This window comes from Tepidimonas fonticaldi, from assembly GCF_001675355.1.
Taxonomy (GTDB): Bacteria; Pseudomonadota; Gammaproteobacteria; order Burkholderiales; family Burkholderiaceae_C; genus Tepidimonas; species Tepidimonas fonticaldi.
The window spans coordinates 671,184-726,902 of sequence record NZ_LZDH01000056.1 but is presented as its reverse complement, the minus strand read 5'-3'; the positions used below and the strand labels follow the sequence as shown (position 1 = coordinate 726,902).

Genomic DNA, 55,719 nt, shown 5'->3' with positions numbered 1-55,719 from the left:
GCCCCAGCGCCCGAGGTCGTCGCGGAACAGAATCATGTCCTGCCCCAGCACGCGCACGGCCTTCAGCGGGCGCTCGGCCATGCGGGAATCGAGGGCGGGGTCGAACTCCTCCGCCAAGGCCACCGGCTGCCAGTAGCGGCGCAACAGTGCTCCGCAGGGCGTTCCCGGCCCGATCCGGGTCAGACGTTCGTTTTGCTCGGCCTTCATGGGCAACGCGCCTCCTGCACACGCGACGTGGCAGATATAGCGCGCTCCTCCCGCGCTGTCCATGGCCGATGGCGCGCGCCGTTGACAGCCACCCACGATTCACTCACAATGGTGAACATTTATTCACTCGAGTACCGGTTCTTGCCATGTCGGACGATCAACACCTCAACGCCCTGCGGGTGTACTGGAAGGCGCACAAGGCCTTCCCCTCCATGGCGCGGCTGGCCGACGTGCTCGGGCTGTCGTCGTCGGGCGGCGTGTTCAAGGTGATCGGCCGGCTGGTGGACGCCGGCTACCTGGAGCGGGTGGATGGCCGCATCGCCCCGACACGCCAGTTTTTTGCGTTGCCGGTGCTGGGCCAAGTGCGGGCCGGGCTGCCACAGCCGGAAGACCAATCCGCCGGCCTGGAGAGCGTGGGGGTGGAGGACTATCTGATTCGCCACCCGGAGCGCACGGTGTTCTGCCGCGTCCGGGGCGACTCCATGAAGGACGCGGGCATGCTCGACGGCGACATGCTGGTGGTCGAGCGCAACCGCCCCACAAAGCCCGGCGACATCGTGGTGGCGGTGGTGGACAACGAGCTGACCGTCAAGCACCTGTACCCGCTCAAGGGCGCCGCGGGCTGGGTGCTCAAGCCCGCCAACCCCGACTACCCCGACATCATCGCGCACCAGTCGCTCGAGGTGCTGGGGGTGGTGGTCGGGGTGTTCCGGCGCCACGACTGACCCACTACCCCAGACGGAGACGATGCGACATGAGCCTCAAAGCCTGGATCCGCAAGCTCACCGGCAAAGGGGGCGCGCTCAACCGCGCCACCTCGGCCCGTGACGTGTGCCGCCTCAACGCGATCGCGATGGCGTCCCGGGTGTCGGTGTACGAACTCGACTGACGCCCGGGATCGCCACCGGTGGGCGCAGCGTCAGACCCGCTCGAAAATCGCGGCGATGCCTTGTCCGCCGCCGATGCACATGGTCACGAGGGCATAGCGGCCGTTGATGCGCTGCAGTTCGTGCAAGGCCTTGACGGTGATGAGCGCACCGGTCGCCCCGATCGGGTGACCCAGCGAGATGCCGGAACCGTTGGGATTGACCTTGGCCGGATCCAGCCCCAGGTCGCGCGTGACGGCACAGGCCTGAGCAGCAAAGGCCTCGTTGGCCTCGATGACGTCCAGATCGTTGACGCTCAGGCCCGCCTTTTGCAGCGCCAGGCGCGACGCCGGCACCGGGCCAATACCCATATATTTGGGGTCCACCCCGGCGTGCGCATAGGTCACCAGCCGCGCCATGGGCTTCAGGCCGCGGGCCTGCGCCGTGCGGGCGTCCATCAGCAGCACGGCCGCCGCCGCATCGTTGATGCCGGAAGCGTTGCCGGCCGTCACCGTGCCGTTTTCTTTCAGGAAAACGGGCTTGAGCTTGGCCAGTTCTTCCATCGTTGCGTTGGGACGGAAGTGCTCGTCGGTCGCATAGGCTACTTCGCCCTTGCGGGTCTTGATCGTCACGGGGATGATCTGGTCCTTGAAGTAACCCGCCTCGGTCGCCCGCTGGGCGCGTTGGTGGCTTTCCAGCGCCAGACGGTCCTGGTCCTCGCGGGTGATGCCCCATTTGGCGGCAATGTTCTCCGCCGTCACGCCCATGTGGATGTTGTGGAAAGGATCGTGCAACGCACCCACCATCATGTCCACCAGTTTGGTGTCCCCCATGCGGGCACCCCAGCGCGTGTTCAGGCTGGCAAAGGGGGCACGGCTCATGTTTTCGGCGCCACCGCCGATGGCGATGTCGCAGTCACCCAGCAGAATCGACTGCGCCGCCGACACGATGGCCTGCAGACCCGAGCCGCACAGGCGGTTGACGTTGAACGCGGGCGTGCCCTCGGCACAGCCGCCCTGGAGGGCTGCCACACGGGACAGATACATGTCCTTCGGCTCGGTGTTGACGACGTGACCAAAGACCACATGGCCGACGTCCTGCCCCGGCGTCTGGGCACGGGCCAAGGCCTCGCGCACCACGATGGCTCCCAGCTCGGTGGGGGGCACGTCTTTCAGGCTGCCGCCAAAGGTGCCGATGGCGGTGCGCACGGCGCTGACGACGACGACTTCACGGGTCATGACGGGGTCTCCGATAAATCAAAACAGGGGCGATGCGCCACTGGACATCATAGCTGCCTGACGGTGGCACCCCCAGACGTTCGAGAAAAGCGCGCGGATCGTGCGTGGCGACAAAGGCCTCCAAAGCGTCACCCGGCACAGCGGGGCGACGCACGCCAGAATCTGTTCGAGTTTCTCTCCGGCTGGCTGGGCGGCCCGCCGCTGTATGCTCAGAAGCACGGCCACCCGCGCCTATGCACGCGCCTGGCGCTGGCCGATGCGCTGCAAACTGGCCGACCACATGGTCAACTCACGCCGGCAACAGCCTGAGCGACACCATCCCCAAAATGGGGGATGGCCAAGGTCAACCCGAATTTATAGCATAGCTTTTTTATCGGATTTGACCTGCTGCCCTCATGCACCGTCAACCGCTACTGCCAGCTTCACCGACTTCCGAGACGGCAGGTGCGGCGTGGCCTTGGCCGGCGCCACCCGAGGCGCTGCTGGCACTGGCCGCCGACTGCGGTCTGGACAATGGACGCGCAGTTGCGCCTCGTGCGCATGGCACGAATCGACGGCCAGCCGTTGCCGTCCGGCCTGGAGCGGGCGCTGGGCGTGGCGGTGGACATCACCGCGCGCAAGCGCACCGAACAAACCTTGCGCGAGGTGCGGGCGGATCTGACGGCGACGCTGCGCGCCCTGCCGGACCTGATGTTCGAAGTCGACCGCGAGGGCACCTTCCACCACGTGCACGCTCCCCGGCCGGAGTTGCTGCTGGTGCCGCCGGACGCCATCGTCGGCCGCAACCAGCGCGACCTGCTGCCACCGGGGACCCTGCGCGAGGCCGAGCTGAGCGAGCTGGCGTTCTACGACGCGTTGACCGGGCTGCCCAACCGCCGGCTGCTGCTGGACCGCATCGAGCAAACACTGCTGCGCCAGGCACGCGAGCCGTCGTGGTGCGCACTGCTGTTCATCGACCTGGACGATTTCAAACGGGTCAACGATCACCACGGCCACGGCGTCGGCGACCAGGTGCTGACCGTGTTGGCGCAGCGTTTGCGCGCCAGCGTGCGCGAGACGGACCCCCTGGGGCGGTTGGCCGGCGACGAGTTTGTCGCCTTGCTGCCTGACCTGGGCGAGAACGCCGCTGCGGCGCGCCGGGTAGCGCAACGGGTGGCGCGTACACTCGTGCGCACGCTGGGCACCCCACTGCACGACCGCCCGGCGATCACGCCGTCCGCCAGCGTCGGGGTGCTGATGTTCCGCGGTCACCACGCCGTGGCGGACCTGCTGGCGCAGGCCGACTGGCTGATGTACCGCGCCAAGGACGCCGGCAAGGGTCAGCTGACCCTGCGCTGGTACGGCCGTGAAGCGCCCACACCCGCCCCCCGCCCGCCGGCACCGCGGCGCCACGGCTGACGCCTCAGCCGCGGCGCAAGGCAGCGTCGAGCTGCTCGACCACCTCGGCCCAGTCGGCGTCCTCGCACACCGCCTCACGCAGAAACCGTGCCTGCGCCGGGGTCCACCAAGGCGCATCGGCCAGCGCGACGCCAGCCGGCAACGGTGCGTGCGTCTGCACGAAAGCCTCGATCGAGGCCGCATCGTCGGGCAGGCCAAGCTGCCGGAACAGTTCACTCAGGGGGTGGAACGTCTGCTGCATCGCGTCGATCCTTTCGTCGTCAACCGCCTCAGTAACCGCTGTCGTAACCCGCCAGGTTCTCAAAGCGGGTCAGCGCGTTGAGGAACGCCAGCTTGACGGTGCCCGTGGGACCGTTGCGCTGCTTGCCGATGATGATCTCGGCCACGCCCGGCTCTTTGCACTGGTCCTTGGTGTAGTACTCGTCGCGGTAGATGAACATGATGATGTCCGCGTCCTGCTCGATCGCGCCCGATTCGCGCAAATCGGACATCATCGGCCGCTTGTCGGTGCGCTGCTCCACCCCGCGGTTGAGCTGCGACAGCGCGATCACCGGGCACTGCAGCTCCTTGGCCAGCATCTTCAGGCCGCGCGAGATTTCGCCCAGCTCGGTCGCGCGGTTTTCGCCGTCGCTGTTGGTGCCGCTCATGAGCTGCAGATAGTCCACCACGATCAATCCGAGCTTGCCGCACTGACGCGCCAGCCGGCGCGCGTTGGCCCGCAGCTCGGACGGCGTCAGGCCCGGCGTCTCGTCGATGTAGAGCGAGATGTTGCGCAGCTTCTCGATCGCTTCGGTCAGGCGCGGCCATTCGTCGGGTGTGAGTTTGCCGGTGCGCAAATGCCCTTGATTGATGCGGCCGATGGAGCCGACCACCCGCACCGCCAGCTGCGCCGCGCCCATTTCCATCGAAAACACAGCCACCGGTAACCCCTCGTTGAGGGCCACGTGCTCGGCAATGTTGATCGCAAACGCGGTGTTGTGGGTGACGATGTCGCCGTCGGTGATGTACAGGCGTGACGGGTGGCTGACGGCGATGCACTGGCACTCGGCGTCGCGGCTTGGTTCGATGGCGACGATGTTGAGCCGTTTCTGGCGCATCCGCTCGGGTCGCAGCCGCGCCTGCTTGTCCGACAGCAGCAGCAACTGGTCGGGCTGCGGATGGGCAATGTTGAGCACGTGGGCCGGACGGCCGGGGCGGACCTGCCCCTGCGCGTCGCGAAACGTCGTCGCGCGGACATGCACGCGGCACCAGCCGCCCAGCGAGCGCACCAGCTCGGCCACGTCCTGCGCCAGCTGGGGGCTGGCGGTCGTGAAGCGGATGCTGCCCCCGCGCTCGACCCAGCCGTCGGTGTCGAGCAACCCGCGCAGCAGGTCCAGGCGCGCCGAGCGGGACGCCTCGAGGTACAGGCGCGGGATGAACTTGTGCTCGCTCGACACGCCGGTCAGCCCGAGCGCATCCAGCGCCTGGCGCAGCGGGTTCGGCAGCACCCCGGCCTGACCGGCCGCGTGGGCGCCGCCGCGGCGCACGATGCGGTGGTCCACCGCCGAGGCGGCGCTGAGCGCAAGCTCCCCGCCCAGCCGTTCGGCCAGGCGCTGCAGCATCTGGTCCGACGCGGTGGCAAAGCGCACCGTCCCGCGGCCGGTCAGGTTGCCGTCGCCCAGCAGCGCCCCCAGCACCCACGGGTCGATCGGCAGCGGCTCCTGGTGGCCGAACTCGCCGCTGTGCGGCTCGATCCAGACGCGGTTGCGGTAGCGTGCCTTGCCGAGCAGCACGATGAGCTCGGCGGTGCTGAGCACGCGCGGCTCGGCCCAGTGGCGGCAGTGCACCCGCCACAGGTGTTCGGCACAGCATTCGGTGCTGCGCCCGTCCGACAGCGTGACGCGGTACAGCGCGCGCCGCCCCTGCGGGTAGATGCCGGTCACGATCGACGGCCGCCCGTCGACCGAGGCCAGCGCGTCGCCGACGCGCAACTCGCCCATGCGCTTCCAGCCGGTGAGCGTGCGCACGCGGGCGTCCAGCGGCTGGGCCTTGCCCATGCTCGGCCGCGCCGCGATGATGATCAGGTCGCCCGGCTGCAGGCCGGCGGTCATGCGGTCCAGGTCGATGAAGCCGGTGGGCACCCCGGTGATGTCGTTGGGGTTGTCGGCCATCTCCTGCACGCGGTCGAGCAGCTCCACCACCAGCTTGTCCATCGACTGGAAGCCCTGCTTCATGCGGCTGCCTTCCTCGCCGATCGACAGGATCTTCTGCTCCGCCTCGTCCAGGATGGTCGCGACCGCCTTGCCGCGCGGCGCAAACGCCTGCGAGGCGATGTCGTCGCTGGCAGCGATCAGCTTGCGCAGGATGGCACGCTCGCGCACGATCTCGGCATAGCGGCGGATATTGGCCGCGCTGGGCACGAACTGCGCGAGCTGGTTCAGGTAGGCCAGCCCCCCCACGTCGTCGGCTCGGCCCAGGCTGGCCAAGTGCTCGTACACCGTGATGACGTCGGCCGGCTTGTTGGCGTTGATCAAGGCGGCAATCGACTCGAACACCCGCTGGTGCTCGGGGCGGTAAAAGTCGGTTTCGGTCACCAGATCCGCCACCCGGTCCCAGGCCCCGTTGTCCAGCAACAGGCCGCCCAGCACGCTGGACTCCGCCTCCAGCGAGTGCGGCGGCACGCGCAACTGGGTGAGCTGCGGGTCGTCGTAGTGGGGCACGACCGGATCGGTCGGCAGGGGGTAAGACAGTTCGTCGCTCATTGGTCCGGATTGTGGCAGCACGCCGCCGGGCGCGGGCAGGAGTGGCCCCGGCGACACCGTCAGCGGGGCACGGCGTCGCCCGGCGGTGGCACTCCCAGGCGTTCGAGGAAGGCGCGCGGATCGTGCGCGGCGACGAAAGCCTCGAAGTCGTCGGCGGGCACGGCGGGACTGACCAGCCAGCCCTGCAGATGGTCGCAGCCCGCCTGTGCCAAAAAGCGCGCCTGCTCCCATGTCTCCACCCCCCTCGGCCAGGGTCTGCATGTCCAGCGCCTGCGCCAACTGGACGATGGCGCGGATGATGGCCTCGTCGACGGGCCCCACCCCCACGGTGTGGAATCTGGCGCTGGCCGCCTTGGCCATGGCGATGAGCGAGTATTTCTTCACGCTCTACGCCCTGGCCACGGACGTCTACAACCTGCTGGGGCATGTCTACAAGATCGTCGCCTACGGCTTTTTGTACCGCGGGCTGTCCGCCTCCACCATCGCGCAGCCGTATCTGGCGCTGCAACGATCACAATCCGAGTTGCAAGCCACGATCAGCACCTTGCCCGATCTGCTGTTCGAGATGGACGCCCGGGGCGTCTATCTGGCCATCCATGCGCGGGAACGCCATGCACTCACGGCCCCGCCGAGCGAGTTGCTGGGCCGCAATCTGCAGGCGGTCATGCCACCAGACGCCGCACAGCAGTGCTTTGCCGCGATGGACGAGGCGCGCCGCACCGGGATTTCGCGCGGGCGGCGGATCCGCCTGCCGCTGCCGCAGGGGCCGCGGTTTTTCGAGCTGTCGGTGGTCCTGAAGCCACCCAGCGGCCCGCCGGACCGGCGGGAGCCCACCTTTTTGGTACTGTCGCGGGACGTCACCGAAACCGTGCACAACGAGCAGCGCATCGAGCGCGAAGCCCGGCTGAACGCCGCCATCCTGGACCTGCGCGACCATGTCGATCGGGAGCAGGAAAGCGAGTTTTTTCGCCGCGGCGTGGAGCACGCGGAGCGGCTGACGGGCAGCGTGATCGGGTTCGTCCACCTGGTCCACGAGGACCAGGACACCATCGAACTGGTGTCCTGGTCGTCGAGCACACTGCAAAACTACTGCACCGCCACCTACGACCGGCACTACCCCGTCAGCCGCGCCGGCATCTGGGCGGAGGCCTTGCGGCAGCGCCGCGCCGTCGTTTTCAACGACTATGCGCAGGCACCGGAGCGGCGCGGCCTGCCCCCGGGCCATGCGCCGCTGCAGCGGCTGGTGAGCCTGCCCGTGGTGCGGGGCGACCGTGTGGAACTGCTGATGGGCGTGGGCAACAAGCCCGAGGACTACACCGACGCCGACGTCGAGCTGCTGCAGCGGCTGGCCGACACCCTGTGGTCGCTGGTGACCCAACGGCGCCAGCAGGCGCTCATTCTGCGCCTGTCGCAGGCACTGGAGCAAAGCCCCTACCCCGTGCTGATCACCGACACCCATGGGGCAATCCAGTACGTCAACCGCGCATTCACCCAGGTCAGCGGCTACGAGGCGGCCGAGGTGATCGGCGCCAATCCCCGGCTGTTTCAGTCGGGCCAGACCCCGCCCGAGACCTACGCCGGGCTGTGGCAGACACTGGAGCGTGGCCAGCCGTGGGAAGGCGAATTCATCAACCGGCGCAAAGACGGCGGCATCTATTTCGAAAAGGCTGCCATCTACCCGATTCGCGACGAGTCCGGGCAGCTCACCCACTACGTCGCGCACATGGAGGACGTGAGCCTGCGGCGCGAGGTCGAGCAACGCATCCGCAACCTGTCCGACTTCGACCCGTTGACGGGTTTGATGAACAAGAAGGCCTTCGAGGAGCGGCTGCACAGCGAGGTGCACCTGGCACGCAGCCGTGGCGAGCCGCTGTCGCTGCTGTGGTTCAACCTGGACAACTTCAAAGTGGTCAACGAATCCCTGGGCCACCCGGTGGGTGACGAGCTGCTGGTGGAGACCGCGCACCGCCTGCGCGAGGCACTCGGCCCCGACACGGCCCTGGCGCGCTACGCGGGTGACTCCTTCGTCGCGTTGATGCCGCGCGCACCGCAAAGTGCGGTGGCCCTGTCGGCGCGCGCCGCCCTGCAGGCCGTGCAGGCGCCGCTGACCGTGCGCGACAACCTGCTCTCGGTCGGGGCCTCGGTCGGCATCGCGGTCTTTCCGGCCGATGCGGACAGCGCCACGGCCCTGGTATCCGCCGCGGAAAGCGCCATGTTCCGCATGAAGCAGGAGGGCCGCAACGGCCTGCGCTTCTTCTCGCCGGATCTGCAGGCCAACACCCAGCGCTCGCTCGAACTGGCAGCGGCCCTCAAGGGCGCGATTGCGGCCAACGAGCTGTTTTTGGTGTTTCAGCCCCAGATGGCGCTGCGCGACGGCCGCCTGACCGGGGCCGAGGCCCTGTTGCGCTGGCAGCACCCCAAATGGGGGGCGGTGTCGCCGGCGGAATTCATTCCATTGGCGGAACAGACGGGCAGCATCGTGCCCATCGGCCGGTGGGTGCAGCGGCAGGCGCTGCGGACGGTGCGCGCCTGGGACGAAGCCGGCTTGCCCCCCATCACCCTGGCCATCAACGTATCGGCGGTGCAGTTTGCGCAGACCGAGCTGGTCGATGAGCTGTGCACCATGGCGCGCGACGCGGGCGTGCCGCCCGAGCGCATCGAGATCGAACTGACCGAGGCGGTCGCCTTGCGCGACCCAGTGGCCGCGGGCAAGACGCTGCAGCGCCTGCACAACGCGGGCTTTCGCCTGTCGATCGACGACTTCGGCACGGGGTACTCGTCGCTGAGCTATCTGCGCGATTTCTCGGTCAACAAGCTGAAGATCGACCGCTCGTTCGTCCGCGACATCGCCCACGACGAGATGGCGCGCCGGCTGGTCCGGACGATGGTGGACATGGCGCACGCCCTGGGCATGACGGCCATCGCCGAAGGGGTGGAAACGGACGAGCAGCGCGCGCATCTGCAAGCCTGCGGATGCGACGAAATCCAGGGCTTTCTGTACAGCCGGCCGCTGGAGGCGGACGCCTTTGTGGCATTCGCCCGCGCCAACGCCCGCCCCTGACCGGGCACAAACAACACCCGGCACAAAAAACAAAGGCCCGGAGGTGACTCCGGGCCTATGTGATGTGGGTATTTTGGTAGGCGCGATTGGACTCGAACCAACGACCCCCACCATGTCAAGGTGGTGCTCTAACCAGCTGAGCTACGCGCCTGTCGCGTCTAAGCACATCGGTGCATCGACAGAACCGAGACTATAGCAGAAAAACGGGCCGATCGCCGTCAGCGGCGCCAGACTTTCTGCACCCCCGGCACGTCGGTGAGCACCGCCATCACGCGGCTGACGCGGGTCGCGTCGCTGACCTCCACGGTAAAGGTCATCCACGCCACGCCCTTGACGGATTGGGTTTGCACGCCGATGACGTTGATCTTCTCGCGCGCGAAGGCTTCGGAAATGTCGCGCAACAGGCCCTGGCGGTCCTGGGCCTGCACGCCCACGTCCACCGCATAGACGGGGGCATGGGGCCCTACGGGGGCGCTGCCGGACCACTCCACCTCGATCACCCGGCCGGGCTGGCGGCGGGCCAGGGCCAAAAAGTCGGGGCAGTCGGCGCGGTGCACGCTCACCCCCTTGCCTCGGGTGACGAAGCCGCGTATGTCGTCGGGCGGCGCGGGCTTGCAGCAGCGCGCCAGCGTGGTCATGAGGGACCCCACCCCCACCACCAGCACGCCACCGGGGCGCCCGCCGGGCTGGCTGCGCGCCTTTTTCAGCACCAGTTCGTCGGGCGGCGGGGGCGGCTCGGCACGGTGGAGCTGCTGTTCGATGGCGCGCAGCGTCAAGGCCTCCTTGCCCACGGCTTCGAACAGATCGTCCGGAGTCTCGAACCCCAGCTCCAGGGCCAGGTCTTCCAGCTTGACGGCGGTTTTGCCTTCGCGCTGCAGCAGCCGCTCGACCTGCTCGCGGCCCCGCGCGATGTTGTCGGCCGCAGCCTGCGCGTTGAACCAGGCGCGCACCTTGGCCTTGGCGCGGTGACTGACCAGATAGCCCGCTTCGGGGTTGAGCCAGTCGCGCGACGGCCCGCCCTCCTTGGCCGCGACGATCTCCACCGTCTGGCCATTGGCCAGCGGGGTGTTCAGGGGCACCATCTGCCCATCGACGCGTGCGCCGCGGCAGCGGTGGCCCAGATCGGTGTGCACGGCGTAGGCGAAATCGACCGGCGTGGCCCCCTTGGGCAGCTCGACGATGGCTGCCTGCGGCGTCAGCACATAGATGCTGTCGTCGAACAGGCCGTGCGACAGGCCGCTCAAATCGCGCTGCCACGCCAGCAACTGGCGCAGCACCGCGATCTTGGCGTCGTAGGACGACCCGGCGGTCACGCCGGCATAGCCCTTGGTGCCGGCCTCCTTGTAGGCCCAGTGCGCCGCCACGCCGTGCTCGGCGTGCTCGTGCATAGCCCGGGTGCGGATCTGGATCTCGAAGGCGCGCCCCTGCTCGTCGCGCACCACGGTGTGCAGCGACTGGTAGCCGTTGGGCTTGGGCTTGGCGATGTAGTCGTCAAACTCGTCGGGCACCGGCGAGAAATGCGCGTGCACCCACGCCAGCACGCGGTAGCAGTCGTCCACCGTCTCGACGATCACGCGCAGCGCCCGCAGGTCGTAGACCTGGTCGAAATCGAGCGACTTGCCACGCATCTTCTTGACGATGCTGTAGATGTGCTTGGGCCGGCCCTGTACCTGGGCGGACAGGCCGAGGGCGGCCAGCTCGCGTTCCAGGCGCTGGCGGACGTGCTCGACATGCGTCTCGCGCTCGACCCGCTTTTCGTCGAGCAGCCGGGCGATGTGCTTGTAGGTGTCCGGCTCCAGAAAGCGGAAGGCCAGGTCCTCCAGCTCCCACTTGAGCTGCCAGATGCCCAGGCGGTTGGCCAGCGGCGCGAACACCTGCAGCGACTCGGCGGCGAGCGAGCGCTCCGGCAGGCGCTTGACGGCGGCGTGGTAGCGCAGCGTCTGCAGGCGCGAGGCCAGCCGCAGCAGCACCACGCGCAGGTCGCGCGAGAAGGCGAGCAGCATCTTGCGCACGTTTTCGGTCTGCGCGGCATCCAGCGCCGACGCGGCGGCGTCGGCCGGCGCGCTGCGCTGGCGCGCCTGGCGCTGCAACTGGATGAGTTTGTTGGTCTCGATGGCGACGTCGGCGAACGCCTCGCCAAAGGCCTTGGCGATGATCTCGCGCGGGCGGGCGAGGAAGGGGCTGGCGTAGACCAGATACACGCAGGCTTGCAGGTCCGGCGTGCCCCCGATGCGGCCGAGGATCTGGACCACGGCGTCGGCGTGGTCGAGCACGGGCTCGCCGGTGTCCAGCGTTTCGCCGCTGAGCAGGGGCTCGGCAAACGCCCGGGCGCGCTGCAAGGCGCGGCCGTCGCTGTCGGCGGGAGTGGCGAGCGCGGCCGTGATCGCCGTGGCCGCGCCGGGGGCTTCGTCCTCGTGGGTGGGGCGGCTGATCATGGCGCAAGCAGAAAGTCCCGCACGACCCACACCTGGTCCTCCTGCACCAGGGTCGGGGCGTGGCCCACCCCGGCAAACTCCACCAGCCGCGCGCGCGGGCCGCGCTGCGTCATGGCAACGGCTGTGGCGCGGGACAGCAGGTCCGACTCGGCTCCGCGCAACAGCAGCGTGGGGCAGGTGATGGCGTCGTACATCGCCCACAGGCCCGCCTCGCCCGCCTGCTGCGCCGCCGAGCGGGCCTGGGCCGCGGCGACGGGGTCGGCCGCCTGGGCCGCGCGCTGGGCCTCCAGCAGGGCGCGAAACGGCACCGCGATGGCAGGGTCGTAGTGCAGCGTCCACCCCCCCGCGACCGGCCGCAGCATCGGGCGCGTGAGCGCCAGCCACTGCTCGGGCGTGTGCGGGCCGAAGGCGCTGGACACCTCCCAGAGCGCGTCCGCCGCGGCCTGCTCGCTGGGATAAACGGGCTGCTGGCCCAGATACCGGGCAATGCGCTCTAGCGAGGCGGGCTCGATCACCGGCCCGACATCGTTGAGAACCAGCCGGTGCAAGCCCATGGCGGGCTGCGACGCCAGCGCCATGCCGATCAACCCGCCCATGCTGGTGCCCACCCAGTCGATGCGCAGCGCATAGGGCTCGGCGGTGCCGGTCGCCTGGGCATGGCGCTGGCGCAGATGGGCCAGCAGAACCGCCAGGTCGTTCACGTAGGTCGGGATCTGGTAGGCCATCGGATCGTCGAGCCAGTCGCTCTGGCCGCGGCCAGCCACATCCACGCACACGACGGCCGCGTGGGGCGCCAGCGCCCGGGCCAGCACATCGAAGTCGCGCGCCTGGCGCGACAGGCCGTGCACGCACACGACGACATGGCTGGGGTGGGCGGCTCCGGTGGCGTTCCATTCCCACCAGGCGATGCGACGGGGCTCGCCATGCGCAGCGCGGGGGCCAGGAACGGCCAGGTGATGCAGCGTCGGTTCCATGGACATGTGTGGCTGATAATGCGTGCGATTTCGTCGACTTCGATCGCCAGATCGTAAAGGAATTGGAGCGCGCACCATGCTGAAGCACAAGACGGCCCTCGTCACCGGATCCACCAGCGGCATCGGGCTGGGCATCGCCAAGGCCCTGGCCCGCCAAGGGGCCAACATCGTCCTCAACGGCTTTGGCGATGTGGACGGGGCGCGGGCGGAGATCGCCGCGCTGGGCGTGGACGTGCTCTACCATGGCGCCGACATGAGCCGGCCGGCCGAGATCGAGGACATGATGCGGACCGCCGCCGAGCGCTTTGGCCGCGTCGACATTCTGGTCAACAACGCCGGCATCCAGCACGTGGCGGCGATCGAGGACTTTCCGCCGGAGCGCTGGGACGCCATCATCGCGATCAACCTGAGCAGCGCCTTCCACACCACGCGGCTGGCGCTGCCGGCCATGAAGGCGGCCAACTGGGGACGCATCATCAACGTCGCCTCGGTGCACGGCCTGGTGGCCTCGGCGCAGAAATCCGCTTACGTGGCCGCCAAGCACGGCATCGTGGGGCTGACCAAGGTGGTGGCGCTGGAGACGGCCACCACCGGCGTCACCTGCAACGCCATCTGCCCGGGCTGGGTGCTGACGCCGCTGGTGCAAAAGCAGGTGGACGCCAAGGCCGCGGCCCTGGGCATCAGCAATGAGGAGGCGACGCGCCTGCTGCTGGGCGAGAAGGAGCCTTCGATGCAGTTCACCACGCCCGAGGAACTGGGCGAACTCGCGGTGTTTTTCTGCTCGCCGGCTGCCAACAATGTGCGCGGCGCGGCCTGGAACATGGACGGCGGCTGGGCTGCCCAGTGACGGGGCGCGTCACTTCAGCCGCACGGCGCCCGAGACGGTGACCTGCAGCAGCGCCTGCCCCGGCTCCACCGGCAGCGCGGGGGCGGCGTCCGCGCCGTTGGCCGCCATGGCGCGCAGCAACGGGCGCGGCTCCGGCCCCGGGGTCTGCGTGCCGACGTGGGCCTCGCGCAGCTCGTAGCCCTGGAAACCGAAGGCCCGCGCCACCTCCGCGGCCTGTTGGCGAAAGGCCTCGATCGCCTGCCCGCGCACCGCCGCCTCGGCCTGCCGGGCGGCCTCGCGGCTGAGCGACATCTGCAGCCCCGTGACGGCCATGCCCGGCAGCTCGGCCGCCAGGGCGGCGATGCCCGCCAGGTCCCGCCCCTGCAGCAGCAGCTCGGCGCTGCCCTGCCAGCCGGTGATCTGCCCGTCGCGCCCGTAGCGCGGCTGGACCTGGAAGCCGCCGCTGGCCACCTCCAGCCGTCCGGCCCGCTCGCGCGGGCGGATATGCGCCAGCGCCTGATCCAGCGTTCGCCGCAGGTGCGCTTGCACGGCGGCGGCATCGGGAGCTTGGTGGCGCACCGCCACGGTGACGGTGATCCAGTCCTGCGGCAGGCGCTGCTCGGCCTGGGCGCTGAGGTGCACCACGTTCGCTTCCGGCACCCCCTGGGCCAGCAGCGGCAGCGGCGCGCCCAGGCACAGGGCCCACACGACGGCGCTCGACGACAACGCGCCGCGCAGCCCGCAACGCGCAAGGACAGCGGGGGTGCGGGGAATCATTCGGGCAAACGGCATGGGGTACTCCTGGGGCGACGGAAAGCCTGCAGTGTGCCACCGGCGAGCGCTGCCGCGCCCGCGCCGGCGCTGCCAGCGCGGGATTTTCGCGCCACAATGCCCGCATGAACACGCGCCGCCCGGACCGCCTCGTGATCGTCGACGACGACACCCGCATCCGCGAACTGCTGCACCGCTACCTGAGCCAGGAGGGCTTCGAGGTGCTGCTGGCCGAAAACGGCCAGCGCCTGGACCGCCTGCTGCTGCGCGACCCGGTGGACCTGATCGTGCTGGATCTGATGCTGCCCGGCGAGGACGGTCTGTCCATCTGCCGGCGCCTGCGCGCCAGCGGCGACCACACGCCCATCATCATGCTCACCGCCAAGGGCGAGGACGTGGACCGCATCGTCGGCCTCGAACTCGGCGCCGACGACTACTTGCCCAAGCCCTTCAATCCGCGCGAGCTGCTCGCGCGCATCCATGCCGTGCTGCGCCGCCGCCCCCGCCCCGAGGCCCCGGGGGCCGCCGCCGCGGACAAGGCCGTGGTGCACTTCGGGCCGTTTGCCTTCGATCTGGGTCAGCGCATCCTCACCCGCGACGGCGTCGAGGTGCCGCTGACGACGGGCGAGTTCGCCATGCTCAAGGCCCTGGTACGCCACCCGCGCCAGCCGATGTCGCGCGACAAGCTGGCGCAACTGGCCCGCGGGCGGGAGTTCGAACCCTTCGACCGCAGCCTGGACGTGCAGGTCTCGCGTCTGCGCAAGCTGATCGAGCCCGACCCCGCCAACCCGCGCTACATCCAGACGGTCTGGGGGGTGGGCTACATGTTCGTGCCGGACGACTGATGAGCCTGTTCTGGCGCAACTTTCTGCTGCTGTCGGGGTTGCTGCTGCTGAGCGTGCTGGCATGGTTTCAGACCTTTCGCACGCTGGAGCAGGAACCCCGCGCCCTGCAGAGCGCGCAAGCCCTGGCCTCGCTGGTCAACCTGACGCGCGCGGCCCTCATCTACACCGACCCCATCGCCCGCGTGGCGCTGGTCAAGACCCTGGTGGACGAAGAGAACGTGCGCATCGCCGTGCGCGACGAGCACGACACCTACACCCCGTTCGAGGCCGACTCCCCGGGCCACCGGGTCGCGGTGGCGCTGATCGATCGCCTGGGACCCGGCACCATCGTGGCGCGGGAGGTCAACGGCTTCGATGGACTGTGGATCGGCTTTGCCATCGAGGGGGAGAAGTACTGGCTGCTGGCAGACCCATCCCGGCTGGATGCCGTGCGCGGGCGCACCTGGCTGGCCTGGCTGGCGACGGCGCTTGCGCTGTCGATGGTGGGCGCGGCGGCGATCACGCGCTTGATCAACCAGCCGCTGCAGCGGCTCGCGCAGGCCGCCGCGCGCGTGCGCGACGGGGATTTCGACGGCGCGCGGCTGGACGACACCCTGCCCACGCGCGAGATCGCCGGCGTCAACCGGGCCTTCAACCGCATGGCCGAGCAGCTTGCCCGCGCCGAAGCGGACCGCCGCCTGATGCTCGCGGGCATCTCGCACGACCTGCGCACCCCGCTGGCGCGGCTGCGGCTGGAAATCGAGATGGGGGTGCCGGACGCCTCCACCCGGGCCCGCATGGCCGACGACGTGGCCGATGTGGACACCATCATCGGCCAGTTTTTGGATTACGCGCGCGAGCGCCCGGCCCACCTGGACGCCACGCCGATCGCCGCTGCGCTGGAGCGGGCCACCGCCCCCTACCGCCAGCGCGACGACGTCGAGCTGCGGGTGCGCGCCCCAGAGGGGCTGCACGCCATGGCCGACGCCACGGCCTTGCAGCGCGTGCTGACCAACCTGTTCGAAAACGCCACGCGGCACGGCCGCAGCGCCGACGGCCGCGTGCGCATCGACATCCAGGTCGCGCGGCGGGGCGAATGGATCGAGCTGGAGGTGCGCGACCACGGCCCGGGCACGGCGCCGGACGCACTGCCGCGGCTGACCGACCCCTTCTACCGTGCGGAAAGCGCGCGCACCACGCCAGGCAGCGGCCTGGGGCTGGCGATCGTGCGGCGCGCGCTGGAGCGCATGGGGGGCGAGTGCCACATCCGCAACGCCCCGGGGGGCGGCCTGTCGGTGACGCTGCGGCTGCGGCCGGCTTGAGCCGGTTGTGCCTGCGGGGGCCGCCGCGTCAGGCGCACGGCGCGCGCCGCAACAGCACCACCGCGCGCGCCTCGATGCACAGCCCCTGGCCCGCGGGCCCCAGCCGTTCGGCCGTCTTGGCCTTGACGTTGACGGCCTGCGGCGGCAGGTCCAGACAGGCGGCGATCTGGGCCTGCATGGCCGCTCGGTAGGGGCCCAGACGCGGCGCCTGAGCGATGACGGTGGCATCGACGTTGACTGGCTGCCAACCCCGTTCGCGGACGGCGGCGCTGGCCTCGGCCAACAGCCAGGCCGAATCCGCACCGCGCCAGCGCTCGTCCGTATCGGGGAACCAGGTGCCAATGTCGCCCAAACCCGCCGCGCCCAGCAGCGCGTCGGTGATGGCATGCAGCAGCGCATCGGCGTCGGAGTGGCCCAACAGCCCGCGGTCGAACGGAATCTCCACCCCGCCCAGCACCAGCCGCCGGCCCGGCACCAGCGCATGGACATCCCAGCCTTCGCCAATCCGCCAGGCCGGCGAGTCGGATTCCGTCAGCAAAGCCTGGGCCACGGCAAAGTCCTCCGGGTAGGTGAGCTTGAAGTTGTGGGTGCTGCCGCGCACCAGCCGCGGGCGGGCGCCGCAGTGCTCGAGGGCGCTGGCCTCGTCCGTGATGCCGGCAAACCCCGTATCGCGATGGGCCTGCAGGGCGTCGCGCAAGGCCCCCAGGCGAAACATCTGCGGCGTCTGTGCCAGCCACTTGCCGTCTCGTGGCAGGGTCCGGTCGATGCCGCCGTCGGCGCCCGCCTCCTTGAGCGTATCCGCCAACGGCACCGCCAGCAGCCCGCCCACGGGGTCGTCGCGGCAGGCGTCGATCAGGGCCTGGATGTCCGCCGGCCGCACCAGACAACGCGCCGCGTCGTGCACCAGCACCCAGTCGTGGTCGCGCGCACCGGCCTCGGCCAGGGCCGTCAACCCGTTGAGCACGCTCTCGGCGCGGGTCGCGCCCCCGATGCGCCAGACCCGCACCCGCGCATCCTGGCCGACGGGGGTGTCGTCGTGCGGCGCCAGCACCACCCCCACCCCGACCAGCGCGGGCACCGCCGTCAACGCCACCAGCGTGTGGTCGATCACCCGGCGCCCCGCGATCACGTGGTACTGCTTGGGCGTGTTCAGGCCCGACCGGCTGCCGCTGCCCGCCGCCGGCACGAGCGCATAGCAGCGCACCGCACCCACCGCGTCCGAGGGCCACGCCAGGCCAGCGCCATCCGCCGCACGGGAAACCTGCAGGGCATGCGCAACATTCGCATCCGTCATGGCCGTGGATTCTAGAATGCAGCCCCTCATGGAACTTCCCCGCCTCACCCCTGGCAAGCGCTTCCAGTCGGCGCGCCCCGCCCCATCGGCCGATGCGATGGTGCTCGCCGCCCTGGCCACACGCGAGAAGGCCGCCGGCCGCCCCACGGCCATCGTCACCGCCGACGCGGCGGACGCCCAGCGGCTGCTCGCCGAGCTGCCGTTCTTCGAGCCCGGGCTGCGCTGCGCGCTGTTTCCGGACTGGGAGACCCTGCCCTACGACACCTTTTCGCCGCACCAGGACCTGATCTCGGAGCGGCTGGCCACGCTGTGGCGCATCCAGCAGCGCGCGGCCGACGACGGCGCCGACGTCATCCTGGTGCCGGCCACCACGGCGCTGTACCGGCTGGCGCCGCCGTCGTTTTTGGCGGCCTATACCTTTGCCTTCAAAACCGGGCAAAAGCTGGACGAAGCGCGCCTGCGCGCCCAGCTCACCCTGGCGGGTTACCAGCACGTCACCCAGGTCGTCAGCCCGGGCGAATACGCGGTGCGCGGCGGGCTGATCGATCTCTTCCCCATGGGGTCGCCCATGCCGTACCGCGTCGATCTGTTCGACGACGAGATCGACTCCATCCGCACCTTCGATCCGGACACGCAGCGCAGCCTGTATCCCGTGCCCGAAGTGCGCCTGCTGCCCGGGCGCGAGTTCCCGATGGACGATGCGGCGCGCGCGCGCTTTCGCGCCCGCTGGCGCGAGCTGCTGGAAGGCGACCCGACCAAGAGCCGGCTGTACAAAGACATCGGCAACGGCGTGGCCACTGCGGGCATCGAGTACTACCTGCCGCTGTTCTTCGACGAGACGGCCACCGTCTTCGACTACCTGGGCGCGGACGCGACGCTGGTGTGGCACGGCGACCTGGACGACGCCTTCCAGCGTTTTTGGCAGGACACCCGCGAGCGCTACCGCCTGGTGCAGGGCGACCCGGAGCGCCCCGCCCTGCCGCCGGAGACCTTGTTTTTGGACGCCGAGGGCTTTTATGCCCGCGCCAAACCGCACGCCCAATGGGCGCTGCGCCCTGCCGCGGCCGCGCAAGCGCTGGCGGCCTGGCCCGGCGTCATCGACGCGCTGCCCGACCTGACCGCGCAGCGCGGCGCCGACGACCCGCTGGAGCGGCTGCACGCCCACCTGCGGCGCACCACGGCCCGGGTGCTGATCCTGGCCGAAAGCGACGGCCGGCGCGAGAGTTTGCTGGACTTTCTGCGCTCCAGCCGGCTGGATCCCCCGGTTTTCGACGACCTGGCGGCCTTCCGCGCCAGCACCGAGCCGGTGGGCATCGCCACCGGGCCGCTGGCGGCGGGGTTTGCCTGGCCCGAGGCCGGCATCGAGCTCGTCACCGAGACCGAGCTGTTCGCCGCCGGTCCGACCGTGCGCCGACGGCGCAAGCAGGAGCAGACCAGCGATGTCGAAGCGCTGATCAAGGACCTGAGCGAGCTGCAATTGGGCGACCCCGTCGTGCACGCGCAGCACGGCATCGGGCGCTACCGCGGGCTGGTCAACCTGGACCTGGGCGAGAAGAACCCCGACGGCACGCCCGCCCTGCAGGAGTTTTTGCACCTGGAGTACGCGCAGGGCGCCACCCTCTACGTGCCCGTGTCGCAGCTGCACCTGATCAGCCGCTACACCGGCGTCAGCGCCGAAGAGGCGCCACTGCACCGCCTGGGCAGCGGCCAGTGGGACAAGGCCCGCCGCAAGGCCGCCGAGCAGGTGCGCGACACCGCCGCCGAGCTGCTCGACGTCTACGCGCGCCGCGCCGCGCGCCAGGGCCACGCCTTCCGCTTCGACGCCAAGGACTACGAAGCCTTTGCCAACGACTTCGGCTTCGAGGAGACGCCGGACCAGCGCGCCGCCATCCACGCCGTCATCCAGGACATGGTCAGCCCGCGGCCGATGGACCGGCTGGTCTGCGGCGACGTGGGCTTTGGCAAGACCGAGGTGGCGCTGCGCGCGGCCTTCGTCGCCGTGACTGGGGGCAAGCAGGTCGCCTTCCTGGCCCCGACCACGCTGCTGGCCGAACAGCACTACCAAACACTGGTGGACCGCTTTGCGCGCTGGCCGGTGCGCATTGCGGAGATGAGCCGCTTCCGCACCGCCAAGGAAATCGCCGCGGCGCTGAAAGGCATCGCGGACGGCACCATCGACATCGTCGTCGGCACGCACAAGCTGCTGTCGGAAAAGACCCAGTTCAAAAACCTGGGGCTGCTGATCATCGACGAGGAGCACCGCTTCGGCGTGCGCCACAAGGAGGCCATCAAGGCGCTGCGCGCCGAGGTCGACGTGCTGACGCTGACCGCCACCCCCATCCCGCGCACGCTCGGCATGGCGCTGGAGGGGCTGCGGGATCTGTCGGTGATCGCCACCGCGCCGCAGCGGCGGCTGGCGATCAAGACCTTCGTGCGCGAGGAAAACGCCGGCGTCATCCGCGAGGCGGTGTTGCGCGAGCTCAAGCGCGGCGGGCAGGTCTACTTCCTGCACAACGAGGTGGAAACCATCGAGAACCGTCGGGCCAAGCTGGAGCAGCTGCTGCCCGAGGCGCGCATCGGCATCGCCCACGGCCAGATGCCGGAGCGGGAGCTGGAGCGCGTGATGCGCGACTTCGTCGCCCAGCGGTTCAACCTGCTGCTGTGCTCCACCATCATCGAGACCGGCATCGACGTGCCGACCGCCAACACCATCGTCATCAGCCGCGCCGACAAGTTTGGCCTGGCGCAGCTGCACCAGTTGCGCGGGCGCGTCGGGCGCAGCCACCACCAAGCCTACGCCTACCTGCTGGTGCCCGACATCGAGGGGCTGACCAAGCAGGCCGCGCAGCGGCTGGAGGCGATCCAGCAGATGGAGGAGCTGGGCAGCGGCTTTTACCTCGCGATGCACGACCTGGAAATCCGCGGCGCCGGTGAGGTGCTGGGCGAGAGCCAGAGCGGCAACATGATGGAGGTCGGCTTTCAACTCTACAACGAGATGTTGGCCGAGGCCGTGCGCAGCCTGCGCGAGGGAAAGGAGCCCGATCTGCTCAAACCCCTGGCCGCGACCACCGAGATCAACCTGCACGCCCCGGCCCTGCTGCCGCAGGACTACTGCGGCGACGTGCACCTGCGCCTGAGCTTTTACAAGAAGCTCGCCACCGCCAAGACCAACGAGCAGATCGACGCGCTGGTCGAAGAAATCGTCGACCGCTTTGGCAAACTGCCCCCGCCCGCGCAAAACCTGATCGACGTGCACCGGCTGCGTGTGCTGGCCAGCCGCTACGGTGTGGTCAAGATCGACGCCGCCCCGTCGCATGTGCTGATCAGCTTTCGCCCCAATCCGCCCGTGGACCCGATGCGCATCATCGAGCTGGTGCAGAAGAACCGCCAGGTCAAACTGGCGGGCAATGACCGCCTGAAGATCGAGCGCGCCTTGCCCGAGCCATCGGCGCGCGCCCAGCTGGTGCGTGACGTGCTGCGATCGCTGGGTCAGCCTTTGGCCGCCGAAACCGCATGACCCCCGCCGACACGCCCTTTCCCACCCCGCGCCACACCTGGCTGGACGATACACAGGCCCTGCTGACCGGCACGCTGATCGTGGCGCTGGGGCTGGTGCTGTTCCGCCAGGCGGGGTTGGTGACCGGCGGCACCGTGGGTCTTGCTTTCGTCACTCACTACGCCACCGGCTGGCCGTTCGGCGCGCTGGTGTTCGCCATCAACCTGCCGTTCTACGCGCTGGCGTGGGTGCGCATGGGGGGCGCGTTCACGCTCAAGACGGTGCTGGCCGTCGGGCTGCTGGCCGCCTTTACCGAGGCCGTGCCGCGCTGGCTGGCAATCGAGTCGCTGCATCCGCTGTTCGCCGCCGTGGCCGGCGGGCTGCTGATCGGCGTCGGCTTCATCATCCTGTTTCGCCACCGGGCGAGCCTCGGCGGCTTCAACACCCTGGTGCTGTGGCTGCAGGAGCGCTACGGCTGGCGCGCCGGCGTGGTGCAGCTGGCCATCGACGCCGTCATCCTGCTGGCCGCCATTCCGTGGGTCGGCCCGCTGCAGCTGCTGCTGTCGGTGCTCGGCGCGGCGCTAATGAACCTGACGCTGGCCATCAACCACAAGCCCGGGCGCTACGTGGCGTACTGATGCCTCGTGCCCCGTAGAATTCGGGTATCTCCCCTGACCGCGACGATCATGACCACCCTTGCCGAGCGACTGCTGCAGCGTTTCCAGACGCTGCCCCTCGATGCGCAGGCGGAGGTCGTCGATTTCGTCGAGTTCCTGCTCGCGCGGCGCGGACAGCCGGCCAGCCCGGTGTCCGACTGGGACGAGGAGGATCAGGCCGCGCTCGCGCAGCAGGTGCTGGATTCGGACGACGATCCCGTGACGTACGACGAGCGGGACCTGCGGGAACGCTGGGCATGAAGCGGCCCGGTCAGGTCGCTCTGTTGCGCCTTGCCCAGACCGACCTCACCCCCGGCAAGCTGCGGCCCGTTCTGCTGCTGCGCCGCGCCTCCAGCCGCTTCGACGACTGGCTGGTCTGCATGGTCACCTCCCGCCTGCACCAGGCCGAGCCGGATCTGGATGAACCGATCCTGCCCACCGACCCGGACTTTGCCGACACCGGCCTGAAGGCCCCGAGCGTGGCACGGCTGTCGCGGCTGGCGGTGGTCGAGGGGGCCACGCTGGCGGGCGCCCTGGGTGCCGTCGCCCCCGCGCGGCTGGATCGCATGCGCCTGCGGCTGGCCCATTGGATCGTCCACGAATCATCCCCGTCATGACCCCACTGACCGACATCGCCCCCGGCCTCGCCGTGCGGGGCATCACGCCGCCGCTGCGCCTGCGCGACTTCAGGCTGATCGCCTTCGACATGGACTCCACGCTGATCAACATCGAGTGCGTGGACGAGATCGCGGATGCCGCCGGGCGCAAAGCCGAGGTCGCCGCCATCACCGAGGCGGCGATGCGCGGCGAGATCGCCGACTACAAGGAAAGCCTGCGCCGCCGCGTGGCGCTGCTGGCCGGCGTGCCGGTGCAGCACCTGGAGGATGTGTATCGCCAGCGCCTCCAGCTCAACCCCGGCGCGGCCGAGCTGGTGCTGGCGTGCAAGGGGGCGGGCCTGAAGGTGCTGCTGGTCAGCGGGGGCTTCACCTTCTTCACCGACCGGCTGCGCGAGCGGCTGGCGCTGGACTTCGCGCGCAGCAACAAACTGGAAATCGTCGACGGCCGCCTGACCGGGCGGCTGCTCGACCAGAGCTGGGGCGACATCTGCGACGGCGCCGAGAAGCGCCGCACGCTGCTGCAGGCGTGCGACCTGATCGGCTGCACGCCCGAGCAGGCCATCGCGATGGGCGACGGCGCCAACGACCTGGAGATGATGGCCGCCGCCGGCCTGGCGGTGGCCTACCGCGCCAAACCTAAGGTGCGCCAGCAGGCCCACGTCGCCATCGACATGGGTGGGCTCGACCGGCTGCTGGAGGTCGTGCGGCCCTGAGCCACCGAGTCATTTCCATGCAAATCGGAAAGTCGACTTTCCGGTTTGCATGGTTTGGGCTACCATCGGACACCTGATGGAGCCGTCAACCCCGCCCTCACCTCGCCTGATCGAGCGCCAGCTCGCCCAGGAGCTGCGCGCCGCGGCCAGCGAATACGCCGTGGTGACGCTGCTCGGCCCGCGCCAGTCCGGCAAGACCACGCTCGCGCGCGTCTGCTTCCCCGACAAGCCCTGGGTCTCGCTGGAAGACCCCGACGTCCGGCTGGCCGCCCAGACCGATCCGCGCGGCTTTCTCGCCCAATACCCCGATGGCCTCATCCTCGATGAGGTGCAGCGCGCCCCGGAGCTCCTTTCCTACCTGCAGGGGATGGTGGACCGGGACGCTCGCCCCGGACGTTTCATCCTGACGGGCAGCCACCAGCCCCGTCTGCAGGAAGCCATCGCGCAATCCCTGGCCGGCCGCACCGCCGTGCTGACGCTGTGGCCGCTCAGCCTGGCCGAGCTGCGCCAGACCGGCGGCTCTCTGGACGCCTTCGAGCGCATCGTGCGCGGCACCTACCCGCGCGTCGAGCGCGACCGCCTCGATCCGGCGCGGTTCTACACGGGGTACGTCCAGACCTATCTGGAGCGCGACGTGCGGGCGCTGCTGCAGGTGCGCGACCTGACCGCCTTTCAGCGCTTCGTCACGCTGCTGGCCGGCCGCATCGGCCAGCTCGTCAACCTGACGGCACTGGCCAACGACGTCGGCGTCTCCGTGCCGACGTTGCGCCAGTGGCTGTCGGTGCTGCAGGCGACCTACCTCGTGTTCGAACTGCCGGCCTGGTCGCTCAACGTGCGCAAGCGCGTCGTCAAATCCTCCAAGCTCTACTTCGCCGACACGGGTCTGGCGGCTTGGCTGCTCGGCATCGAGACGGCCGACCAAGCCCGCCGGGACCCGCTGCGCGGCGCCCTTTACGAAAATCTCCTCATCGCCGACGCCCTGCGCACCCTCGCGAACCGCGGCGTGCGCGCGGAACTGTTCTTCTACCGCGACGCCGCAGGCCACGAGGTCGACCTGCTGATCCGCCGGCACGGACGGCTGATCCCCTACGAGATCAAGTCCGCCGCCACCTTCACGCGCGACTTTCTCAAAGGTCTGCGCCATCTGAAGGATGAACTGGGGGATGCGCTGGCCCCCGGCTTCGTCCTCTACGACGGCCCGGTCGCGTTGAGCGTGGAGGGCGTTCGCGTCATCAATCCGATGATGACGCCGGATTTCTGGCCGCAGCGGTCGGGGGCAGGCCCGGCCACGGCCGCGCACGCGGACCCTTGACGCACGCGGGCCCGCGGCTCCGTCACCCCTCGGTCAAACCGGCTCCGGCACGCTCGGCAAGCCCGCCAGCGCCATCGCCAGCTCGCGCTCGTCGTAGGTCTCGTCCTTGAGCTCGCCGGCGAAGTATTTCTGGTACGCGGCCATGTCGAAGTGGCCGTGGCCGCACAGGTTGAACAGGATCGTCTCGCTCCTGCCCTCGCGCTTGCAGCGCAGCGCCTCGTCGATCGCGCCCTTGACGGCGTGGTTGGCCTCCGGCGCCGGCACGATGCCTTCGCTGCGCGCGAACAGCACGCCGGCCTCGAAGCACTGCGTCTGCGTGTAGGCCACCGCCTCGATCAGGCCCAGCTCCTTCAGGTGCGACACCAGCGGCGCCATGCCGTGGTAGCGCAGCCCGCCGGCGTGGAACGGCGGCGGCGTGAAGGTCGAGCCGAGCGTGTGCATCTTCGTCAGCGGCGTCAGGTGCGCCGTGTCGCCGAAGTCGTAGGCGTACTTGCCGCGCGTCAGCGACGGGCAGGCGGCCGGCTCCACCGCCACCACGCGCGGCCGTGCCCCGCCGCGCAGCCCGTGGCCGATGAACGGGAAGGCGATGCCGGCGAAGTTGCTGCCGCCGCCGGTGGCGCCGACGATCACGTCCGGCCAGGCGTCGGCCATCTGCAGCTGTTCCATCGCCTCCAGGCCGATGACGGTCTGGTGCAGCAGCACGTGGTTGAGCACCGAGCCGAGCGCGTACTTGGTGTCGTCGCGCTGCGCCGCCAGCTCCACCGCCTCCGATATCGCAATGCCGAGGCTGCCGGGGTGGTCCGGCCGCTGCGCCAGGACGCGGCGGCCATACTCCGTCTCGGTGGACGGCGACGGCAGGCAGCGCGCGCCGTAGGTCTCCATCACCGCGCGGCGGTAGGGCTTCTGGTCGTAGCTGACGCGCACCTGGAACACCAGCACCTCCAGCCCGAACAGCTGCCCCGCGAACGACAGCGACGTGCCCCACTGCCCGGCGCCGGTCTCGGTGGTCAGGCGCCTGGTACCGGCCTGCGCGTTGTAGAACGCCTGCGGCACCGCGGTGTTGGGCTTGTGGCTGCCGGCGGGGCTGACGCCCTCGTATTTGTAGAAGATCTTGGCCGGCGTGCCCAGCGCCTTTTCCAGCCGGTGGGCGCGAAACAGCGGGCTGGGCCGCCAGAGGCGGTAGATCTCGCGCACCGGCTCGGGGATCTCGATCTCGCGCTCGGTGCTGACCTCCTGCAGGATCAGCTCCATCGGGAACAGCGGCGCCAGGTCGTCCGGGCCGACCGGCTGCAGCGTGCCCGGGTGCAGCACCGGCGGCGGGGCCTTCGGCAGGTCCGCGGCGATGTTGTACCAGTACTTGGGCATCTGGCTTTCCTGCAGCAGGAACTTGGTCGGCGTCGTCACGGGGGATCTCCTCGAGGGTCGGATACGGGTGGGGGTGCCCGGGCACAATGGCGCCATGGGCCGCATCCGCCATTTTGTACGCGAAGCTTCGATCACCCTGACGCTGGCGCTCGGGGTTTTCCTGGGGGTGCAGGCGTGGTTGACGCGCGCCACGCCCGAGCAGTGGGCGCCCGAAGGGATGCTGGCGTGGCTGCTGCCGGACGGCAGCGAAGGCCGCGGCACGTGGGCCGACCTGCGCGCGCAGCTCGGCATCAGGGGCGACTCGCCTTTGGCGCTGCACGTCTGGGCCACCTGGTGCGGCATCTGCCGCGCCGAGGAAGGCACCGTCACCGCCCTGGCCGCCGAGCGGCCCGTGGTGACGTTGGCCACGCGCAGCGGCGACGCCGCCACCGTGCGCGCCTACCTGCGCCAGCGCGGCCTGCCGTGGGTCACGGTGCTGGACGCCGACGGGCGCCTGGCCGCCGCGCACGGCTGGCGCTCGGTGCCGGTGTTCGCGGTGCTGGACGCCGGCGACCGCCTGCGCCACGTCACGGTCGGCTACACCACCGGCCTCGGCATGCGGCTCAGGCTGTGGGCGGCCACGCTGCGGGGGACTGGCGCGGGAGGCTGATCAGCCCAGCGCGGCCGCCAGCCGCCGCACCCCCTCGCGGATGCGCTCCTCGTCCACCGTCGCAAAGCTCAGCCGCAGCGTGGCCGGGTCGGGATCGCGCGCGAAGAACGGCGCCCCCGGCACGAAGGCCACGCCCTGCTCGATCGCCCGGCGGGCCAGTTCCCCGCCGTCCGCCGGCTTGCCGCCCGTACCGGTCAGCCGGGCCCAGACGAACAGCCCGCCGCGCGGCGGCACGAAGTCGATCGCCTCGCCCAGCTCCTGCCGCAGCGCCTCCACCATCGCCGCGGCGCGGCGGGCGTAGATGCCGCGCACGCGCTCGAGCGTCGCCGGCATGCGGCCGCTGGCCAGATACTGCGCCGCGGTGGCCTGCGCGAAGGTGCTGGTGTGCGCGTCGCTGAACTGCTTGCACATCGTCGCCTTGGCCAGCAGCTCGGGCGGGGCCACCATCCAGCCGATGCGGAGGCCCGGTGAGAGCACCTTGCTCAGGCTGCCGCAGTGCACGAGGCACGCCCGGCTGCCCGGCACCTCGTGGCTCAGCGCCAGCAGGCTCGGCGGCGGCGGGGCGTCGAAGTACAGGTCGCCGTAGGGGTCGTCCTCCACCACCAGCGTGCGCGTGCGCACCGCGAGCTCCAGCACGCGGCGGCGGCGCTCCAGGCTCATCTGCGCGCCGCTCGGGTTGCCGAACGTCGGGATCAGGTAGACGAACTTGGGCCGGTGCTGCTCGATCTGGCGCTCCAAGGCGTCCACGTCCGCGCCCTGCCCGTCCACCGGCACCGTCAGCAGCTGCGCGCCGTAGAGGCGGAAGCACTGGATGGTGGCCAGGAACGTCGGTGCCTCGACGATCACCGTGTCACCCGGCGAGACGAGCGTCTTGCCGATCAGGTCCAGCGCCTGCTGGCTGCCGGTGGTCACGATCAGGTCGGTGGGCGCCACGCCGCGCGCGCCCTTGGCAGCCATGAAGGCCGCGAGCTGCTCGCGCAGCGGATCGAACCCCTCGGTGGCGCCGTACTGCAGCGCCGCGCCGGGGTTGGCGGCAAGCGCCGCCAGCGTCGCCTCGCGGATGCCGTCGACGTCGAACAGCGCCGCATCCGGAAAGCCGCCGGCGAAGCTGATGATGCCGGGCTTGCCCAGCAGCTTGAACAGTTCCCGGATCGCCGAGGTCTCGACGTAGGCCAGCCGCTCGGCCAGCCGCACCGGGGAGGCGGGCGCGTCATCCGTCATCGCGTATCCTTCAGGAGAAAATGCGCATCCGCAGCACCCCGCCACCTGGGGGCCTCAAGCGCCACGGACCCGTGATGAAACCGCGCGACATCGAAGCCTTTTTCTCGGCCCTGCAGGCCGAGCGGCCCGAGCCGCAAACCGAGCTCGAGTATACGAGCGTGTTCGAGCTGCTCGTGGCCGTGATGCTGAGCGCCCAGGCCACCGACCGCAGCGTCAACCAGGCCACGCGGCGGCTGTTCCCCATCGCCAACACGCCGCAGGCCATCCTCGCGCTGGGGCAGGAGGGGCTGGAAAGCCACATCCGCACCATCGGGCTGTACCGCAGCAAGGCGCGCCACGTCCTCGAGACCTGCCGCCTGCTGCTGGAACGCCATGGCGGCGAGGTGCCGCGCCGCCGCGAGGAGCTGGAAGCGCTGCCCGGCGTCGGCCGTAAGACCGCCAACGTGGTGCTCAACGTCGCCTTCGGCGAGCCGACGATGGCGGTGGACACGCACATCTTCCGCGTCGCCAACCGCACGGGCCTGGCCCCCGGCAAGACGCCGCTGCAGGTCGAACAGGGGCTGCTGCAGCGGGTGCCGGCGCGTTTTTTGCGCGACGCGCACCACTGGCTGATCCTGCACGGCCGCTACACCTGCACCGCGCGCGCGCCCAAATGCGGCGCGTGCCCGGTGGCGGCGTGGTGCGACCACGCCAAGGCCCAGACAACAGCATCGACCCAGCCCCGTCACCCGCGTCGGGCCCGAACCGCCCCCTGATGAGCACCCCCCGCCCGCTGCCTTGGCTGGATCCCGGCGACCCGTTCCCGCCCGCGGAGCGCGCCTGGGGGCGACGGGACCCCATCCCGGGACTGCTCGCGGCCGGCGGCGCGCTGGACACCCCGACCCTGCTGCAAGCGTACCGCCACGGGGTGTTCCCATGGTACGGCGAGGGGCAGCCCATCCTGTGGTGGAGCCCCGACCCGCGCATGGTGCTGCGGCCCTCGCGCTTTCACCTCAGCCATTCGCTGCGCAAGGCCCTGCGCGCCGCGCTGCGCCAGGGGCGGCTGCAGATCCGCATGGACAGCGCATTCGACGCCGTGATCGACGCCTGCGCCCACACCCCGCGCCCCGGACAGGACGGCACCTGGATCGTCCCGGAGATGCAGGCTGCCTACCGGGGGCTGCACCGCGCCGGCCACGCGCACAGCGTCGAGACGTGGTGGGATGGCCAGTTGGTCGGCGGTCTGTACCTGGTCAACATCGGGCGCGCGGTGTTTGGCGAATCGATGTTCAGCCACCGCCCCGACGCCTCCAAAATGGCCCTGGCGGCGCTGGTGGCGGCCTGCCGCGCCTGGGGCGTGCCCTTGATCGATTGCCAGCAAAACACGCGCCATTTGGCATCGCTCGGGGCGGCCGAGGAATCGCGCGACCGTTTTTTGCACGAGGTTCGTCAGGCCATCGATGCGCCCACCCCCGCATGGCGCTGGGATTGCCTATACTGGAACTGCCTTTGGCCTGACGCGCCGCTGGACCCGCTGCCCCCCACCATCCCTTCGACACCCCCGTGACCCGCCTGCACGAACTGCCCCTGACCGCCGTGCAGTTCTATGCCACGGCGCCGTACCCGTGCAGCTATCTGCCGCAGCGGCTGGCGCGCTCGCAGGTGGCCACCCCCAGTCACCTGATCCAGGGCGAGACCTACTCCCGCCTCGTGGCCAGCGGGTTTCGGCGCAGCGGCCTGTTCACCTACCGGCCCTATTGTGACGGCTGCCAGGCGTGCATCCCCTTGCGCGTGCGCGCCGCAGAGTTCGCCCCCAACCGCAGTCAGCGCCGCGCCTGGCGAGAACACGCCACGTTGCACGCGCGGGTCATGCGCCTGGGCTATTCGCCCGCGCACTACGCGCTGTACCTGCGTTACCAGCGCAGCCGCCACGCGGGGGGCGGCATGGACCACGACAACGTCGAGCAGTACAGCCAGTTCCTGCTGCAAAGCCACGTCAACTCGCGGCTGGTGGAGTTTTGGGCGCGCGGTGACGCCGACACCCCAGACCGGCTGGTGATGGTGTCCTTGATCGACCTGCTCGACGATGGCCTGTCCGCGGTCTACACGTTCTACGACCCCGACTGGCCCGGCTCGCTGGGCACCTACGGTGTGCTGTGGCAAATCGAGCAGGCCCGCCGCCTGCACCTGCCCTATGTGTACCTGGGGTATTGGATCGCCGACAGCCCCAAGATGGCTTACAAGGTCCGCTTTCGCCCGCATGAGCTGTACCAAGACGGCCGCTGGCAACTGGCGCTGTGAGGATGAGCCCTGATTTCATCTGGTAAAATCGGCCGTCGATATTTCCGACGACGGTCTCATGCGCAAAACGGACGACAGCCCCCCTCCACGGCCCAGCGTGCAGGTGCTCGAGCGCATGTTCGCCGTGCTCGACGTTCTGTCGCGGCACGAGGATCCCGTGTCGCTCAAAACGCTGGGCGAAGAAACCGGTTTGCACCCCTCCACCGCCCACCGCATCCTCAACGACCTGGCGATCGGCCGCTTCGTGGAGCGCCCCGAACCCGGCATGTATCGGCTGGGTCTGCGCCTGCTGGAGCTGGGCAACCTCGTCAAGGCGCGTCTGGATGTGCGCGAAGTCGCCGTCGGCCCGATGCGCGAGCTGCACCGCCAAATCCAGCAGCCGGTCAACCTGAGCGTGCGCCAGGGCGACGAGATCGTCTACATCGAGCGCGCCTACAGCGAGCGCTCGGGCATGCAGGTGGTGCGCGCCATCGGGGGGCGCGCGCCGCTGCATCTGACCTCCGTGGGCAAGCTGTTCCTCGCGCAAGAGGACCCGCAGCGCCTGCGCGCCTACGCCACCCGCACCGGGCTGGCTGGCAACACCCCCAACAGCATCACCCAGCTGGCCGTGCTGGAAAAAGAGCTGGCCCTGTGCCGCCGACTCGGGGTGGCGCGCGACAACGAGGAACTGGAGCCCGGCGTGCGCTGCATGGCCGCCGGCATCCACGACGATCAGGGGCGGCTGGTGGCTGGTCTGTCCATCTCCGCCCCCGCCAACCGCATCGACGAGAGCTGGCTGCCCAAGCTCCAGGCCACCGCGGCCGAAATCAGCGCCGCGCTCGGCTATCGCGGCGAGCGCGCCTGATCAACCCCCACCCGATCATCCCGACCTGCCCGTCGGCGCGGCGCCACAGGCCTCACCCCGGCAGGCGTTCGGTCCAACGATCCGCCACGGGGTCCGCCATGGCGCCCCACGGCTGCGACACGCGCTCCGGCATCAACGCCTCGCGCTTGCCCGCCCCGGGACGCAGCAACGACTGCTCCAGCCAGCGCAGCAAGCGCTCGGCATCCGTCCAGCGCGCCGACGAATCCGCGGCATCCATCAACACCATGATCAGGTCGCGCCCCGCCAGCCGCACCTGCATGGCGACACAGCGGCCGGCCTCGCGGATGTAGCCGGTCTTCTGCAGCAGGATGTCCCACTCGCTTTCGCGCACCAGCTTGTTGCTGTTGCGGTAATGCACCACGCGCCGGCCGCTGGCCAGTTCGTACTCGGGCGATGTGGTCAGCTCGCGCAGCACCGGGCGCTCGGCTGCGGCGGACACGAGTCGCGCCAGATCGCGCGGGCTGGACTGGTTGTCGCTGGACAGGCCGGTGGGCTCGACGAAGCGGGTGGCGCTCATGCCCAACTCCGCCGCCTTGCGATTCATGGCCGCGACGAACGCCGGAATGCCCCCCGGATAGGTCCGCCCCAGCGCATGGGCCGCACGGTTCTCGCTGGACATGAGGGCCAGATGCAGGGCCTCGGCCCGCGACAGGCGCGTGCCCACCGCCAGGCGCGATCCGCTGCCCTTGAGGCGATCGACGTCGTCCGCCGTGATGGTGAGGATTTCATCCATCGGCAGGCCCGCGTCGGCGATCACCAGCCCGGTCATCAGTTTGGTCAGCGACGCGATGGGCAGCACCGCCGCGTCGTTTTTGCCGACCAGCACCGCGTTGGTGTCGCGGTCCACGACCAGCACGGCGTTGGAGTTGAGGCGCACCGGATCGAGCGACAGCGCGTGCATGTCGTCCGCCCCACCTCCCGCCGCTGCGGAGGCGTATGCCGCGCCCGACAACGCAGCCGCCCCGGCGGAAGCGGATACCAGCGTGGCGCGTGTCCGGGGCATGGGCGCGGCCGCCGCGCGCGGTGCCGCGGCGGCGGGAAGCGCCGCCTGCGCCTTGGGGGCCGCAGGCTGGGCCGATGCGGCGCGGCGCTCGCCCCCGCGCTGCACCCGGTGTTTGGCGCGGGGCGCGGCCTTGGCGGCTTTGGCCCGCGGCTTGGCCGGGGATTTGGCGCGGTCCGCCTTGGCGCTCACCGCCACGGTCGCCGCGTGCGCCGCCTGCGGCGGCAGACTCAAACCCCATCCGACCAGCGCGAGCACCAGCGCCCGCGTGCCCCACAACAGCGTCTTGTTCATGGTGTCGGCCCCATAGCCATCGACAAGGTTGGCAGTATAGGGGAGCGATCGCTCAAAACACCCTTTTCGACACCGTGTTAGGCAAATTTTTTGAGCCGTTTCCACAACACCGGGGCCGCGCCCACCGCCCAGCCCCGGCGCAACGACCGCTCAGCCCTGCGCGGCGACGCGATCGACCTTGCTGTGCAGCTTGTTGAGGGCCGACAAATAGGCCTTGGCCGACGCGACGACGATGTCCGGATCGGCCCCGACGCCGTTGACCACACGGCCGCCGTGCTGCAGGCGGATCGTCACCTCGCCCTGCGACTCGGTGGAGCCGCTGGTGATGGCGTTGACCGAGTACAGCAGCAGCTCCGCGCCGCTCTTGACGTGCGACTCGATGGCCTTGATGGACGCATCCACGGGCCCGTTGCCATCGGCCTCGCCCACATACTCCTTGCCGTCGATGGTGAAGACCACGCGCGCGTGCGGGCGTTCGCCGGTCTCGGAGTGCTGCGACAGCGACACCAGCCCGTACTGTTCCTTCTCCGGCGTGACGCTCTCGTCGCTGACCAGCGCCAGAATGTCCTCGTCAAAGATTTCGGCCTTGCGGTCGGCCAGCTCCTTGAACTTGGCAAAGGCCGTGTTGAGGTCCGTCTCGGACTCCATCTCGATGCCCAGCTCCTGCAGGCGCTGCTTGAAGGCGTTGCGCCCCGACAGCTTGCCCAGCACGATCTTGTTTGCGCTCCAGCCCACGTCCTCGGCGCGCATGATTTCGTAGGTGTCGCGCGCCTTGAGCACGCCGTCCTGGTGGATGCCGCTGGCGTGCGCAAACGCATTCGCCCCCACCACCGCCTTGTTCGGCTGCACGACGAAGCCCGTAGTCTGGCTGACCATGCGGCTGGCGGGCACGATCTGCGTGGTGTCGATGCCGACCTCCAACCCAAAGTAATCGCGGCGCGTCTTGACCGCCATGACGATCTCCTCCAGCGAGCAGTTGCCCGCCCGCTCGCCCAGCCCGTTGATCGTGCATTCGACCTGACGCGCTCCGCCGATCTTGACGCCGGCCAGCGAGTTGGCCACCGCCATACCCAGGTCGTTGTGGCAGTGCACGCTCCAGATCGCCTTGTCGGAGTTGGGAATGCGCTCGCGCAGGGTCTTGATGAAGTGGCCATACAACTCCGGCACCGCGTAGCCGACGGTGTCCGGGATGTTGATGGTCGTCGCCCCTTCGGCGATCACAGTCTCCAGCACACGGCAGAGGAAGTCCACCTCGCTGCGGTAGCCGTCCTCGGGGCTGAACTCGATGTCGGCGCACAGATTGCGCGCAAAGCGCACCGCCTGCCGCGCCTGCTCCAACACCTGCTCGGGCGTCATGCGCAGCTTCTTTTCCATGTGCAGCGGCGACGTCGCGATGAAGGTGTGGATGCGCGCGCGGTTGGAGCCGCGCAGCGCCTCGGCCGCCCGCGCGATGTCGCGGTCGTTGGCCCGGGCCAGCGAGCAAACGGTGGAGTCCTTGATCGTGTCGGCAATCGCCTTGACCGCCTCGAAGTCGCCGTTGGAGCTGGCCGCAAAGCCCGCCTCGATCACATCGACGCGCAGCCGCTCGAGCTGGCGCGCGATGCGCAGCTTTTCGTCCTTGGTCATCGAGGCGCCCGGGGACTGCTCGCCGTCGCGCAGGGTGGTGTCGAAAATGATCAGCTTGTCGGTCATGGCGGAACTCCTGCTAGGGGTGGCTGTGGTCGCTGCCCATGCGCTGCCGGCAAAACAAACGGCCCGCAGCGGGGGCATGCGGGCCGTGGGGGTTTGGAAACGCGCGCTAAACCGCCTGCCCGCAACGGGGTAGCAGCAGTAGGCGGATCGACGCGAATTCCATGGACTTCAATGTAACACAAGCGGCACGGGGCGCGCGATGGATGGGCGATAGACCATGACGATCACCGCGATGGCCTGCGCCGCGCCGCTCAGTCGTGCAGCCCGCGCTCGTCCGGCTCGTCGGTGGAGGTGGACAGCACGCTCGCCGGCTTGCCCTTGGCCTTGCGCATGCCGTAGACCACGTAGCCCGACAGACCGTACAGCACGAACAGCGCGAACAGCACCGTCGGCGGGTGGATGTTGATGACGGCGATGCCCAGCGCGATGGCCACCAGCGTCGCGAAGGGCACGCTGCGCTTGAGGCTCAGGTCCTTGAAGCTGTAGAACGGCACATTGGTCACCATCGTCAGCCCGGCGTACAGCGTCAGCCCGAACAGTGCCCACTGCAGCCCGTCGCCGTCGTGGCCGGCGTCGGTGGCCAGCCAGATGAAGCCAGCCACCAGCGCCGCCGCCGCCGGCGACGGCAGACCCTGAAAGTAGCGCTTGTCGACCACGTGCGTGTTGACGTTGAAGCGCGCCAGCCGCAGCGCCGCACAGGCGCAGTAGACGAACGCCGCGATCCAGCCCCAGCGCCCCAGGTCGCGCAGCGCCCACTCGTAGGCCACCAAGGCGGGCGCCGCGCCGAACGAGACCATGTCCGACAGCGAGTCCATCTGCTCGCCAAACGCGCTTTGCGTGTGTGTCAGGCGCGCGATGCGGCCGTCCAGGCTGTCCAGCACCATCGCCACGAAGATGCCGCTGGTGGCCAGGTCGTAGCGGCCGTTCATGGCCATCACGATGGCGTAAAAGCCACCGAACAACGCCGCCAGCGTCACCAGGTTGGGCAGGACATAAATGCCCTTGGCGCGCCGCGGCGCCTCCGAGGTGGGGGGAATGTCAGATCCGTCGAGCATGAACCAAAGCCACTGCGAGGGGACTGTCCCTGCGCGGCGAGCGCGCGGGCCGAGCGCAAGTGTACGCCCACGCGGGACGGCCCACGCGCCCCCGCATGCGACAACGCCCGCGCACGGGCACGGCGTGCCGCACGCGGGCGTTAGGGAGGGAGCGGCCGGCCACCGGCCGGCGATCCATCAGTTGCGGCTCTGATCGACCAGCTTGTTCTTGGCGATCCAGGGCATCATGGCCCGCAATTGGGCGCCGACCACTTCGATCGGGTGCGCGGCCAGGTTGCGGCGGCGCGCCGTCATGCTGGGGTAGTTCAGGCGGCCTTCCTGGATGAACATCTTGGCGTAATCGCCGTTCTGGATGCGCTCCAGCGCCTTGCGCATGGCCTTGCGAGACTCCTCGTTGATCACCTCGGGGCCGGTGACGTACTCGCCAAACTCCGCGTTGTTGGAGATGGAGTAGTTCATGTTGGCGATGCCGCCCTCGTACATCAGGTCGACGATGAGCTTGAGTTCGTGCAGGCACTCGAAGTAGGCCATCTCGGGCGCGTAGCCGGCCTCGACCAGCGTCTCGAAGCCCATCTTGACCAGCTCCACCGCGCCGCCGCACAGCACGGCCTGCTCGCCGAACAGGTCGGTCTCGGTCTCTTCCTTGAAGGTGGTCTCGATGATGCCGGCCTTGCCGCCGCCGTTGGCCATGGCGTAGGACAGCGCCAGATCACGCGCCTTGCCGCTGCGGTCCTGGTGCACCGCCACCAGATGCGGCACACCGCCGCCCTGCAGGTAGGTGCTGCGCACGGTGTGGCCCGGGGCCTTGGGCGCGACCATCCACACGTCCAGATCGGCACGCGGCACCACCTGGTTGTAGTGCACGTTGAAGCCATGCGCGAACGCCAGCGACGCGCCCTGCTTGATGTGCGGGGCGACGTTCTGGTTGTAGACCTCGGCGATCTGCTCGTCGGGCAGCAGAATCATCACGACATCCGCCGCCTTGACCGCGTCGTTGACCTCCATCACGGTCAGGCCGGCCTTCTCGGCCTTGCTCCACGAGGCACCACCCTTGCGCAGACCGACGATGACCTTGACGCCGCTGTCGTTGAGGTTTTGCGCATGCGCGTGGCCTTGGCTGCCATAGCCGATGATGGCCACGGTCTTGCCTTTGATCAGGCTCAGGTCACAGTCCTTGTCGTAGAAGACTTTCATTGTTCGCTCCAGGTAAAAAGGGGGTGGGGTTCAGACGCGCAGAATGCGCTCGCCGCGGCCGATGCCGCAGGCACCGGTGCGCACCGTTTCCAGAATGGCGCTGCGGTCGATGGCTTGCAGAAAGGCATCGTTCTTGGCCTGGTCGCCGGTGAGCTCAATGGTGTAGCTCTTCTCGGTCACGTCGATGATGCGGCCGCGGAAAATGTCGGCCATGCGCTTCATCTCCTCGCGCTCCTTGCCGACCGCGCGCACCTTGACCAGCATCAGCTCGCGCTCGGTGTAGGCGCCCTCGGTCAGGTCGACGACCTTGACGACCTCGATCAGGCGGTTGAGGTGCTTGGTGATCTGCTCGATGACGTCGTCCGAGCCCGTCGTCTGGATCGTCATGCGCGACAGCGACGGGTCCTCGGTCGGGGCGACGGTGAGCGACTCGATGTTGTAGCCCCGCGCCGAGAACAGCCCGACGACGCGCGACAGGGCCCCGGCCTCGTTTTCCAGCAAAACGGCGATGATGTGTTTCATGGGTGAGATTCCTCTTTTCGGCCGCCCTCCCCCGCCCCCGGTAAGGGGCGGGCTTGGCGGTCAATAGATTCCTCGGATTCGTCGCCAGCGGGCCATCCCCACACCGGGGGCCGCCCGCCGCGATGGCGTCACAGGTCCTCGCTGCCGAGCAGCATCTCGGTGATGCCCTTGCCCGCCTGCACCATGGGCCAGACGTTTTCGGTCGGGTCGGTGCGGAAGTCGATGAACACCGTGCGATCCTTGAGCTTGCGCGCCTCGCGCAGCGCGGGCTCGACGTCCTGCGGCCGCTCCACCAGCAGGCCGACATGCCCGTAGGCCTCGGCCAGCTTGACGAAGTTGGGCAGCGCGTCCATGTAGGAGTGGCTGTAGCGGCCGGAGTACTCGATCTCCTGCCACTGGCGCACCATGCCCAGGTAGCGGTTGTTCAGCGACAGGATCTTGATCGGCGTGTTGTACTGCAGGCAGGTGGACAGCTCCTGGATGCACATCTGCACCGAGCCTTCCCCCGTCACGCAGAACACCTCGGCCTCGGGCTTGGCCAGCTTGATGCCCATGGCATAAGGGATGCCCACACCCATGGTGCCCAGGCCGCCCGAGTTGATCCAGCGCCGCGGCTGGTCGAACTTGTAGAACTGCGCCGCCCACATCTGGTGCTGACCGACGTCCGAGGTGATGTAGGCCTCGACATCCTTGGTCATTTTCCAGAGGGTTTCGATGACCATCTGCGGCTTGATCACGTCGGTGTTGTCGCGGTCGTAGCGCAGGCAGTCGCGAGAGCGCCAGCCCTCGATCGTCTCCCACCAGGCGGCCAGCGCCCGCTCGTCCGGACGGACCGGGCTTTCCCGCACCATCGCGATCAGCTCGGTCAACACGTCCTTGACATCCCCGACGATGGGCACATCCACCTTGACGCGCTTGGAGATGCTGGACGGGTCGATGTCGATATGGATGATCTTGCGCTCGATCTGGGCGAAGTGCTTGGGGTTGCCGATGACGCGATCGTCGAAACGCGCCCCCACCGCCAGCAGCACGTCGCAGTTCTGCATGGCGTTGTTGGCCTCGAACGTGCCGTGCATGCCCAGCATGCCCAGGAAGCGCCGGTCGGTCGCCGGAAACGCCCCCAAGCCCATGAGGGTGTTGGTCACGGGGTAGTTGAGCAGGTCCACGAGCTGCCGCAACTCCGGCACCGCGTTGCCCAGAATGACGCCGCCGCCCGTGTAGATGTAGGGCCGCTTGGCGCTCAGCAGCAGTTGCAGCGCCTTGCGAATCTGGCCGCCGTGCCCCTTGCGCACCGGGTTGTAGGAGCGCATCGTGACGCTCTCCGGATAGCCGGTGAACGCGGTCTTCTTGAAGGACACGTCCTTGGGGATGTCCACCACCACGGGGCCGGGACGGCCGGTGCGCGCGATGTGGAAGGCTTTCTTGATCGTGCTGGCCAGATCGCGCACATCCTTGACCAGGAAGTTGTGCTTGACGATGGGCCGGGTGATGCCGACGGTGTCGCACTCCTGGAAGGCGTCCAGGCCGATGGCGGCCGTGGGCACCTGCCCGGTGATGATGACCATCGGGATGGAGTCCATGTACGCCGTGGCGATGCCGGTGATGGCATTGGTCACGCCCGGACCGCTGGTGACCAGCGCCACGCCGACTTCGCCGGTGGCACGGGCGTACCCGTCGGCGGCATGCACGGCCGCCTGTTCGTGGCGCACCAGCACATGCTGGATGCTGTCTTGCTTGTAGAGCGCGTCGTAGATGTAGAGGACCGCGCCGCCCGGGTAACCCCAGACGTATTTCACGCCTTCGGCCTGCAGGCACTTGACGAGCACCTCCGCACCCATGAGCTCGGCGGCGGGGGGCTGACTGGCGGCAGCCGCAGCGGATGCGATTTCGGCCTTGTTGATTTCCATGGCAAACAACCTTTCAGTATTTCTCTGACGAAAAACCTCCGGTGCCCCTCGATCGCGCCCTTGTGAGGCGGCTTTGGGACTTGAGGCCAAGGCCATGGCGGTTGATCCGCGACCTTGACCCGTTTCGGGCTGGCAATGATGAATACCGACCCCCATTATGGCACTGCAGCATGCAAACTCCGCGCCCCGGCCGGATTTTTTCCGCACCGGGGGCGCGAGCGGGACATGCGACAATGCCCGACCGGTTTTCTCTGACCCCGACCGCTTCCCCGCCGCGCGCATGCCCCCGTCCCCCGCCGCCCCCAACTCGACCGCTACGCCCGAACGGCTGCCGACCCCGTCGCTGCCGCGCCGCATGGCCTGCTGGCTCTACGAGGGCATGCTGCTGTTCGGCGTGGTGTTCATCGCGGGCTATCTGTTTTCGGCCCTGACCCAGACGCGCCACGCGTTGGACAACCGGCATCTGCAGCAAGCGTTTCTGTTCGTCGTGCTGGGGGTGTATTTCACCTGGTTCTGGCACAAGGGCCAGACGCTGGCCATGAAAACCTGGCACATCCGCGTGGTGGACCGCCAGGGACGGCCGCTGACGCAGGCGCGCGCCCTGCTGCGCTACCTGCTGTCGTGGTCGTGGTTCCTGCCGCCGCTGGCGCTGCGCGAGGCCATGGGCTGGCCCGCGCTGGAAGCCGTGGTGCTGCTGGGCGGCTGGATCGCCATCTGGGCGGTGCTGGCGCGCTTTCACCCGGACCGGCAGTTTTGGCACGACGCCTGGGCCGGCACACGGCTGGTCGACAGCCGCCTCGCGCGCCCCATCGCCAAAGCCGCCTGAATCGCGCCCGCCCTGTACGCCCGCCGACACGCATGAACACCTCCCGCCCGGACGATCCGCCCTTTTCGTTGTGTGTTTATTGCGGCTCGCGCCCCGGCGCCGACGGCCGCTTTCTGCCGCTGGCCGAGGCCGTGGGCACCTGGATCGGCCGCCACGGCGGGCGGCTGGTCTATGGGGGTGGCAACCAGGGGCTGATGGGCCGAGTCGCGGACGCGACGCTGGCGGCCGGCGGCACGGTGGTCGGCATCATTCCCGAAAGCCTGGTGGAGCGCGAGTTTGCCAAACGCGACTGCACCGAACTGCATGTGGTGCAGACGATGCACCAGCGCAAGCAGATGATGGCCGAGCGGGCCGACGCCTTCCTGGCGCTGCCCGGCGGCATCGGCACCTTCGAGGAACTGTTCGAGGTGTGGACGTGGCGCCAGCTGGGCTACCACGACAAGCCGGTCGGCATCCTGAATGCCGACGGCTACTACGACACGCTGCTGCGCTTTTTGGCGCAGACGGTGGCCGACGGCTTCGTCAGCGGCTGGCAGATGGACCTGGTGGCGGTGGGCGCCGACCCGCAGATCTTGCTGCCGCACCTCGTCGAGGCCGCGGGCTGCTCGGTGCAGGCCCAGTTTCAGCAGATTTGAGCCCGCTCGCGGCGGGCTGGCCGGCGGGCGGAATCAGACCGCGGCGTCGTCTTCTTCACCGGTGCGGATGCGGATCACCTTCTCCACCGGGGTGACGAAAATCTTGCCGTCGCCGATCTTGCCGGTGCGCGCCGCGCGCACGATGGCATCGATGCAGCGATCGACATCGTCGTCGCGCACCACCACGTCGATGCGCACCTTGGGCAAAAAGTCCACCACGTATTCGGCACCGCGGTACAGCTCGGTGTGCCCCTTCTGGCGGCCAAAGCCCTTGACCTCGGTCACCGTCAAGCCCGTCACGCCCTGCTCGGCCAGCGCCTCGCGCACTTCCTCCAGCTTGAACGGCTTGATGACGGCGGTGATCTGCTTCATGCGGGACGACTCCGAAACGGCAAAGGGTACTCGACGGGGAACGCTAGGCAGGCGCTGGCCGGCCCGACGGCCAGTGGAATCTACCATACCGGGGCGGGGTTTCGGGTCGCCCCACCCGCTCACCCCCGCCAGCGGTTGGTGTTGGGGTAGCGCCAGTCCTTGCCAAAGCTGCGGTGCGTGACGCGAATACCCACCGGCGCCTGGCGACGCTTGTATTCGTTGACGCGGATCAGCCGCACCACCTGCTCCACCGCCGCGGCGGGGTAGCCCTCGGCCACGATCTCCGCCGGGCTGCGGTCGTTTTCCATGTAGCGCTCGACGATGGCGTCCAACACATCGTAGGGCGGCAGGGTGTCCTGGTCCTTTTGGTCCGGGCGCAGCTCCGCGCTGGGCGGGCGGGTGATGATGCGCTCGGGAATCGGATCCCGCCCTCGGCCGAAGGGATCGTTCGCATTGCGCCAGCGCGCCAGCCGCCAGACCCAGGTCTTGGTGACATCCTTGATGACGGCAAAGCCGCCCGCCATGTCGCCATACAAGGTGCAGTAACCGGTGGCCATCTCGCTCTTGTTGCCGGTGGTCAGCACGATGTGGCCAAACTTGTTGGACAGCCCCATGAGCAGCGTGCCGCGGATGCGCGCCTGCAGGTTTTCTTCGGCGGTGTCGGCCGGCCGCCCTTCGAACAGCGGGTCGAGCGCGGCCAAAAACCGCTCGAAGATGGGCCCGATCGCGATCTCGTCGTAGCGCACGCCCAGCCGGGCCGCCATCTCGCGCGCATCGAGCCACGAGATGTCCGCCGTGTACGGCGACGGCATCATCACGGCCCGCACCGCGTCGGGCCCGAGCGCGTCGACGGCAATGGCCAGCACCAGCGCCGAGTCGATGCCCCCCGACAGGCCGATGATGGCACCGGGAAAGCCGTTTTTGCGCACATAGTCGCGCGTGCCCAGCACCAGCGCGTGCCACAGATCCGACTCGGTCGACGGTTCCGGCGCAATGGAACCACGCACCTTCCGGCAGCCGGGGCCGTCGTCCAACTCCACGACCAGCAGATCCTCGGCAAAACTGGGCGCGCGGGCCGCCAGCGCGCCGCGCGCATCCAGCGCGAAGCTGCGGCCCTCGAAAACGATTTCGTCCTGCCCCCCGACCAGATGGGCATACACCAGGGATCGCCCCGTCTGGAGCACGCGCTCGCGCATGGCACGCTCGCGTTCATCGCCCTTGCCGATGTGAAACGGCGAGGCGTTGATAACGCAGAGGACGTCGGCGCCCGCATCCGCCGTCTCTGCCGCCGGGCGGGCGTGCCAGGCGTCCTCGCAGATCAGCAATCCCATACGGTGAGTGCGACCGGCATGGGTCACCTCGAAGACGCAGGGCCGGTCGCCAGGCACGAAATAGCGCCGCTCGTCGAACACCTGGTAGTTGGGCAGCTCGCGCTTGGCGTAGCGGTGGGTGATGCGGCCTTCGCACAGCACGCTCGCGGCGTTGAGGCAGGGTGTGCGGCCAACGCTGCGGCCGGCCGACGGTCCGGGCACACCGGGCGCCGGCAGCGGTTGTCCCACCACGATGTGCAGGCCCTTCAAAGCCGCCGTCTGCGCGGCGACCGATTGCACGGCATCATCGCAGGCATCGACGAACGCGGGCCGCAAAAACAGGTCTTCGGCGGCGTAGCCGCAAATGGCCAGTTCCGGTGTCAGCAGCACCTGCACGCCCTGGGCGTGGGCCGCGTGCGCGGCGTCGACGATGCGGCGGGCGTTGCCGGCCAGGTCACCCACCACGAAATTGCACTGCGCCACCCCGATCTTGATCGCCATGGATGCCCCGACGTCCTCTGAAAGCGCGGATTATGTCACCCGGGTCGTGCACGATCCGCATGCAGTGCCGGCGCATGCCTGGAACGCGCTGCTGCACGACCAGCCGGAGGGACAAGCCTGCGGGCCGTTCATGCGCCACGAGTATTTGGCGGCGCTGCACGACAGCGGCTGCGCCACGGCCGCCACCGGATGGGCGCCGCATTGGGTGACGCTGTGGTCGCGCGCGGATGGCGCGCTGGTCGCCGCCGCACCGCTGTACGTCAAGACGCACTCCTACGGCGAATACGTGTTCGACTGGGCGTGGGCCGAGGCCCACCACCGGCATGGGGTCCGCTATTACCCCAAGGGGGTGGTGGCGGTGCCCTTCACCCCCGTGGCGGGCCCGCGCCTGCTGGCCCGGGACGCGGCCGCACGCGCCGCGCTGGTGCGGGCGCTGCTGGCCCATGCCCGCGCCCAGGGCTTGTCCTCGCTGCATGTGCTGCTGGGCTCGGCCGCCGATTGGGCCGCAGCGGATGCGTCCGATCTGCTGGCCCGCGAGACGGTGCAATTCCACTGGCACAACCGCCATCCGACACGCGGCGACGCGTTTACCGACTGGGAAGACTTTCTGGCCAGCCTGAGCCACGACAAGCGCAAGAAAATCCGCCAGGAGCGGCGCAAGGTGGCCGACGCCGGGGTGACCTTCGAGGTGCGCCGGGGCGCGGACATCACAGCCGAGGACTGGGCCTTCTTTGCCCGATGCTATCGGCAGACCTACCGGGAGCACGGCAATCCGCCGTACCTCAACGAAGCGTTTTTCCGCGCCGTCGGCGTGGCCCTGCCGGATGCGTGGCTGATGTTTACCGCCCGCGACGCCGCAGGCACACCCATCGCGGCCAGCTTGGTCGCGCTCAGCGACGACGGCGCGTCACCCGCTGCGGCCTACGGGCGGTATTGGGGGGCGGTGGCACGCGTGGATTGCCTGCACTTCGAGGCGTGCTACTACCAACCGCTGGCCTGGTGTCTGGCGCATGGTGTCGGGCGCTTCGAGGGCGGTGCTCAGGGCGAGCACAAAATCGCCCGCGCCCTGCTGCCCACGGTGGTGCATAGCCGTCATTGGCTGGCACACCCCGCATTTGCGGACGCGGTGGGGGACTACCTGGTGCGCGAGCGCGCCGCGACGGCACACTACCGCGCGGCGCTGCAGGCGCATTCGCCGTTTCGTCAGGCGCCCTGCGCGCCCGCCTGAGCCTGATAGGCCTGCACGCCGGAGAGCACCTCCTGGCGCGCTTCCTCGACCGAACCCCAGCCGATCACCTTGACCCACTTGCCGGGGTCCAGATCCTTGTAGTGCTCGAAGAAGTGCTCGATCGTCTTCAGGCGCACGGGGTTGAGGTCCTCGTACGACTTCCAGCGCGAGTACAGCGGCAGAAGCTTCTCGGTCGGCACGGCCAGCACCTTCCAGTCCACGCCGCCTTCGTCTTCCATTTTCAGCACGCCAAGCGGGCGGCACTTCACCACCACGCCCGGGGGCAGCGGCACGGGGGTGATGACCAGCACGTCCACCGGATCGCCGTCGCCGGACAGCGTCTTGGGCACGTACCCGTAGTTGGTCGGGTAGTGCATGGCGGTGTTCATGAAGCGGTCGACGAAGATGGCGCCGGAGGCTTTGTCCACCTCGTATTTGATCGGCTCGCCGTGCATCGAGATTTCGATGATCACGTTGAAGGAGTCGGGGATCTTGTCGCCCGCGGAGACTTGGTCGAGGGACATGGGTACGCAGCTCCGAAAAAAGTGATGGAGATGAGAGAGTTTGGGGGATTTTACTGGCACGAGGCTGACGGGCCGGCGCAACACGGGGGGTGCATCGCGGCGCGCCTTGCGCTACAGTGAATGCGTTGGCCAATCGCCGCCGAAGGACGTGCCCGGACGCGCCCCGGCGGTGAGGAAGCAACGCAGCGGAAGCCGACGGCTCGCTTGCGTTGGCTTCCTCCAAGTCGAACCCTTTGAGGAGACACTGGCATGGTTGGTCAATCCGCGTTGATATTTGCGGTGGTCTGCGCGCTGGTCGCCGTGGCGTACGGCATCTGGGCACGGACCTGGATCCTGGCGCAAGACCCGGGCAACCCCCGCATGCAGGAAATCGCCGCGGCGGTGCAAACGGGTGCCGCCGCCTACCTGGCACGGCAATACAAGACCATCGCGGCGGTGGGCGTCGTGCTCGCGGTGCTGATCGCGGTGGCCATCGACGGGGTGACGGCGGTGGCCTTCGTCGTGGGGGCGGTGCTGTCGGGCGCCTGCGGCTTCATCGGCATGAACGTCTCGGTGCGCGCCAATGTGCGCACCGCTCAAGCCGCGGCACGCGGCATCGGGCCGGCGCTGGAGGTGGCGTTTCGCGGCGGGGCCATCACGGGCATGCTGGTGGTGGGCCTGGGCCTGCTGGGCGTGACCGCGTTCTACGGCTTTCTGGTCGGCAACGGGCAACTGACGCCCGACCGCAAGCTGACCACGCTGTTGCAGCCGCTCATCGGCCTGGCGTTCGGCGCTTCGCTGATTTCGATCTTTGCCCGGCTGGGCGGCGGCATCTTCACCAAGGGCGCCGACGTCGGGGCCGATTTGGTGGGCAAGGTGGAGGCAGGCATCCCCGAGGACGACCCGCGCAACCCCGCAGTCATCGCCGACAACGTTGGCGACAACGTGGGGGACTGCGCCGGCATGGCGGCCGATCTGTTCGAGACCTATGCGGTCACACTCATCGCCACCATCGTCCTGGGTGCTTTGCTGGTGAGCGCGGCCCCGCTGCAAGCCAGCCTGTACCCGCTGGCGCTGGGCGGGGTGTCGATTCTGGCGTCCATCGTGGGCTGCTTCTTCGTCAAAGCGACGCCGGGCATGAAGAATGTGATGCCGGCGCTGTACAAGGGGTTGATCGTCGCGGGCGCCCTGTCGGCCGTGGCGTTTTATGGGGTGACGGTGTGGCTGATGCCCGATGACGCCATCACCGCCAGCGGCACGCAGTGGCGGCTGTGGGCGGCGGCGCTGGTCGGGCTGGCGCTGACGGCGGCCATGGTCTGGATCACCGAGTACTACACCGGCACCGACTACGCCCCGGTGCGGCACGTCGCGCAGGCCTCCACCACCGGGCACGCCACCAACATCATCGCCGGCATCGGCGTGAGCATGAAGTCCACCGCTTGGCCGGTGCTGGCGGTCTGCGCGGCCATCGTCGCCTCGTACGCGCTGGCAGGCCTGTACGGGGTGGCCGTGGCGGCCACGGCGATGCTGAGCATGGCGGGCATCGTGGTCGCGCTGGACGCTTACGGCCCCATCACCGACAACGCCGGCGGGATTGCCGAAATGGCGGAGCTGCCCTCGAGCGTGCGCGACGTCACCGATCCGCTGGACGCGGTGGGCAACACCACCAAAGCGGTCACCAAGGGCTATGCCATCGGCTCCGCCGGGCTCGCGGCCCTGGTGCTGTTTGCCGACTACACGCACAAGCTGGAGCATGCCGGGCGGGCGCTGCGCTTCGATCTGTCCGACCCCATGGTCATCGTCGGCCTGTTCATCGGTGGCCTGATCCCCTACCTGTTCGGGGCGCTGGCCATGGAGGCCGTGGGCCGCGCCGCCGGCAGCGTGGTCGAGGAGGTGCGCCGCCAGTTCCGCGAGATCGCGGGCATCATGGACGGCACCGCCAAACCGGAGTACGGCCGCGCGGTGGACATGCTGACCACGGCGGCCATCAAGGAGATGATGCTGCCCAGCCTGCTGCCGGTGGTCGTGCCGATCGTGGTCGGCCTGGCGCTGGGGCCGGTCGCCCTGGGGGGGCTGCTCATGGGCACCATCGTGACCGGGCTGTTCGTCGCCATCAGCATGTGCACCGGCGGTGGCGCCTGGGACAACGCCAAAAAGTACATCGAGGACGGCCACCACGGCGGCAAGGGATCCGACGCGCACAAGGCCGCCGTCACGGGCGACACCGTGGGCGATCCCTATAAGGACACCGCGGGCCCGGCCGTCAACCCGCTGATCAAGATCATCAACATCGTGGCGCTGCTGATCGTGCCGCTGCTGGCCTGAGCACAGCTGGGGGCGGCCGGCTCACAGCCACTGGGCGATGGCGTCGATGTCCTCGGCAAAGAGCTGACCGCGCTCAGCCATCAGGAGGCGGCCGTCGCGCCCGCGCACCAGCGTGATCGGCAGGCCCTTGGGCTTGGGCATGGCGCGCTGGATGTCGGGCGTGACCCACGCGCACGGGAAGGCGTAGCCGCGCTGCTGCAGGTAGCGCACCGCCGCCTCGCGCGTGCGGTCGATCGACAGCGTCAGCAACTGCCAGCCGGGTCGCTGGCGGTGGCGCTGCCAAAAAGCGTTGAGGTGCGGCGTCGTCACGGCGCAGAACGGACAGGTACTGGCCCACCAGTACAGCACCAGCACTTGGCCATCGGCACGCACCGGCTCGAAGCGGCCGCCGTCCAGCAGTTCCATCGGCGGCAGCGCCCACGGCGTGCCGAGCGCCGGCAGAGGGGGCGCTTTGGCTTCGGCCGCGGCGGCATCGGTGGGTTGGGCCCAGCCGCGCGCAGCGACCGTGGCCAGCGCCAGCGCGCCGGCACCGGCCATCCAGTCGCGTCGGTTCCGGGTCATCGTGTCTCCTCGTATCGCCAGCCCTGTCGCCCGCGGAAAACCCCACCCGCGTCGCAGGCGGCGGATGGCGATAATCTAGCGCACCATGGCCGAGCGTGTCATTCCCCTGTACGACCAGCGCGCCGCCGCGTTGCCTGCCCCTCGTCCGTCCGCCCCGGTGGCGCCCGACGGTCGGCTGCTCGACCGCCTGCAGCGGCCGCTGCGCGACCTGCGCATCAGCGTCACCGACCGCTGCAACTTCCGATGCAGCTACTGCATGCCCAAGGAGGTGTTCGGCAAGGACTACCCCTATCTGCCGCACGCGGATTTGCTGACGTTCGAGGAGATCACCCGGCTGGCGCGCATTTTTCTCGCGCACGGCGTGCGCAAGATCCGCCTGACCGGCGGCGAGCCGCTGCTGCGCAAGCACATCGAGCGCCTGATCGAGATGCTGGCCGCGCTGCGCACGGTGGACGGCACGCCGCCGGAGCTGACACTGACCACCAACGGCAGCCTGCTGGCGCGCAAAGCGCGCGCGCTGCGCGACGCCGGCCTGCAGCGCGTGACCGTCAGCCTGGACGGCTTGGACGACGCGGTGTTCCAGCGCATGAACGACGTCGGCTTTCCGGTGGCGGAGGTGCTGGACGGCATCGCCGCCGCGCAGGCCGCGGGCCTGGCGCCGATCAAGGTCAACATGGTGGTCAAGCGCGGCACCAACGACGACCAGATCGTGCCGATGGCGCGCCACTTCCGCGGCAGCGGCATCGTGCTGCGCTTCATCGAGTACATGGACGTCGGCAGCTCCAACGGCTGGTGCATGGACGAGGTGCTGCCCAGCGCCGAGGTGCTGGCGCGGCTGCAACAGGCCTTCGCACTGGTGCCGCTGGAACCCGGCAGCCCCGGCGAGACCGCCGAACGCTGGGGCTACGCGGGCGCCGACGGCCGCCACGACCCGGCGCTGGGCGAGGTCGGCTTCATCAGCAGCGTCACGCAGGCGTTCTGCCGCGACTGCAACCGCGCGCGCCTGTCCACCGAGGGGTGCCTGTACCTCTGCCTGTTCGCCGAGCGTGGCTACGACCTGCGCGCGCTGCTGCGCGGCGGCGCCAGCGACGCCGAGATCGCCGCGTCGCTCGCCGCCATCTGGGGCCAGCGCGCCGACCGCTATTCCGAAATCCGCGCCACGCTGCCGCCGGAGACGCGCCGCGCCGCGCGGCGCATCGAGATGAGCTACATCGGAGGCTGACCGCATGACGAGCGCCGCGCCGACATCGCTGCCCCCTCCGCCTGGACCGCGAACGGTCACGGGCGTGGTCCTGGCCGGCGGGCAAGGCATCCGCATGGGCGGGGTGGACAAAGGGCTGCAATCCTTTCAAGGGGCGCCGCTGGCGCTGCACGCGCTGTGGCGGCTGCGCATGCAGCACGGCGACTGGATGGCCGATTGCATGATCAACGCCAACCGCAACCTGGCGGCGTACGAGGGCTTTGGCGTGCCGGTCTGGCCCGACGAGCTGGGCGGCTACGCCGGCCCCCTGGCGGGCATGCTGACGGCGCTGATGCACTGCGAGACGCCGTACCTGCTGACCGTCCCGTGCGACACCCCCCGGCTGCCGCTGGATCTGGCACAACGGCTGTGCCAGGCCCTGACCGAGCAGCAGGCCGACCTGGCGATGGCCGCCGCCCCCGAGGCCGACGGCCGCGTTCGCACCCAGCCCGTGTTCTGCCTGCTGGGGGCGCACCTGCTCGAGAGCCTGAGCGCGTTTTTGCAAGAGGGCGGTCGCAAAATCGACGCCTGGACCGCGCGCCACCGCTGTGCGGTCGTGTCCTTCGACCGCCCCGACGACGACCCCCTCGCCTTCACCAACATCAACACACGCGGGGAGCTGCACGCCTTGCAACAGGCCACCGCCTCCCCCTGACCGCTGCGGCCGCCCAGTGCCCGCTGGTCGGCCAGCCACCGCACCGCGCCCCAAAACCATGAAGACGCTCGATCAGATCGCCGCCGAACTCCAGGGCTACGACCCCACGGCCCTGCCCGCCACGACCGTGGGTGATTTTCTGGCCCAACTGGTGGAGCCGCTGTCCGACACGGAGACGGTCGGGATTTTCGAGGCGCTGGACCGGGTGCTGGCGCAAGACATCGTCTCCCCCATCGACGTGCCGCCGCACGACAACGCCGCCATGGATGGTTTCGCCCTGCGAGGGGCCTGCCTGTCGGGGGACGGGGAGACGGTCTTGCGCGTGGTGGGGACCTGCTACGCGGGCGATGCCCGCTGGTCCCACCTCATCCCGGCGGACGCCTGTGTGCGCATCATGACCGGGGCGGTGATGCCCGACGGGCTGGACACCGTGGTGCCGGTGGAGTTCGTGCGCACCGACCGGGACGGTGCGCAGGAGCGCGTGCACATCCCCGCCGGGGTGGTCCAGCCCGGCGATCACCGGCGCCGGCGCGGCGAAGACCTGACGGCCGGACGGGCCGCCGTGCGCGCGGGCCAACGCCTGGGACCGGCGGCGCTGGGTCTGATTGCCAGCCTGGGCATCGCGCAGGTCCCCGTGGTGCGGCGGCTGCGCGTGGCGTATTTTTCCACCGGCGATGAAATCGTCTCGCTGGGCGAGCCGCTGCGCGAAGGCGCCATTTACGACAGCAACCGCTACACCGTTTATGGCCTGCTGCGACGGCTGGGCGTGGAGGTCATCGACCTGGGCGTGGTGCGCGACGACCCGGCTGCGCTGGAGGCGGCCTTCCGGCAGGCGGCCGCGCAAGCCGACGCCGTCATCACCAGCGGGGGCGTGAGCATGGGCGAGGCCGACCACACCAAGGCCATGATGCGCCGCCTGGGGGATGTGGCGTTTTGGCGGATCGCCATGCGTCCGGGCCGCCCGATGGCGGTCGGCCGCCTGCTGGACCCCGCGGGCGGCGCGCCGACGGTGCTGTTCGGCCTGCCCGGCAACCCTGTCGCGGTGATGGTGACGTTTCTGGCCTTCGTGCGCCCGGCCCTGCTGCGCATGATGGGGGCGCGCGAGACGGCGCCCGTGCTGCTGCGCGCCCGCAGCGCCGAGCCGATGCGCAAAAAGCCCGGGCGCACGGAGTACCAGCGCGGCATCGTGACGCGGGAGGCCGACGGCACCCTGCGGGTGCGCACCACGGGCAACCAGGGCTCGGGCGTGCTGCGCTCGATGGTCGAGGCCAACGGGCTGATCGTGCTGGGTCAGCAGCAGGGGCCCGTGGCCGTGGGCGACGAGGTGGATGTGATGATGTTCGACGGCGTGATCTGAACCAGCTGCGGCCGTGGCCCCGCCCAGCCACACATGGGCGTCAGCCCAGCAGCATCAAGCCCACCTGCAGCAACACCAGCAGCACCAGCACCGACAGATCCACGCCGCCCACGGTGGGGACGATGCGCCGCACCGGCGCCAGCACCGGATCCAGCAGCCGCCCCAAGGTCCCGATCAAGGGCGAAAACGGCTGCACCCAGGTCAACACCGCGTAGACCAGCAACAACAGCATCAACCCCTGCAACACGGTGCGCAGCAGCATCTGCAGCGCCATCAGGGGCACGGTCAAGGCAAAACCCAGGGCCTCCACGCCCGGCAGCGCGCCGCCCCACAGCAGGTGCACCAGCCCCGCGTAGGCCAGCGCCAGCAGCGCCGCGGCCAAAAAACTGCCCCAGTCCACATTGGCCTGGGCCCACGCGCGGGGGAGCGAGCGGCGCAGCGGCTGGACGATCCAGTCCGTCACCGCGATGACGAACGGCCCCGGCTGGGCGGCCATGCGCAGACGCCGCGTGTTCATCCAGCCTCGCAGCAAGGCCGCCCCGATCAAAAAGAACGACAGCGTGTCGAGCAAAAACAGGACGATGCGCATGGGCCGATGGGCAAAGTTGGCGATGAGCGGCCGCGTCAACCGCGACCGGGGCGCGCACGGCGGCCGCGCCCGGACACCGGGGATTGTGCCGCAGACCCCGCCCCGGCCGCACGCGGGGCGGACCGCCGGCCCTTGCCCGTGCCCGACGACGCCGTCCCCCGGCCACGGGAAGACGCCGGTGCAGGCGCGGACGGCGCCCTGCCGCCCTTGCCCGCGCGACGGCTGGGGGGCGTGTCCGCCACCTCGTCGGCCTCCGCGTTGGGCTCCCGCGGGGTGCGGCCGCCGGGGCGGCTGCTGCCCCGCTCCGGTCGGCCTTCGGCGGCCGCATCCTCGCGCACCAATCGGAAATCGATGCGCCGCCCATCCAGATCGACACGGCTGACCTGGACCGCCACCTTGGAGCCCAAGGTGTAGCGCACTCCGGTGCGCTCGCCGCGCAGCTCCTGCCGGCGCTCGTCGTAGCGGAAGTACTCGCCCCCCAGTTCGGTGATGTGCACCAAGCCCTCGACATACAGGCTATCCAGGGTGACGAACAGGCCGAAGCTGGTGACGGCGGTGACGGTGCCGGCAAACTCCTCGCCCAGGCGCTCGCGCATGTACTTGCACTTCAGCCAGGCCTCGACGTCGCGGCTGGCCTCGTCGGCGCGGCGTTCGTTGGCGCTGCAGTGCAGACCGGCCGCCTCCCAGCCCAGCACCTCACTGGACGGGCGCCCGCGCGAGCGCTTCATGGCCTCCGACGCGCCGCGCTCCTCCAGCCGCTTGGCCAGCTTGGCCTGCGCCTCGCCGGGAATGGGCAAGACCGGCAGGCGATAGCGCTCGCCCTTGAGGATGGCCTTGATCACCCGGTGCACCAGCAGGTCCGGATAGCGACGGATGGGGCTGGTGAAGTGCGTGTAGGCATCGAACGCCAGCCCGAAATGCCCCACGTTGTGCGGCGAGTACATGGCCTGCTGCATCGAGCGCAGCAGCATTTGGTGGATCTGTGGTGCATCGGGCCGGTCGGCCGTCGCCTTGGACAGGGCCTGAAAGTCGCGCGGCCCCGGCATGTCGCCGATGGTCGCCGGCACCCCCAGCGCCTTGAGGTATTCGCGCAGGATCTCGACCTTGTCGGCCGACGGCCGCTCGTGCACGCGGTACAGCCCCGGGTGATGGTGGGTGGCGATGAACTCGGCCGCGCAGACATTGGCCGCGAGCATCGCCTCCTCGATCAGGCGGTGCGCGTCGTTGCGCGTGCGCGGCTCGATGCGCTCGATGCGGCCGGCCTCGTCGCAGACGATGCGCGTCTCCACCGTCTCCAAGTCCACCGCGCCACGGGCCTCGCGCGCGGCGAGCAAGGCGCGGTAGACATCGTGCAGATTCAGCAGGTGCGGCACCATGGCCGCGTAGCGCTGGGCCTCGGCCCCGCGCGTGTTCTGCAGGATCGCCGCCACCTCGGTGTAGGTGAAGCGCTGGTGGCTGTGCATCACCGCCGGGTAGAACTGATAGGCTTGGACCAGCCCTTTGGCGTCGATCAGCATGTCGCACACCATGCACAGGCGGTCCACCCCGGGGTTGAGCGAGCACAGCCCGTTGGAGAGCTTTTCCGGCAGCATCGGGATGACGCGGCGCGGGAAGTAGACGCTGGTGGCGCGGTCGTAGGCGTCGATGTCCAGCGGCGATCCGTTGCGCACATAGTGGCTGACGTCGGCGATGGCCACCAGCAGCCGCCAGCCCTTGCCGCGGCCGACGCGCGCCGGCTCGCAGTAGACGGCGTCGTCGAAGTCGCGCGCATCCTCGCCGTCGATGGTCACCAGCGGCACGTCCGTCAGGTCCACCCGGCCGCGGCGGTCCACGGCCCGCACCTTGTCCGGCAGCGCCCGCGCCTCGGCCAGCGCCCCTTCGGAGAACTGGTGCGGCACGCCGTACTTGCGCACCGCAATTTCGATTTCCATACCGGGGTCGTCGATGTCGCCCAGCACTTCTTTGACGCGCCCGACCGGCTGGCCATAGAGCGCCGGCGGCTCGGTCAGCTCCACCACCACCACCTGCCCGGGCTGGGCGGTGCCGGTGGCGCCCTTGGGGATGAGCACGTCCTGGCCGTAGCGCTTGTCCTCCGGCGCGACGAGCCACACGCCGTTTTCGTGCAGCAGACGGCCGATGATCGGCGAGCCGGATCGCGCCAGGATCTCGGTCACGCGGCCCTCGGGGCGCCCGCGCCGGTCGTAGCGCACGATGCACGCCTTGACCCGGTCTTTGTGCAGCACGGCGCGCATCTCGTTGGGCGGCAGGTACAGATCGGGCTGGCCGTCGTCGCGCACGACGAAGCCGTGGCCATCGCGGTGGCCCATGACCACCCCTTCGATTTCAGGGAGGGAGACAGTGGATTTTTCTTTCACGGACAAGGGATTTCCTGCGGGGGGATAGACCCGCTTCATGTGTATAATTTTGGTTTCCTGAAGCGCCCAGGTGGCGGAATTGGTAGACGCACTAGTTTCAGGTACTAGCGCCGAGAGGCGTGGAGGTTCGAGTCCTCTCCTGGGCACCAGATGTGGGGTAGCCAGCTTGGCGGTCGCGCTCTCAATCGACGACGCAGTGACCCGATCATACCGCGCCCCGTCCCGACCTGCAGAAAAACCCGCCCGGAAGCCGTCCCGGCGGGTTTTTTGTTGCGCAAACCCCATCGATGACGGCCACGCCCGCCTCGGAAAAACCCCTTCCGAATGCTGCTATAATCTCGTTCATTCCTGAAGCGCCCAGGTGGCGGAATTGGTAGACGCACTAGTTTCAGGTACTAGCGCCGAGAGGCGTGGAGGTTCGAGTCCTCTCCTGGGCACCACAAATCACCGATCTGCCTTCAGATCAACGCTCAAGCCGGCCACCGCCGGCTTTTGTTTTGGGTTCGCCCGCCGACCGCAGCGCTTCACCGAGGTCGGGGGTCGGCGCTCAGACCGGCAGGCCGATCAGATCGTGGCCTTCGGCCGCCACGATGCGGGCCTTGATGAAGTCCCCCGTGCGGTAGGTCTTGCTCGCCTTCTCGGGCGGCAGCAGGCGCACGGTGCCGTCGATCTCCGGTGCGTCCGCGTACGTGCGCCCCACCCCGCCCTTCTTGCCCAGACCCTGTGACTGGTCCACCAGCACCTGCATGGTGGCGCCGACGCGGCGCTGCAGGCGCTCCACGGCCACGGCCTCGGCCACCGCCATGAAGCGCGCGCGGCGCTCCTGGCGCACCGCGTCCGGCAGCGCGCCGGGCAGCGCATTGGCTGCCGCGCCCTCCACCGGCGAATAGGCAAAGCAGCCCGCGCGGTCGATTTGCGCCTCGCGCACGAAGTCGAGCAGGTGCGCGAATTCCTCTTCCGTCTCGCCGGGAAAGCCGGCGATGAAGGTGCTGCGCACGACCAGTTCGGGGCAGATCTCGCGCCAGCGGCGTATGCGCTCCAGGTTGCGCTCGCCGCTGGCGGGGCGCTTCATGCGCCGCAGCACATCCGGATGGCTGTGCTGGAACGGCACGTCCAGATACGGCAACACCAAGCCTTCGGCCATCAGCGGCACGATGTCGTCCACATGGGGGTATGGGTAGACATAGTGCAGCCGCACCCAGGCACCGTGCGCGCGCGCCAGCGTACCCAGCTCGCGCACCAGGTCGAGCATCCGCGTGCGCACCGGGCGCCCGTCCCAAAACCCGGTGCGGTACTGCACATCGACGCCGTAGGCGCTGGTGTCCTGGCTGATGACGAGCAGCTCTTTGACCCCGCCCTCGAACAGCCGCCGCGCCTCGGTGAGCACGTCGCCGATCGGGCGGCTGACCAGGTCGCCGCGCATCGACGGGATGATGCAGAAGGTGCAGCGGTGGTTGCAGCCCTCGCTGATCTTCAGATACGCATAGTGGCGCGGGGTGAGCTTGACGCCGACGCCCTCGATGGCGTTGCTGGGCGGGGGCACCAGGTCCACGAAGGGGTCGTGCGGCTTTGGGGCGTGGGCGTGGACGGCATCGAGCACCTCGTCCGTGGCGTGCGGGCCCGTCACGGCCAACACGGCCGGGTGCAGCGCCTTGACCAGATTGTCCCCGTGCGCATCGGAGCGCGCGCCCAGACAGCCGGTGACGATGACTTTGCCATTGGCCGCCAACGCCTCGCCGATGGCGTCCAGGCTTTCCTTGACGGCGTCGTCGATGAAGCCGCAGGTGTTGACGATGACCAGGTCCGCACCTTCGTACTGGCGGCTGGTGCGGTAGCCCTCGGCGCTCAGGCGGGTGAGGATGAGCTCGGAATCGGTCAGGGCCTTGGGGCAGCCCAGGCTGACGAAGCCAACGGTCGGCGCCTGGACGCCGCGGCGATCGGGGGTCGGGGTGGACATCCCCGTATTGTCTCAGGTCGCGCCGCCGCGCGCCTGGCGGGGCCCGGGCAGGGGCCGGCCGTCAGTGCGGGCGCTTGACCCCAAAGGCACCGAGCATCTGCTCCTGCATCTGCGCCAACGCCTTTTGCGATTGGGCAAAGAAGTTTCCCATCATCAGCGGCGTCTGCGCGGCCATGAACTGCTGCCACACCTCGGGGGTCAGTTCCTTGGCTTGCTCGGCCATCTTCTGCTGCAGCTCCATGAAGATCTGCAGGTTGCGCTCCAGGTACGAGCCCATGAAGTCCTGCATGGCGTGGCCATAGAATCGAATGATGTTGGCCAGCATCTTTTCCGAGAAGAGCGGCACACCCGCCGTCTCCTCCTCCAGAATGATCTGCAGCAGGATGGAGCGCGTGAGATCCTCGCCCGTCTTGGCGTCGCGCACGACGAACGGCTCGGCACGCATGACCAGCGCCTTGACGTCGCTGAGCGTGATGTAGGACGACGAATC

51 protein-coding genes and 3 tRNA genes (2 of these 54 running past the window's edge) are annotated in these 55,719 nt (G+C 69.3%); 28 read left to right on the top strand and 26 right to left on the bottom strand.

What is annotated here, in order from left to right; genetic code table 11:
• Positions 1-207, bottom strand: partial view of a Rieske 2Fe-2S domain-containing protein gene (locus A9O67_RS09245; protein WP_068609463.1) — the 5' portion only. Its footprint begins 1,146 nt before the window's first position; 207 of the gene's 1,353 nt are visible here — the first part of the coding sequence; its start codon is at positions 205-207; its stop codon lies off the left edge, out of view.
• A gap of 146 nt (positions 208-353) precedes the next feature.
• On the opposite strand from A9O67_RS09245, the gene A9O67_RS09240 reads away from it, so the two are divergent.
• Positions 354-932: a LexA family protein gene (locus tag A9O67_RS09240; RefSeq protein ID WP_068609461.1), complete on the top strand. Its 579-nt coding sequence runs from the start codon at positions 354-356 to the stop codon at positions 930-932.
• 29 nt (positions 933-961) lie between these two features.
• Positions 962-1,096, top strand: a complete 135-nt coding sequence (locus A9O67_RS13960; protein ID WP_260682259.1) for a hypothetical protein — start codon at positions 962-964, stop codon at positions 1,094-1,096.
• 30 nt (positions 1,097-1,126) lie between these two features.
• On the opposite strand, the gene bktB is transcribed toward A9O67_RS13960, so the two are convergent.
• Positions 1,127-2,311: a beta-ketothiolase BktB gene (gene bktB / locus A9O67_RS09235; RefSeq protein ID WP_068609459.1), complete on the bottom strand. Its 1,185-nt coding sequence runs from the start codon at positions 2,309-2,311 to the stop codon at positions 1,127-1,129.
• A 63-nt stretch (positions 2,312-2,374) separates the two neighbouring features.
• Between bktB and A9O67_RS13160 the strand changes: the two genes are divergently transcribed.
• Both A9O67_RS13160 and A9O67_RS09230 read left to right on the top strand, forming a co-directional pair.
• On the top strand, positions 2,375-2,620 hold the full coding sequence (locus A9O67_RS13160; protein WP_231960287.1) for a globin domain-containing protein: 246 nt from the start codon (positions 2,375-2,377) through the stop codon (positions 2,618-2,620).
• Between the two features lie 231 nt (positions 2,621-2,851).
• Complete coding sequence (locus tag A9O67_RS09230; RefSeq protein ID WP_197484468.1) at positions 2,852-3,709, top strand: diguanylate cyclase; 858 nt, start codon at positions 2,852-2,854, stop codon at positions 3,707-3,709.
• A gap of 4 nt (positions 3,710-3,713) precedes the next feature.
• On the opposite strand, the gene A9O67_RS09225 is transcribed toward A9O67_RS09230, so the two are convergent.
• From A9O67_RS09225 to A9O67_RS09215, 3 genes are read right to left on the bottom strand one after another with little or no spacing between them, the layout of a single operon-like run.
• Entirely contained in the window at positions 3,714-3,950 is a 237-nt protein-coding gene (locus tag A9O67_RS09225) for a DUF2789 domain-containing protein (protein WP_068609455.1), read from the bottom strand.
• Between the two features lie 28 nt (positions 3,951-3,978).
• On the bottom strand, positions 3,979-6,450 hold the full coding sequence (gene dnaB / locus A9O67_RS09220; RefSeq protein ID WP_068609453.1) for a replicative DNA helicase: 2,472 nt from the start codon (positions 6,448-6,450) through the stop codon (positions 3,979-3,981).
• Positions 6,451-6,509: 59 nt separating this feature from the next.
• A complete protein-coding gene (locus A9O67_RS09215; RefSeq protein ID WP_068609451.1) occupies positions 6,510-6,689 on the bottom strand; it encodes a hypothetical protein in 180 nt (59 codons plus the stop codon).
• A 56-nt stretch (positions 6,690-6,745) separates the two neighbouring features.
• Here A9O67_RS09215 and A9O67_RS09210 point away from each other — a divergent pair, with 56 nt between their 5' ends.
• Positions 6,746-9,511 (top strand): sensor domain-containing protein, encoded by a 2,766-nt coding sequence (locus A9O67_RS09210; RefSeq protein WP_197484467.1) that lies wholly within the window; start codon positions 6,746-6,748, stop codon positions 9,509-9,511.
• Positions 9,512-9,585: 74 nt separating this feature from the next.
• On the opposite strand, the gene A9O67_RS09205 is transcribed toward A9O67_RS09210, so the two are convergent.
• The 3 genes from A9O67_RS09205 to A9O67_RS09195 all read right to left on the bottom strand — a co-directional run bounded on the left by A9O67_RS09205 (position 9,586) and on the right by A9O67_RS09195 (position 12,926).
• Positions 9,586-9,662: transfer RNA gene (locus A9O67_RS09205), tRNA-Val, on the bottom strand.
• A gap of 67 nt (positions 9,663-9,729) precedes the next feature.
• The gene (locus A9O67_RS09200) at positions 9,730-11,946 is read right to left on the bottom strand and encodes a RelA/SpoT family protein (protein WP_082955476.1); all 2,217 of its coding nucleotides are present in this window, start codon (positions 11,944-11,946) and stop codon (positions 9,730-9,732) included.
• Positions 11,943-12,926 carry an alpha/beta fold hydrolase gene (locus A9O67_RS09195; protein ID WP_231960285.1) on the bottom strand — a complete coding sequence of 328 codons (984 nt, stop codon included), beginning with the start codon at positions 12,924-12,926 and terminating at the stop codon, positions 11,943-11,945. The genes A9O67_RS09200 and A9O67_RS09195 overlap by 4 nt, the downstream gene beginning before the upstream one ends.
• Before the next feature lie 70 nt (positions 12,927-12,996).
• Here A9O67_RS09195 and A9O67_RS09190 point away from each other — a divergent pair, with 70 nt between their 5' ends.
• Positions 12,997-13,767, top strand: coding sequence for a 3-hydroxybutyrate dehydrogenase (locus tag A9O67_RS09190; RefSeq protein WP_068609447.1), 771 nt, complete (start codon positions 12,997-12,999; stop codon positions 13,765-13,767).
• Between the two features lie 9 nt (positions 13,768-13,776).
• Here A9O67_RS09190 and A9O67_RS09185 read toward each other — a convergent pair whose 3' ends face one another.
• A complete protein-coding gene (locus tag A9O67_RS09185; protein WP_082955475.1) occupies positions 13,777-14,538 on the bottom strand; it encodes an SIMPL domain-containing protein in 762 nt (253 codons plus the stop codon).
• Between the two features lie 104 nt (positions 14,539-14,642).
• On the opposite strand from A9O67_RS09185, the gene ompR reads away from it, so the two are divergent.
• The gene (gene ompR / locus A9O67_RS09180) at positions 14,643-15,362 is read left to right on the top strand and encodes an osmolarity response regulator transcription factor OmpR (RefSeq protein WP_068609445.1); all 720 of its coding nucleotides are present in this window, start codon (positions 14,643-14,645) and stop codon (positions 15,360-15,362) included.
• Positions 15,362-16,663, top strand: coding sequence for an ATP-binding protein (locus tag A9O67_RS09175; RefSeq protein WP_082955474.1), 1,302 nt, complete (start codon positions 15,362-15,364; stop codon positions 16,661-16,663). The genes ompR and A9O67_RS09175 overlap by 1 nt, the downstream gene beginning before the upstream one ends.
• A gap of 28 nt (positions 16,664-16,691) precedes the next feature.
• Here A9O67_RS09175 and ispD read toward each other — a convergent pair whose 3' ends face one another.
• Positions 16,692-17,957 carry a 2-C-methyl-D-erythritol 4-phosphate cytidylyltransferase gene (gene ispD, locus A9O67_RS09170; RefSeq protein WP_082955473.1) on the bottom strand — a complete coding sequence of 422 codons (1,266 nt, stop codon included), beginning with the start codon at positions 17,955-17,957 and terminating at the stop codon, positions 16,692-16,694.
• A gap of 28 nt (positions 17,958-17,985) precedes the next feature.
• On the opposite strand from ispD, the gene mfd reads away from it, so the two are divergent.
• The 6 genes from mfd (at position 17,986) to A9O67_RS09140 (ending at position 24,751) form a co-directional block, all read left to right on the top strand.
• Positions 17,986-21,474 carry a transcription-repair coupling factor gene (gene mfd, locus A9O67_RS09165; protein WP_068609947.1) on the top strand — a complete coding sequence of 1,163 codons (3,489 nt, stop codon included), beginning with the start codon at positions 17,986-17,988 and terminating at the stop codon, positions 21,472-21,474.
• On the top strand, positions 21,471-22,091 hold the full coding sequence (locus A9O67_RS09160; protein ID WP_068609443.1) for a YitT family protein: 621 nt from the start codon (positions 21,471-21,473) through the stop codon (positions 22,089-22,091). The genes mfd and A9O67_RS09160 overlap by 4 nt, the downstream gene beginning before the upstream one ends.
• A 48-nt stretch (positions 22,092-22,139) precedes the next feature.
• Positions 22,140-22,370, top strand: coding sequence for a DUF2281 domain-containing protein (locus tag A9O67_RS09155; protein ID WP_068609440.1), 231 nt, complete (start codon positions 22,140-22,142; stop codon positions 22,368-22,370).
• On the top strand, positions 22,367-22,726 hold the full coding sequence (locus tag A9O67_RS09150; RefSeq protein WP_068609438.1) for a type II toxin-antitoxin system PemK/MazF family toxin: 360 nt from the start codon (positions 22,367-22,369) through the stop codon (positions 22,724-22,726). Before A9O67_RS09155 ends, A9O67_RS09150 begins: the two co-directional genes overlap by 4 nt.
• On the top strand, positions 22,723-23,439 hold the full coding sequence (gene serB, locus A9O67_RS09145) for a phosphoserine phosphatase SerB (RefSeq protein WP_068609436.1): 717 nt from the start codon (positions 22,723-22,725) through the stop codon (positions 23,437-23,439). Before A9O67_RS09150 ends, serB begins: the two co-directional genes overlap by 4 nt.
• Before the next feature lie 76 nt (positions 23,440-23,515).
• Positions 23,516-24,751: an ATP-binding protein gene (locus tag A9O67_RS09140; protein ID WP_197484466.1), complete on the top strand. Its 1,236-nt coding sequence runs from the start codon at positions 23,516-23,518 to the stop codon at positions 24,749-24,751.
• A 33-nt stretch (positions 24,752-24,784) separates the two neighbouring features.
• On the opposite strand, the gene A9O67_RS09135 is transcribed toward A9O67_RS09140, so the two are convergent.
• A complete protein-coding gene (locus A9O67_RS09135; RefSeq protein ID WP_231960284.1) occupies positions 24,785-26,155 on the bottom strand; it encodes a TrpB-like pyridoxal phosphate-dependent enzyme in 1,371 nt (456 codons plus the stop codon).
• Between the two features lie 55 nt (positions 26,156-26,210).
• On the opposite strand from A9O67_RS09135, the gene A9O67_RS09130 reads away from it, so the two are divergent.
• Positions 26,211-26,765 (top strand): redoxin family protein, encoded by a 555-nt coding sequence (locus A9O67_RS09130; protein ID WP_068609435.1) that lies wholly within the window; start codon positions 26,211-26,213, stop codon positions 26,763-26,765.
• On the opposite strand, the gene A9O67_RS09125 is transcribed toward A9O67_RS09130, so the two are convergent.
• Entirely contained in the window at positions 26,766-27,959 is a 1,194-nt protein-coding gene (locus tag A9O67_RS09125; RefSeq protein WP_082955510.1) for an aminotransferase-like domain-containing protein, read from the bottom strand.
• A gap of 101 nt (positions 27,960-28,060) precedes the next feature.
• On the opposite strand from A9O67_RS09125, the gene nth reads away from it, so the two are divergent.
• The 4 genes from nth to A9O67_RS09105 are packed head-to-tail and all read left to right on the top strand — an operon-like array spanning position 28,061 to position 31,110.
• Positions 28,061-28,741, top strand: a complete 681-nt coding sequence (gene nth / locus A9O67_RS09120) for an endonuclease III (protein WP_068609941.1) — start codon at positions 28,061-28,063, stop codon at positions 28,739-28,741.
• The gene (gene aat / locus A9O67_RS09115) at positions 28,741-29,532 is read left to right on the top strand and encodes a leucyl/phenylalanyl-tRNA--protein transferase (RefSeq protein WP_068609433.1); all 792 of its coding nucleotides are present in this window, start codon (positions 28,741-28,743) and stop codon (positions 29,530-29,532) included. Before nth ends, aat begins: the two co-directional genes overlap by 1 nt.
• Positions 29,529-30,266 carry an arginyltransferase gene (locus tag A9O67_RS09110; protein ID WP_068609429.1) on the top strand — a complete coding sequence of 246 codons (738 nt, stop codon included), beginning with the start codon at positions 29,529-29,531 and terminating at the stop codon, positions 30,264-30,266. Before aat ends, A9O67_RS09110 begins: the two co-directional genes overlap by 4 nt.
• A 58-nt stretch (positions 30,267-30,324) precedes the next feature.
• Positions 30,325-31,110, top strand: coding sequence for an IclR family transcriptional regulator (locus A9O67_RS09105; RefSeq protein WP_068609428.1), 786 nt, complete (start codon positions 30,325-30,327; stop codon positions 31,108-31,110).
• A 52-nt stretch (positions 31,111-31,162) separates the two neighbouring features.
• On the opposite strand, the gene A9O67_RS09100 is transcribed toward A9O67_RS09105, so the two are convergent.
• The 6 genes from A9O67_RS09100 to A9O67_RS09075 form a co-directional block, all read right to left on the bottom strand.
• Complete coding sequence (locus tag A9O67_RS09100) at positions 31,163-32,425, bottom strand: D-alanyl-D-alanine carboxypeptidase family protein (protein ID WP_068609427.1); 1,263 nt, start codon at positions 32,423-32,425, stop codon at positions 31,163-31,165.
• 150 nt (positions 32,426-32,575) lie between these two features.
• Positions 32,576-34,117, bottom strand: a complete 1,542-nt coding sequence (locus tag A9O67_RS09095; RefSeq protein ID WP_068609426.1) for a 2-isopropylmalate synthase — start codon at positions 34,115-34,117, stop codon at positions 32,576-32,578.
• Positions 34,118-34,368: 251 nt separating this feature from the next.
• Positions 34,369-35,172, bottom strand: coding sequence for a CDP-diacylglycerol--serine O-phosphatidyltransferase (gene pssA / locus A9O67_RS09090; protein WP_068609425.1), 804 nt, complete (start codon positions 35,170-35,172; stop codon positions 34,369-34,371).
• 177 nt (positions 35,173-35,349) lie between these two features.
• On the bottom strand, positions 35,350-36,366 hold the full coding sequence (ilvC, locus tag A9O67_RS09085; RefSeq protein WP_068609424.1) for a ketol-acid reductoisomerase: 1,017 nt from the start codon (positions 36,364-36,366) through the stop codon (positions 35,350-35,352).
• Between the two features lie 30 nt (positions 36,367-36,396).
• Positions 36,397-36,888: an acetolactate synthase small subunit gene (ilvN, locus tag A9O67_RS09080; protein WP_068609423.1), complete on the bottom strand. Its 492-nt coding sequence runs from the start codon at positions 36,886-36,888 to the stop codon at positions 36,397-36,399.
• Between the two features lie 128 nt (positions 36,889-37,016).
• On the bottom strand, positions 37,017-38,795 hold the full coding sequence (locus tag A9O67_RS09075) for an acetolactate synthase 3 catalytic subunit (RefSeq protein WP_068609421.1): 1,779 nt from the start codon (positions 38,793-38,795) through the stop codon (positions 37,017-37,019).
• A gap of 280 nt (positions 38,796-39,075) precedes the next feature.
• Here A9O67_RS09075 and A9O67_RS09070 point away from each other — a divergent pair, with 280 nt between their 5' ends.
• Together A9O67_RS09070 and A9O67_RS09065 are read left to right on the top strand one after the other, a co-directional pair.
• Positions 39,076-39,621: an RDD family protein gene (locus tag A9O67_RS09070; protein WP_082955472.1), complete on the top strand. Its 546-nt coding sequence runs from the start codon at positions 39,076-39,078 to the stop codon at positions 39,619-39,621.
• 32 nt (positions 39,622-39,653) lie between these two features.
• Complete coding sequence (locus tag A9O67_RS09065; protein ID WP_068609419.1) at positions 39,654-40,256, top strand: LOG family protein; 603 nt, start codon at positions 39,654-39,656, stop codon at positions 40,254-40,256.
• Positions 40,257-40,289: 33 nt separating this feature from the next.
• On the opposite strand, the gene A9O67_RS09060 is transcribed toward A9O67_RS09065, so the two are convergent.
• Together A9O67_RS09060 and A9O67_RS09055 are read right to left on the bottom strand one after the other, a co-directional pair.
• Complete coding sequence (locus tag A9O67_RS09060) at positions 40,290-40,628, bottom strand: P-II family nitrogen regulator (protein ID WP_068609418.1); 339 nt, start codon at positions 40,626-40,628, stop codon at positions 40,290-40,292.
• Between the two features lie 119 nt (positions 40,629-40,747).
• Positions 40,748-42,439: an NAD+ synthase gene (locus A9O67_RS09055; RefSeq protein ID WP_068609416.1), complete on the bottom strand. Its 1,692-nt coding sequence runs from the start codon at positions 42,437-42,439 to the stop codon at positions 40,748-40,750.
• On the opposite strand from A9O67_RS09055, the gene A9O67_RS09050 reads away from it, so the two are divergent.
• Positions 42,438-43,667, top strand: coding sequence for a GNAT family N-acetyltransferase (locus A9O67_RS09050; protein ID WP_068609413.1), 1,230 nt, complete (start codon positions 42,438-42,440; stop codon positions 43,665-43,667). The two genes, A9O67_RS09055 and A9O67_RS09050, sit on opposite strands and share 2 nt — an antisense overlap.
• Here the strand turns inward: A9O67_RS09050 and ppa are convergent.
• Positions 43,643-44,191, bottom strand: a complete 549-nt coding sequence (gene ppa, locus A9O67_RS09045; RefSeq protein WP_068609412.1) for an inorganic diphosphatase — start codon at positions 44,189-44,191, stop codon at positions 43,643-43,645. The genes A9O67_RS09050 and ppa overlap by 25 nt on opposite strands.
• 249 nt (positions 44,192-44,440) lie before the next feature.
• Here ppa and A9O67_RS09040 point away from each other — a divergent pair, with 249 nt between their 5' ends.
• On the top strand, positions 44,441-46,495 hold the full coding sequence (locus A9O67_RS09040) for a sodium-translocating pyrophosphatase (RefSeq protein WP_068609411.1): 2,055 nt from the start codon (positions 44,441-44,443) through the stop codon (positions 46,493-46,495).
• 21 nt (positions 46,496-46,516) lie between these two features.
• Here A9O67_RS09040 and A9O67_RS09035 read toward each other — a convergent pair whose 3' ends face one another.
• On the bottom strand, positions 46,517-47,056 hold the full coding sequence (locus tag A9O67_RS09035) for a TlpA family protein disulfide reductase (RefSeq protein ID WP_068609410.1): 540 nt from the start codon (positions 47,054-47,056) through the stop codon (positions 46,517-46,519).
• A gap of 85 nt (positions 47,057-47,141) precedes the next feature.
• Between A9O67_RS09035 and moaA the strand changes: the two genes are divergently transcribed.
• From moaA to moeA, 3 genes are read left to right on the top strand one after another with little or no spacing between them, the layout of a single operon-like run.
• Entirely contained in the window at positions 47,142-48,278 is a 1,137-nt protein-coding gene (moaA, locus tag A9O67_RS09030) for a GTP 3',8-cyclase MoaA (RefSeq protein WP_068609409.1), read from the top strand.
• 4 nt (positions 48,279-48,282) lie between these two features.
• Positions 48,283-48,951, top strand: a complete 669-nt coding sequence (mobA, locus tag A9O67_RS09025) for a molybdenum cofactor guanylyltransferase MobA (RefSeq protein WP_068609405.1) — start codon at positions 48,283-48,285, stop codon at positions 48,949-48,951.
• Positions 48,952-49,009: 58 nt separating this feature from the next.
• Positions 49,010-50,308: a molybdopterin molybdotransferase MoeA gene (gene moeA, locus A9O67_RS09020; protein WP_068609404.1), complete on the top strand. Its 1,299-nt coding sequence runs from the start codon at positions 49,010-49,012 to the stop codon at positions 50,306-50,308.
• Positions 50,309-50,348: 40 nt separating this feature from the next.
• Here moeA and A9O67_RS09015 read toward each other — a convergent pair whose 3' ends face one another.
• Together A9O67_RS09015 and rnr are read right to left on the bottom strand one after the other, a co-directional pair.
• Entirely contained in the window at positions 50,349-50,897 is a 549-nt protein-coding gene (locus A9O67_RS09015; protein ID WP_068609402.1) for a YggT family protein, read from the bottom strand.
• A 35-nt stretch (positions 50,898-50,932) separates the two neighbouring features.
• Positions 50,933-53,224 (bottom strand): ribonuclease R, encoded by a 2,292-nt coding sequence (gene rnr, locus A9O67_RS09010; RefSeq protein ID WP_231960321.1) that lies wholly within the window; start codon positions 53,222-53,224, stop codon positions 50,933-50,935.
• 112 nt (positions 53,225-53,336) lie between these two features.
• Here rnr and A9O67_RS09005 point away from each other — a divergent pair.
• Both A9O67_RS09005 and A9O67_RS09000 read left to right on the top strand, forming a co-directional pair.
• Positions 53,337-53,421: transfer RNA gene (locus A9O67_RS09005), tRNA-Leu, on the top strand.
• A 206-nt stretch (positions 53,422-53,627) separates the two neighbouring features.
• Positions 53,628-53,712, top strand: a tRNA-Leu gene (locus A9O67_RS09000).
• A 107-nt stretch (positions 53,713-53,819) separates the two neighbouring features.
• Here A9O67_RS09000 and rimO read toward each other — a convergent pair.
• Complete coding sequence (gene rimO / locus A9O67_RS08995) at positions 53,820-55,229, bottom strand: 30S ribosomal protein S12 methylthiotransferase RimO (RefSeq protein WP_068609397.1); 1,410 nt, start codon at positions 55,227-55,229, stop codon at positions 53,820-53,822.
• Between the two features lie 61 nt (positions 55,230-55,290).
• Positions 55,291-55,719: the 3' portion of a polyhydroxyalkanoate synthesis repressor PhaR gene (gene phaR / locus A9O67_RS08990; RefSeq protein ID WP_068609395.1), read on the bottom strand. 114 nt of this gene lie beyond the right edge of the window; 429 of the gene's 543 nt are visible here — the last part of the coding sequence; its start codon lies beyond the right edge, outside the window; the stop codon is at positions 55,291-55,293.

Bases quoted from the DNA above. Each gene is read 5' to 3' on its own strand.
- A9O67_RS09240 (WP_068609461.1), top strand. From the start codon at position 354: ATGTCGGACGATCAACACCTCAACGCCCTGCGGGTGTACTGGAAGGCG.
- A9O67_RS13960 (WP_260682259.1), top strand. From the start codon at position 962: ATGAGCCTCAAAGCCTGGATCCGCAAGCTCACCGGCAAAGGGGGCGCG.
- bktB (WP_068609459.1), bottom strand. From the start codon at position 2,311: ATGACCCGTGAAGTCGTCGTCGTCAGCGCCGTGCGCACCGCCATCGGC.
- A9O67_RS09230 (WP_197484468.1), top strand. From the start codon at position 2,852: ATGGCACGAATCGACGGCCAGCCGTTGCCGTCCGGCCTGGAGCGGGCG.
- A9O67_RS09225 (WP_068609455.1), bottom strand. From the start codon at position 3,950: ATGCAGCAGACGTTCCACCCCCTGAGTGAACTGTTCCGGCAGCTTGGC.
- dnaB (WP_068609453.1), bottom strand. From the start codon at position 6,450: ATGAGCGACGAACTGTCTTACCCCCTGCCGACCGATCCGGTCGTGCCC.
- A9O67_RS09210 (WP_197484467.1), top strand. From the start codon at position 6,746: ATGATGGCCTCGTCGACGGGCCCCACCCCCACGGTGTGGAATCTGGCG.
- A9O67_RS09200 (WP_082955476.1), bottom strand. From the start codon at position 11,946: ATGATCAGCCGCCCCACCCACGAGGACGAAGCCCCCGGCGCGGCCACG.
- A9O67_RS09195 (WP_231960285.1), bottom strand. From the start codon at position 12,926: ATGTCCATGGAACCGACGCTGCATCACCTGGCCGTTCCTGGCCCCCGC.
- A9O67_RS09190 (WP_068609447.1), top strand. From the start codon at position 12,997: ATGCTGAAGCACAAGACGGCCCTCGTCACCGGATCCACCAGCGGCATC.
- A9O67_RS09185 (WP_082955475.1), bottom strand. From the start codon at position 14,538: ATGCCGTTTGCCCGAATGATTCCCCGCACCCCCGCTGTCCTTGCGCGT.
- ompR (WP_068609445.1), top strand. From the start codon at position 14,643: ATGAACACGCGCCGCCCGGACCGCCTCGTGATCGTCGACGACGACACC.
- A9O67_RS09175 (WP_082955474.1), top strand. From the start codon at position 15,362: ATGAGCCTGTTCTGGCGCAACTTTCTGCTGCTGTCGGGGTTGCTGCTG.
- ispD (WP_082955473.1), bottom strand. From the start codon at position 17,957: ATGACGGATGCGAATGTTGCGCATGCCCTGCAGGTTTCCCGTGCGGCG.
- mfd (WP_068609947.1), top strand. From the start codon at position 17,986: ATGGAACTTCCCCGCCTCACCCCTGGCAAGCGCTTCCAGTCGGCGCGC.
- A9O67_RS09160 (WP_068609443.1), top strand. From the start codon at position 21,471: ATGACCCCCGCCGACACGCCCTTTCCCACCCCGCGCCACACCTGGCTG.
- A9O67_RS09155 (WP_068609440.1), top strand. From the start codon at position 22,140: ATGACCACCCTTGCCGAGCGACTGCTGCAGCGTTTCCAGACGCTGCCC.
- A9O67_RS09150 (WP_068609438.1), top strand. From the start codon at position 22,367: ATGAAGCGGCCCGGTCAGGTCGCTCTGTTGCGCCTTGCCCAGACCGAC.
- serB (WP_068609436.1), top strand. From the start codon at position 22,723: ATGACCCCACTGACCGACATCGCCCCCGGCCTCGCCGTGCGGGGCATC.
- A9O67_RS09140 (WP_197484466.1), top strand. From the start codon at position 23,516: ATGGAGCCGTCAACCCCGCCCTCACCTCGCCTGATCGAGCGCCAGCTC.
- A9O67_RS09130 (WP_068609435.1), top strand. From the start codon at position 26,211: ATGGGCCGCATCCGCCATTTTGTACGCGAAGCTTCGATCACCCTGACG.
- nth (WP_068609941.1), top strand. From the start codon at position 28,061: ATGAAACCGCGCGACATCGAAGCCTTTTTCTCGGCCCTGCAGGCCGAG.
- aat (WP_068609433.1), top strand. From the start codon at position 28,741: ATGAGCACCCCCCGCCCGCTGCCTTGGCTGGATCCCGGCGACCCGTTC.
- A9O67_RS09105 (WP_068609428.1), top strand. From the start codon at position 30,325: ATGCGCAAAACGGACGACAGCCCCCCTCCACGGCCCAGCGTGCAGGTG.
- A9O67_RS09100 (WP_068609427.1), bottom strand. From the start codon at position 32,425: ATGAACAAGACGCTGTTGTGGGGCACGCGGGCGCTGGTGCTCGCGCTG.
- A9O67_RS09095 (WP_068609426.1), bottom strand. From the start codon at position 34,117: ATGACCGACAAGCTGATCATTTTCGACACCACCCTGCGCGACGGCGAG.
- pssA (WP_068609425.1), bottom strand. From the start codon at position 35,172: ATGCTCGACGGATCTGACATTCCCCCCACCTCGGAGGCGCCGCGGCGC.
- ilvC (WP_068609424.1), bottom strand. From the start codon at position 36,366: ATGAAAGTCTTCTACGACAAGGACTGTGACCTGAGCCTGATCAAAGGC.
- ilvN (WP_068609423.1), bottom strand. From the start codon at position 36,888: ATGAAACACATCATCGCCGTTTTGCTGGAAAACGAGGCCGGGGCCCTG.
- A9O67_RS09075 (WP_068609421.1), bottom strand. From the start codon at position 38,795: ATGGAAATCAACAAGGCCGAAATCGCATCCGCTGCGGCTGCCGCCAGT.
- A9O67_RS09070 (WP_082955472.1), top strand. From the start codon at position 39,076: ATGCCCCCGTCCCCCGCCGCCCCCAACTCGACCGCTACGCCCGAACGG.
- A9O67_RS09065 (WP_068609419.1), top strand. From the start codon at position 39,654: ATGAACACCTCCCGCCCGGACGATCCGCCCTTTTCGTTGTGTGTTTAT.
- A9O67_RS09060 (WP_068609418.1), bottom strand. From the start codon at position 40,628: ATGAAGCAGATCACCGCCGTCATCAAGCCGTTCAAGCTGGAGGAAGTG.
- A9O67_RS09050 (WP_068609413.1), top strand. From the start codon at position 42,438: ATGGATGCCCCGACGTCCTCTGAAAGCGCGGATTATGTCACCCGGGTC.
- A9O67_RS09055 (WP_068609416.1), bottom strand. From the start codon at position 42,439: ATGGCGATCAAGATCGGGGTGGCGCAGTGCAATTTCGTGGTGGGTGAC.
- ppa (WP_068609412.1), bottom strand. From the start codon at position 44,191: ATGTCCCTCGACCAAGTCTCCGCGGGCGACAAGATCCCCGACTCCTTC.
- A9O67_RS09040 (WP_068609411.1), top strand. From the start codon at position 44,441: ATGGTTGGTCAATCCGCGTTGATATTTGCGGTGGTCTGCGCGCTGGTC.
- A9O67_RS09035 (WP_068609410.1), bottom strand. From the start codon at position 47,056: ATGACCCGGAACCGACGCGACTGGATGGCCGGTGCCGGCGCGCTGGCG.
- moaA (WP_068609409.1), top strand. From the start codon at position 47,142: ATGGCCGAGCGTGTCATTCCCCTGTACGACCAGCGCGCCGCCGCGTTG.
- mobA (WP_068609405.1), top strand. From the start codon at position 48,283: ATGACGAGCGCCGCGCCGACATCGCTGCCCCCTCCGCCTGGACCGCGA.
- moeA (WP_068609404.1), top strand. From the start codon at position 49,010: ATGAAGACGCTCGATCAGATCGCCGCCGAACTCCAGGGCTACGACCCC.
- A9O67_RS09015 (WP_068609402.1), bottom strand. From the start codon at position 50,897: ATGCGCATCGTCCTGTTTTTGCTCGACACGCTGTCGTTCTTTTTGATC.
- rnr (WP_231960321.1), bottom strand. From the start codon at position 53,224: ATGGGCCACCGCGATGGCCACGGCTTCGTCGTGCGCGACGACGGCCAG.
- rimO (WP_068609397.1), bottom strand. From the start codon at position 55,229: ATGTCCACCCCGACCCCCGATCGCCGCGGCGTCCAGGCGCCGACCGTT.